34 protein-coding genes, 1 tRNA gene, 1 pseudogene and 1 riboswitch are annotated in these 56,305 nt (G+C 47.6%); of the genes and pseudogenes, 28 read left to right on the forward strand and 8 right to left on the reverse strand.

Annotated elements, in window-relative coordinates:
• The first annotated feature begins 346 nt into the window (after positions 1-346).
• The 4 genes from ACLGL1_RS07090 (at position 347) to ACLGL1_RS07105 (ending at position 8,570) form a co-directional block, all read left to right on the forward strand.
• The gene (locus tag ACLGL1_RS07090) at positions 347-2,020 is read left to right on the forward strand and encodes an AIPR family protein (protein ID WP_411008005.1); all 1,674 of its coding nucleotides are present in this window, start codon (positions 347-349) and stop codon (positions 2,018-2,020) included.
• Positions 2,021-2,307: 287 nt separating this feature from the next.
• Positions 2,308-2,880, forward strand: coding sequence for a helix-turn-helix domain-containing protein (locus ACLGL1_RS07095; RefSeq protein WP_411008006.1), 573 nt, complete (start codon positions 2,308-2,310; stop codon positions 2,878-2,880).
• A 147-nt stretch (positions 2,881-3,027) separates the two neighbouring features.
• Complete coding sequence (locus tag ACLGL1_RS07100) at positions 3,028-3,513, forward strand: GNAT family N-acetyltransferase (protein WP_411008007.1); 486 nt, start codon at positions 3,028-3,030, stop codon at positions 3,511-3,513.
• Between the two features lie 647 nt (positions 3,514-4,160).
• The gene (locus tag ACLGL1_RS07105) at positions 4,161-8,570 is read left to right on the forward strand and encodes an S-layer homology domain-containing protein (protein WP_411008008.1); all 4,410 of its coding nucleotides are present in this window, start codon (positions 4,161-4,163) and stop codon (positions 8,568-8,570) included.
• Positions 8,571-9,018: 448 nt separating this feature from the next.
• Here the strand turns inward: ACLGL1_RS07105 and ACLGL1_RS07110 are convergent, their stop codons facing one another.
• The gene (locus ACLGL1_RS07110; RefSeq protein ID WP_411008009.1) at positions 9,019-9,297 is read right to left on the reverse strand and encodes a hypothetical protein; all 279 of its coding nucleotides are present in this window, start codon (positions 9,295-9,297) and stop codon (positions 9,019-9,021) included.
• A gap of 402 nt (positions 9,298-9,699) precedes the next feature.
• Here ACLGL1_RS07110 and ACLGL1_RS07115 point away from each other — a divergent pair, with 402 nt between their 5' ends.
• The 11 genes from ACLGL1_RS07115 (at position 9,700) to ACLGL1_RS07165 (ending at position 36,130) form a co-directional block, all read left to right on the forward strand.
• On the forward strand, positions 9,700-11,211 hold the full coding sequence (locus ACLGL1_RS07115) for an aldehyde dehydrogenase family protein (RefSeq protein WP_411008010.1): 1,512 nt from the start codon (positions 9,700-9,702) through the stop codon (positions 11,209-11,211).
• A 158-nt stretch (positions 11,212-11,369) separates the two neighbouring features.
• Positions 11,370-12,272: a cation diffusion facilitator family transporter gene (locus ACLGL1_RS07120; RefSeq protein ID WP_411008011.1), complete on the forward strand. Its 903-nt coding sequence runs from the start codon at positions 11,370-11,372 to the stop codon at positions 12,270-12,272.
• 103 nt (positions 12,273-12,375) lie between these two features.
• Entirely contained in the window at positions 12,376-13,848 is a 1,473-nt protein-coding gene (locus ACLGL1_RS07125; RefSeq protein WP_411008012.1) for an MFS transporter, read from the forward strand.
• A 90-nt stretch (positions 13,849-13,938) separates the two neighbouring features.
• Entirely contained in the window at positions 13,939-15,066 is a 1,128-nt protein-coding gene (locus tag ACLGL1_RS07130; RefSeq protein ID WP_411008013.1) for an FAD:protein FMN transferase, read from the forward strand.
• Positions 15,059-15,556: a NusG domain II-containing protein gene (locus tag ACLGL1_RS07135; protein ID WP_411008014.1), complete on the forward strand. Its 498-nt coding sequence runs from the start codon at positions 15,059-15,061 to the stop codon at positions 15,554-15,556. The genes ACLGL1_RS07130 and ACLGL1_RS07135 overlap by 8 nt, the downstream gene beginning before the upstream one ends.
• An 8-nt stretch (positions 15,557-15,564) precedes the next feature.
• On the forward strand, positions 15,565-16,074 hold the full coding sequence (locus ACLGL1_RS07140; RefSeq protein WP_411008015.1) for a Gx transporter family protein: 510 nt from the start codon (positions 15,565-15,567) through the stop codon (positions 16,072-16,074).
• A gap of 216 nt (positions 16,075-16,290) precedes the next feature.
• Positions 16,291-17,124, forward strand: coding sequence for a transketolase (locus ACLGL1_RS07145; protein ID WP_411008016.1), 834 nt, complete (start codon positions 16,291-16,293; stop codon positions 17,122-17,124).
• Complete coding sequence (locus ACLGL1_RS07150) at positions 17,124-18,062, forward strand: transketolase family protein (RefSeq protein ID WP_411008017.1); 939 nt, start codon at positions 17,124-17,126, stop codon at positions 18,060-18,062. The genes ACLGL1_RS07145 and ACLGL1_RS07150 overlap by 1 nt, the downstream gene beginning before the upstream one ends.
• Before the next feature lie 642 nt (positions 18,063-18,704).
• Positions 18,705-24,224, forward strand: a complete 5,520-nt coding sequence (locus ACLGL1_RS07155) for a hypothetical protein (protein WP_411008018.1) — start codon at positions 18,705-18,707, stop codon at positions 24,222-24,224.
• Positions 24,225-24,290: 66 nt separating this feature from the next.
• The gene (locus ACLGL1_RS07160; RefSeq protein WP_411008019.1) at positions 24,291-31,529 is read left to right on the forward strand and encodes an Ig-like domain-containing protein; all 7,239 of its coding nucleotides are present in this window, start codon (positions 24,291-24,293) and stop codon (positions 31,527-31,529) included.
• Positions 31,530-31,627: 98 nt separating this feature from the next.
• Positions 31,628-36,130 carry an S-layer homology domain-containing protein gene (locus ACLGL1_RS07165; RefSeq protein WP_411008020.1) on the forward strand — a complete coding sequence of 1,501 codons (4,503 nt, stop codon included), beginning with the start codon at positions 31,628-31,630 and terminating at the stop codon, positions 36,128-36,130.
• Positions 36,131-36,369: 239 nt separating this feature from the next.
• Here ACLGL1_RS07165 and ACLGL1_RS07170 read toward each other — a convergent pair whose 3' ends face one another.
• The 3 genes from ACLGL1_RS07170 to ACLGL1_RS07180 all read right to left on the reverse strand — a co-directional run bounded on the left by ACLGL1_RS07170 (position 36,370) and on the right by ACLGL1_RS07180 (position 38,485).
• Positions 36,370-36,714, reverse strand: coding sequence for a helix-turn-helix domain-containing protein (locus ACLGL1_RS07170; protein ID WP_411008021.1), 345 nt, complete (start codon positions 36,712-36,714; stop codon positions 36,370-36,372).
• A 429-nt stretch (positions 36,715-37,143) separates the two neighbouring features.
• Positions 37,144-37,599, reverse strand: a complete 456-nt coding sequence (locus tag ACLGL1_RS07175; RefSeq protein ID WP_411008022.1) for a hypothetical protein — start codon at positions 37,597-37,599, stop codon at positions 37,144-37,146.
• Positions 37,574-38,485, reverse strand: coding sequence for a ParA family protein (locus ACLGL1_RS07180; protein ID WP_411008023.1), 912 nt, complete (start codon positions 38,483-38,485; stop codon positions 37,574-37,576). The genes ACLGL1_RS07175 and ACLGL1_RS07180 overlap by 26 nt, the downstream gene beginning before the upstream one ends.
• A gap of 396 nt (positions 38,486-38,881) precedes the next feature.
• Here ACLGL1_RS07180 and ACLGL1_RS07185 point away from each other — a divergent pair, with 396 nt between their 5' ends.
• From ACLGL1_RS07185 to abc-f, 7 genes and pseudogenes are all read left to right on the forward strand, one after another.
• Positions 38,882-39,286, forward strand: a complete 405-nt coding sequence (locus tag ACLGL1_RS07185) for a GRAM domain-containing protein (protein ID WP_411008024.1) — start codon at positions 38,882-38,884, stop codon at positions 39,284-39,286.
• A gap of 253 nt (positions 39,287-39,539) precedes the next feature.
• Positions 39,540-40,220 (forward strand): phosphoribosylaminoimidazolesuccinocarboxamide synthase, encoded by a 681-nt coding sequence (locus ACLGL1_RS07190; RefSeq protein ID WP_411008025.1) that lies wholly within the window; start codon positions 39,540-39,542, stop codon positions 40,218-40,220.
• Between the two features lie 269 nt (positions 40,221-40,489).
• Positions 40,490-41,227, forward strand: a complete 738-nt coding sequence (locus ACLGL1_RS07195) for an SDR family NAD(P)-dependent oxidoreductase (RefSeq protein ID WP_411008026.1) — start codon at positions 40,490-40,492, stop codon at positions 41,225-41,227.
• A gap of 260 nt (positions 41,228-41,487) precedes the next feature.
• Positions 41,488-41,667, forward strand: a pseudogene (locus ACLGL1_RS07200) (glutaredoxin domain-containing protein); the annotation flags it as partial.
• 196 nt (positions 41,668-41,863) lie between these two features.
• A complete protein-coding gene (locus ACLGL1_RS07205; RefSeq protein WP_411008027.1) occupies positions 41,864-42,730 on the forward strand; it encodes an Abi family protein in 867 nt (288 codons plus the stop codon).
• Between the two features lie 161 nt (positions 42,731-42,891).
• A complete protein-coding gene (locus ACLGL1_RS07210) occupies positions 42,892-43,245 on the forward strand; it encodes an arsenate reductase family protein (protein ID WP_411008028.1) in 354 nt (117 codons plus the stop codon).
• 252 nt (positions 43,246-43,497) lie between these two features.
• On the forward strand, positions 43,498-45,030 hold the full coding sequence (gene abc-f / locus ACLGL1_RS07215; protein ID WP_411008029.1) for a ribosomal protection-like ABC-F family protein: 1,533 nt from the start codon (positions 43,498-43,500) through the stop codon (positions 45,028-45,030).
• Positions 45,031-45,219: 189 nt separating this feature from the next.
• On the opposite strand, the gene ACLGL1_RS07220 is transcribed toward abc-f, so the two are convergent.
• From ACLGL1_RS07220 to ACLGL1_RS07230, 3 genes are all read right to left on the reverse strand, one after another.
• A tRNA-Lys gene (locus tag ACLGL1_RS07220) sits at positions 45,220-45,292 on the reverse strand.
• Between the two features lie 122 nt (positions 45,293-45,414).
• Positions 45,415-45,999 (reverse strand): flavin reductase family protein, encoded by a 585-nt coding sequence (locus ACLGL1_RS07225; RefSeq protein WP_411008030.1) that lies wholly within the window; start codon positions 45,997-45,999, stop codon positions 45,415-45,417.
• Between the two features lie 32 nt (positions 46,000-46,031).
• Entirely contained in the window at positions 46,032-46,481 is a 450-nt protein-coding gene (locus ACLGL1_RS07230) for a MaoC/PaaZ C-terminal domain-containing protein (RefSeq protein WP_411008031.1), read from the reverse strand.
• Between the two features lie 120 nt (positions 46,482-46,601).
• Positions 46,602-46,709: riboswitch (TPP riboswitch) on the forward strand.
• Between the two features lie 48 nt (positions 46,710-46,757).
• Here ACLGL1_RS07230 and thiM point away from each other — a divergent pair.
• From thiM to ACLGL1_RS07260, 6 genes are all read left to right on the forward strand, one after another.
• On the forward strand, positions 46,758-47,579 hold the full coding sequence (thiM, locus tag ACLGL1_RS07235) for a hydroxyethylthiazole kinase (RefSeq protein WP_411008032.1): 822 nt from the start codon (positions 46,758-46,760) through the stop codon (positions 47,577-47,579).
• Positions 47,580-47,619: 40 nt separating this feature from the next.
• Positions 47,620-48,414 (forward strand): bifunctional hydroxymethylpyrimidine kinase/phosphomethylpyrimidine kinase, encoded by a 795-nt coding sequence (gene thiD / locus ACLGL1_RS07240; protein WP_411008033.1) that lies wholly within the window; start codon positions 47,620-47,622, stop codon positions 48,412-48,414.
• Positions 48,415-48,568: 154 nt separating this feature from the next.
• A complete protein-coding gene (locus ACLGL1_RS07245) occupies positions 48,569-49,777 on the forward strand; it encodes a cobalamin-independent methionine synthase II family protein (RefSeq protein ID WP_411008034.1) in 1,209 nt (402 codons plus the stop codon).
• Between the two features lie 50 nt (positions 49,778-49,827).
• A complete protein-coding gene (locus ACLGL1_RS07250; protein ID WP_411008035.1) occupies positions 49,828-50,703 on the forward strand; it encodes a hypothetical protein in 876 nt (291 codons plus the stop codon).
• A gap of 375 nt (positions 50,704-51,078) precedes the next feature.
• Positions 51,079-53,454 (forward strand): amidohydrolase family protein, encoded by a 2,376-nt coding sequence (locus ACLGL1_RS07255; protein WP_411008036.1) that lies wholly within the window; start codon positions 51,079-51,081, stop codon positions 53,452-53,454.
• Between the two features lie 277 nt (positions 53,455-53,731).
• Positions 53,732-55,411, forward strand: a complete 1,680-nt coding sequence (locus ACLGL1_RS07260) for a SulP family inorganic anion transporter (protein WP_411008037.1) — start codon at positions 53,732-53,734, stop codon at positions 55,409-55,411.
• 249 nt (positions 55,412-55,660) lie between these two features.
• On the opposite strand, the gene ACLGL1_RS07265 is transcribed toward ACLGL1_RS07260, so the two are convergent.
• Positions 55,661-55,933 (reverse strand): LexA family protein, encoded by a 273-nt coding sequence (locus ACLGL1_RS07265; RefSeq protein WP_411008038.1) that lies wholly within the window; start codon positions 55,931-55,933, stop codon positions 55,661-55,663.
• Positions 55,934-56,305: the final 372 nt, after the last annotated feature.

The raw sequence follows: 56,305 nt of genomic DNA on the forward strand, positions 1-56,305 counted from the left end.
GAAGGGCCTAATGGGCTTTTATTTTTGGCTGTTGCACTTAATATTACAATTCAAGGGTAAAAAATAAGGAGGGCTGTATGTGGGAAATGGTAGATGCTTATTCGTGATAGTATCTTATAACCGCAGGCAGCATGTTAAGCTGATTAGTAAGATGAGAAGCTAGTCAATCGGTTGGTGGATGAGGTGAGAGTCAAGGAGGAAATTTTAGAAGTGAATTTGAAAACTGGACAGATTATTATAGTAGAAGCATAGAAGAGATATCGAACTGTGCATAAGAATAGGGATTGCACAGTTTTGTGTCTGTTTTTTGGTATAATGAGATTGAATAAATTAAAGGAGCGGTTCGATGGCAAACATTAATGATTTTAAAATAGTCGGACAGTATTCAAAAAAATATAGTGACTATTTAGATATCCAAAAAGATATTTCTGAAATTGATCGTAAAAGATTAGGATTTTATATATTTGCACTTGAATGCATTACTGGAAATGCAAATATAGATGAAATAAAAGAAGCGATTATTGATACAGAATATTGTAGCATCATTTATGATGAACAAAATAATGATTTTGGGATCGACGCAGTTTATATTGATGAAGAAGACAAAATTATTAGTCTATTTAATTTTAAGTACAAGGAATCATTTAGTGCTAATAAAGGACAAAGCGAAAAAAATATGATAGACAGTTCGAAATTTTTAATCAGGCTTCAAAACAGGTCCTTAGATGATGTTTCAAGTAGAACTCGTGATAAAATGGAGAAAATAAATGAAAAATTCAACTCCGATGAGATATGGAGGACTGAATTATATCTTGTGTCTAATGATAATATTGGATTGAAATCTGATAATACTACGAAAAATGATTTTACAGATGCATATGATATACAAATTACATCTGTTACACTGGATGATATAATCAGCTATATTTCAGGTCGTCCTGAAAATATAAGTGGAAAATTTATTGTGGAACAAAACTCTGTTTTAACATATGAAGAAAATAGTTTGTCATCTTCAAAATCATATTTGGTAAAATTACCAGTCGCCACGCTGATCAGATTAACCTCGAATAATGATGAAAGTAGAAATAGAACATCTTTTGAAGAAGTTTCTGCTTTGAATGAAGCAAAATTAGATTTAGGAGTTTTATATGATAACGTTCGAGGCTATTTAGGGGACACAAAATTTAACAAAAATATTCTAAAAACTTTACAAGAGGAACCATCAAAGTTTTTCATGTATAATAACGGGATAACTATTACAGCTGAAGATATACTGATGAAAGAAATCAATGGTAAGACAAAATATATGTGTACAATTAATGGATTTCAAATTGTAAATGGCGGACAAACTCTTCGAACTATTTATCAGTATAAGGATCAAAGTTTTAATGAAGAAAATTTGAATAAAGCTGAAGTGTTGGTTCGTATTTTTAAGACCGAAGATGATCAAGAATTAACTAATAATATTGCAGAGTTCACAAACAGCCAAAATGCTATTTCTTCAGTTGATTTGAAATCTATAAGCAATTTACAGATACAGATTGATAAATATCTCGAAACTGAAAAAATACAGTATGTAAGAAAAGCTGGAGATATAGGGCAAAGAGATAAAGGTTATATATATAGAATTACTATGGAACGATTAGGTCAAGTTATATATTCATATAAAGGATATCCCGACAGATCTACTAATCAAAAGTCGCAGTTATTTGACAGATATTATGATGATATATTTAACGAAGATAGTATGGACCTAGACTTGTTTGTGGGTTTAATAAAGTTCTATTTTGAGATTGAGGACAAGTATAAAGATTTGCATTTAGAAGGATATTCTCAGAAGTATTTTTATGTAATTTTTTTGAAAGCAAAATATCCAAATGAGATGTCAGACAAATTAATTGAAACCGTCGAAAATTCTCTTAAGGAATATAGAAAAGAAGAAAGCCTTTCAGATGCAAGAAAATTAATCCAGAAAGGATTTAGAGTATTTTTGGAGAAGTCTGCTGAGAAGAAATTTTAAGTCTTTGCTACATATTCACCCTGGCCAAACCAATCTATAGCTTAAGATAGACATACGTGGAGGCTGTGGTCTTGCTTGAAAAAGTAAAGTGAGCAACCCCTCCAGTTAAGGATTGAAGTCATCTTACCACTGTCGGCCATCTATAAAGCCCTATTTTCCCCATTTCTAGCCTGTAAAATTATTTTGACAGGGCTCAAATAGCCCGAAAAATCGGGACGTACAGGATATTTGCTAGACATACACATCTGCAATGGATTAAATTGAGCGTGAAAGGAGGTTACAGCAATATGGAACTGGGAAGTCAGATAAAAAAATATCGCACCGACCGGGCCTTATCCCAAGAGGCCCTAGCTGAGAAATTGTATGTATCCAGGCAAACCATTTCTAATTGGGAAAATGATAAGTCTTATCCGGATGCGAAGAGTCTCCTTCTTTTAAGTGACGTATTACAAACCTCAATCGATCATTTAATCAAAGGAGATGTTGAAATCATGAAAGAGCGGGTAGCGGCAGAAGACAAAAGAGACTTTGAAAGGGCAGGGAAAATATATGGGGCCTTGTTATTGATAACGGTTCTATCTATGATCCCCCTGATCCGCCTCCTAGGCGGCCTTGGCGAGGCGGTATGGTTGCTGTTGATGGCGGCCACCCTAGGTGCGGCCTTCCTTGTCGAGAAAAAGAAGAAGCAATATGACATCCAAACCTACAAGGAAGTGATTGCTTTTTCAGAAGGGACCAAGCTGGATGACCTGGAAAAAATGAAAGAGGAGGCGAAAAGGCCCTACCAGAAAGTTTTATTCGCCGTCTTATCAGGCCTGCTTATCTTCCTTGTGCTTAGAGTGGTGGATTTGTTCTTTTAATATGAGGGGCCTCCATTCATACGGGAACAAGGCTCTTTGATCGCGGGAGATTGCTAGGGGCGGATAAGACGGCTTTATCGCTAGCTAAAGCCGGGTAAGGAACAGGTGCCAGGTAAGAAGTGATGGGCTACAAAGCGAGGAATCAATATGGCTGTCAGCATCAAATTGGCCTACAAAGACAAGGATGACCTGCTGCAATTATTCAAGGAATATACCGCCGGCATCCTAGCCCAGGGGGAGGAAGTGGCTGCCTGTCTGGCCTCCCAGCATTATGATGATGAGATCAATGCATTAGAAGATAAGTACGGCTTGCCGGCGGGACGCCTGTACCTGGCCCGGGTCGACGGCCAGGCTGCCGGCTGCATTGCCTTGCGGAAAATGGATGACGACTATTGCGAGATGAAACGGCTATATGTGCGGTCTGGCCACCGGGGCCGGCAAATAGGCCGGCAACTGGTGGACCGGGTCATCTCGGATGCCAAGGGGATCGGTTATAAGCATATGCGGCTGGATACCTTCCCCTTTATGGACGCAGCCCTGGGGCTCTATAAGCAGTACGGCTTTTATGAGATTGACCGGTACTATGACAACCCCGCAGCTACGGCGATTTTTATGCAACTAGACTTACTTTAATTGGATAGCCTAAAGGCCCGCCAAACGGCGGGCCTTTTCTTTGCTAGGCTTACTTTAACCGTATGGCCTTTTGATGACCGGCAAATAGGCGTTAAAGGTTCACTTGATATCGATAAAGGATGATGCTTTAAATTAGATTTTTGCTTCTTCATTTGATAGGGTAATATTAAGCGATTAGCCTAAAATAAAAGCCCATTAGGCCTTAGAACTATTCTAATGAGCCATAGCTAGTAAGGAGAGAATGGATATAGGTCGTCGGGAAATCTTTTTTCATAAGACGTTGTCCCCGTTCGGAAAGGTCCGAGCCACATGTCCTCGAGGCTTAACCTTATAGATACCCCCTAGATAAACCAGGCCTCACCATCGACCTAGACAAGTAGCATTGCTATGTATTTGCCTACGCTTTGCTTTCCGTGCTCTGAATTGACAAGGCCAGGACAAAATGATAGCATGACCTTGGATAAAGGTTTTTTTGAAAGCACTTTTAAAAGTGCGAAAACTTTGAATATATTTGGACTACAGAGGGTAGCTTGACTCTGCTTTTTTTGAGGCCTTGACTTTTGCCTAAAGCGCAAATAAGAGCTTATGCAGAGGCAAGCCTTTATTTGTGTTTTTATAGTTTGAGTTGGTGCTGTAAAGGAGGAATTATGAAAAGGAAGATACTATCGCTGGCACTTGTTTTTGCCCTGCTGGTCACCGGTGTATCGCCAGCCCTGGCCGTGGAAATGGACAAGGAAACCACCATCAGTGACTATGGTCCGGAAGCAGATAAAGGCCCTGGTTTGGCTCAACCCCTGGATGATTCAAGTGGGGACCTGGTAAAAGACCTTGACCCTAAAGGGGAGGGCGAGGCAGCTGCATCCAATGAGGACCTTGCTATTGGTGAAGAAACCATTTCCCCGCCAGTGGGAAAGGCAAATGTGGCCAATGAGGATGTTCATATCACTTCAGCAGAGGACTTGTTAAAGCTCATCGAAGATAAGTACTATAGCGGTTTTGGCAAGTCAGATTATGTCCCCGGCGAAAATTATGCCAGCGGCGATGAATACCACCATGTCATAGAGAATAAAAATATCATCCTGGATAATGATATCACCCTTCCCTATGACAAGGTCAGCCAGGTCATTCCCCAAAACCTTCAAGATCCCCTCCACAACAATGGAATCTCCCTCTTAAATTCAAATTTTAATGGAAATGGCCATACCATCACCATTACCAAGGGGGACAACCCCGTCTATTCTCTCTTCAATGCCATAAAAAATGAGACCAAGGGACAGACCCTGGAAGTAAAGGACTTGACAATCGTTTATGAGTCCGATGTCCTTGGGTCCGGCTTTGCCCGCAAGATCGACGGCGATGTCAACCCGGATTTGCAAGAGCCGGATTGTCACTTTAGCAATATCCAAGTGGATGTTCAGGGGAGTATCCTCCCCCATGTTGGTCTGGCCAATGTAGGGGGACTTAGCCGTGATGATGCAGGCAAGGATATAACAAACCCCAGGACAGGGAATATTGACTCCTTTGCCTGGGTGGATAGTGTCAACCTGGCCACGGGTATTTCCTGGACCCTGAGTAATACCAATGTTGAGGGTTTCACCTTAAATGTGGCTGGAAATATCGGGTCTCAAGAAGCCCACAAGCATGACTTGGCCATAACAGATGTGGTCCGGTCCCATACGGCCGGCCTCTTCTTGATGCGGAGTACCCGACACTTCAATAAAAAGATATTTACCTTAAACAATATTACATTAAATATTGGCGGTGGCATGTATGCTAAGGCAAATGGGTCTGATGCCTATGGCAAGGGGGCCTATGCCGTAGGGGCCGCCTATGACCTCCAGCCCATAAGGCTGACAAACTTTAAACTCAATGTAGGAAAGGACATTCAAGCAATTGTTGCAGGCAAGTCCCAAAACACAGCTGAATCTGCTGGTTATTCCCATGTGCCTATCTTGGCCTCTGGTGTGGGCCATGATATCTTCCATGTTAAAGACGCCGAGATTAAGATTGGTGGTAGTATCCAGGCGAGAAATGATTCTGACGTCCATATAGGCGCTAAGGCCCTGGGCATAGGGGCCTGGTGCTATATAGACCCTTACGAAAATGAGACACCCCCAGAGAGTGATCCTTTTACCGTGGATCATAATAGTCTAGAAGTAGGAGGGGATATCAAGGCCGAGTCGACGAAGAAGTATAAATTTCCTGGCAACAGCTATGTAGCAACAGAAGCCTGCGCCGGCGTCATGAACTCCATGAGCTCGGGCCTAGATAACAATGAATATTTTAAAGGCAACACTCTTAATGTTAAGGGCGATATCATTGCCAAGGCGACTAATAATGAGGGGAACTCGTCCTACTCAAGAGCCTGCCTTTGGGGGAATTTTGCCGGCGATAATAACACCCTGTCAGCCAATAGCATTCAAGTTGTGAATGAGCATAGTTTTGGCTATGCCGCCCCGTTTGTCCACTACTTAAAGGGCGAAGGGAATAGTGTCAGCTTAAATGACGGGATCTCTATTGACACCACAGAAGATGAGGCTGGCGGCTTTGCTCTAGCAGTGAGTGAATTTGACGGCAGCAAAAATACCATTCATGTCAAGAAACTGCTTTCAAAGAAGCCAGCCAGTGTAGGTGGTTTCGCATCCAGGATTAAGACCCACGACAACCATAAGGATCCCAATAAAATTGATGGTGCAAAGTACTATGTGGCCCCCCATGTTAAAAATGTCAACTTAAGCCTAGACGGCCTTGACCTGGGTATAGCTAAAGAAAATGCCTATGTGGGCGGTTTTGTGGCCAGAAACCTAGGTCTTGTTGAGAACTCAAGGGTCAAGCTCCCCTCTGCCGACCTATCTGGCGACAAGGCCAAATACTTCGGCGGCTTTGTCGGCTTTAATACTGGGGATGGCCAGATTCATTCATCGACCAGCACAATTAAGACCCTTAGAGCTGCAGGAACCGGCAATAACTTTGTGGGCGGTTTTGTCGGCTGGAATTCCGGAACGATCGGAGAGGACGGCCAGGAGGGCGGTTCTGCCTATATTGGTGACATGTCCGTAGAAGCCGGAGGATCAACCAACAATGTCGGCGGTTTTGTGGGTCAAAATAGAAAAGATATCTTAAATTCTTCAGCCTGCCTGACCAGGATGGCCTTAAATGGCAATGGCAACCACTATAACCTGGGTGGGTTTGCAGGCTACGAGTATGGGAGTACTGTTAAAAATGCTGCAGCCTATATCAATGACAGCATCCATGGGCAAAAAGGTAACTATGTCAACATAGGCGGCTTTACTGGCATTGGCTTTAACACAAGCCACGAAAATAATGCAGCCCAAGTGGGGGAAGATATCCTGGCAGAGGCATCCACCGGCCCCACCAATGCAGCAGGCTATGCAGGTAAAATGCAAGAGCATAATGGATCCATTTTAGTAGACAAGGCCAGCTCCCTGGTCTTTGGCCAGGTCCAGGCAGACTCGACCTACACCCCTCCAGGAAGGGGATTGCCCAATATCAATGCCGGCTTTATTGGCCAGGCCATTGGTGGGAGTTATGAAAATTCCGCCGCCTATGTAGGCCTCTTAGCTCCCGGCATCTTAGATAAAGCTGGGGCAGGGAACTTAATGGCTACACCGAGTCTGGGCTTCCTACAGGGTGGTCAACTATCAAACTTTACGGTCCTCTCCCATGACGACAAGGGCTGGGAGAATTATGTCATGGTAGGCGGCAACTCTAGTCTGGAAAAGCTCCACTTTGTCCATATCCAAGGCAGCCAGAGGACGGCCTATCCGGTCAAGATTGACCTAAGCTCCGGAGATATCAGCCTAGGAGATCAAATAGGGGAGATTAGTATTGCCCCGAGAGCCTTCCAAGATGCCTATTGGGAGAAAGATGCCAGTAAGGACAGGGTCAGTCTTCCTTACGAAAATTTCGCCTATGTTACAAAGAACGATGGAAATGTAAGCTTAACGCCCATTTTAAAAGATGCTCATGTGCTGGCCCCGGGCCAAAAGGCGGGGACCCTCACATCCTATTGTAACCGTCATGTGGCCATCCAAGGCAATCAAAACAATAGAACTGTCACCTATGATATTTTAGGCTTGAGAGGCAAGCCGGCTGTCATTTTTGATTTAAACTACGAAAAAGATAATCAGCCAGCTGGCATTTATACGATTGTAGCAGTCAATGCCGGTCAAGCGCTGGGAGACGAGAAGTTCCCGGCAAAGCCAGTAAGAGAGGGTTATATCTTTAAGGGGTGGAATATCCAGGCAGACGGACAAGGTAGGGCCTTTGCTGCAGCAACCCTTGTGAAAGATGACCTAAGGGTCTATGCCCAGTGGGCGCGAAGTTCCAAGGCAAGTTCAGGTGGGGCTACCGTTGTGACGCCGCTTTTAAATAAAGAGGACCACTTCCAATACATGATTGGTTATGAGGATGAAAGCTTTCGGCCGGAAAATAAGATAACCCGACAAGAGGTCGCCGTCATGTTTTCTAGATTATTAAAGGATAGGCCGGAAAAAGGGAAGATCTATAGTCGAGACTACCATGATGTTCCTGATGATCTTTGGTCTGCAACGGGCATCAGTTATATGAGCAAATTAGGCATTGTAAAAGGTTACCCCGATGGCAGCTTTAAGCCTCAAGGGCCTATCACGAGGGCAGAGTTTGCAGCCATTGCTACGCGATTTGACCATTTAACAAGTGGTGAGAAAAACTTTACAGACGTCAGCCCTTCCCACTGGGCTTATAATGCCATTGGAAAAGCGGCAGAAGCCGGCTGGATAAAGGGCTATCCTGACGGCAGCTTTAAACCTGACCAAGCAATCACAAGGGCCGAGGTGGTCGCCATAACCAATCAAGTGCTCAACCGCTATGCAGATGAGGAATATATCAATAAAAACGAAGCTAGGATAATTCATTACAGAGACTTGGACCGTAAACATTGGGCCTATTACAAGGTCGTAGAGGCCAGCAATGGTCACCAATTTATTAGAAAAAATAATGAACGGGATGAAATCTGGAAAGAAATCAATGAAAAATCATTTGTCTATGACAAATAGGAATATTCTAGCCTTGCTGGATGTCTAGGCAAGGGGATTTTGTGCCAGAAATTGAGGGATTATAGACTGATTCCGAAGAGCTGGACCGGAGAGATAAGTACATTCCTTGTACTTGTCTCTCTTTTTATTTGCCCAAAGGCTAGCCCTTAGCCAGCCTGCCCTTTACGCTAGGCAATAGACTTTAGCCAAAGCCTCCTGCCCTGCATCCTGGCCTACGGCTTCATCGACGCCTTCTCCACATTTTCCGGGAAAATCCCGCCATGGAATGGGCCTACATCATCGCCACCATCCTCATCGCCCTCGTCTACTGCAGCTACCTCTTAAGGCTCCTCACCACCGGCAAGGCCGCATCCATGAATTGACCGTGTAAGATACCTTGACAGACAAGGCTCAATCATATAAATACAGGCAGCCACCCTAGCTTTTGCCGGGTGGCTGCTTCTTATTTTTATTTATGCTTTGAAAGCTCTCGGTAGCGCTGGATAAATTCGGTGTCCTCTCCCCACCATTTTAAGCGGGTGAGAAAACTCATGGGGAATGATAGGAATACTTTACGGAGGTTTTTTAAGGCCTGTTCGGTTTCATCAAGTGTCAGTTCTTTCTTATAGTACATACCAATTACAGTATGCCTTCGGAATTTATAACTTAACAAATTGTCCAACCAGTCCCACTCTTTGTATTTTTTTAGGTTCTTTACATCAAAGTTACGCTTATTCCAATCAGACATATCAGCCACTTCCTTATATATCCTATATACCCCCTGAGCCTAGCCTGAAAACCGGTCCCAATCAGCCTGGGCAGCATATCTGGTGGCGGCTTTTTCTTTAAGGCTCTGGCCAGTTCGGGTGTTTAAGTGGCCGGTGGCCATATCATCATCTCCCTAAGGTCTTATATGATGGGGTGCAATAAATGGTGCGATAAAAATGAATGGTGCTTGCCCTTTTAAAATAGCCCCTGGCCGGGTATATTTTCATCAGCCCATAATGATGGCCATATTCGGCTAATGGGTGTCATAAATAACCCTGTCAACCATTTGGGCAAGTGCTGTTTAGCACAAATGGTCGGCGGTTATAGACACAAATAGGTGCAATCATTTAATTTATCCTCACTTCAGGAAAGGAAGACCCTCATGAATGTGAACTTGAAAGATAGCTACAAACTCTATATCAATGGCGAATGGCGGGAGGCCGAAGGCGGTAAAACCGTTGCCACCAGCAACCCGGCCACCGGGGACCACCTGGCCAATATCGCCGAAGCCTCTGAAAAAGACGTTGATGATGCCGTTAAGGCTGCCCGGGAAGCCTTTGCCAGCTGGCGGCAGACCCAGCCTGCCGAACGGGCCGCCATCCTGAATAAAATTGCCGATATCATCGAAGAAAACGCCGAGCTCCTGGCCACTGTTGAAACCATGGACAACGGGAAGCCCATCCGGGAAACCTCCAGCATTGATATCCCCTTTGCTGCAGAGCACTTCCGCTACTTTGCCGGGGCCATTATTGCTGATGAAGGCAAGGCCAGTGTCCTCCAAGGCCGCTACCTGTCCCTGATCCTGCGTGAACCGATTGGGGTTGTCGGACAAATCGTCCCCTGGAACTTCCCCTTCCTCATGGGCGCCTGGAAGCTGGCCCCGGCCCTGGCCGCCGGCGATACCATCGTCTTTAAGCCCTCTTCCACCACCAGCCTATCCATGCTCGTCTTCACCGAACTCATTGCCGACCTCCTGCCCAAGGGCGTCTTAAACGTCATCACCGGTAAGGGGTCCACCGCCGGTGACTTCGTCAAGAACCACCCCGGACTGGATAAACTGGCCTTCACCGGGTCCACCGAAGTCGGCCGGGACATTGCCGAAGCCGCTGCCAAGCGCCTCATTCCCGCCACCCTGGAATTGGGCGGCAAGAGCGCCAATATCATCTTTGACGATGCCGATATGGACAAGGCCCTCGACGGCGTCCAGCTGGGCATCCTCTTTAACCAGGGCCAGGTCTGCTGTGCCGGTAGTCGGATCTTTGTCCAGGAATCCATCTACGAAGACTTTGTGAAAAAAGCCGTTGAAAAATTCCAGGGCCTAAAAGTCGGCAACCCCTTAGATAAGGACACCGCCATGGGGTCCCAAATCAACGCCGGCCAAATGAAGAAGATCCTCGAATACATCGCCATCGGTAAGGAAGAAGGGGCCAAGGTTGCCTGCGGTGGGGAACAACTCACCGGCGGCGAATACGACAAGGGCGCCTTCCTGGCCCCGACCCTCCTGGTCAACGTCAGCAACGACATGCGGGTGGCCCAGGAAGAAATCTTTGGCCCGGTTGGGGTGGTCATCCCCTTCAAGGACGCTGATGATGTCATCCGCATGGCCAACGAAAGCGTTTACGGCCTGGGCGGCGGGGTCTTTACCCAAAACATCACCCGGGCCCTGAAAGTCGCCCGGGAAATCGAAACCGGCCGGATCTGGGTCAACACCTACAACCAAATCCCCGCCGGCGCCCCCTTCGGTGGCTACAAGGAAAGCGGCATTGGCCGGGAAACCCACAAGATGATCCTGGACCAGTACAGCCAGGTCAAGAACATCATGATTGACCTGTCCGATGCCCCCAGCGGCTTCTATGATGCAGATAGCGAAGACTGCTGCATTGTGAACGAATAAGCCGCAAGCACCCATACCCCTTAAAAGTTTCCGCCTCCCGGCGGGAACTTTTTTCTGTTGGGGCCCGCCTTGTACTTGCCCCGCCCATCCGCTAAAATAGAATACAATGAAAGCAAGTGCCGGCCGGCCTTTCCGGCTGCCGCTTAAAGGAGCTGCCTATGATAGAAGAAAAACATTCCCCCGGCCTGGGGAATTATAAGGAAGGGATTGTCCTCTCCGCCTGGACCCTGGTCCTCAACCTGGTCCTGGGCGTCATCAAGCTGGCCGCCGGGGTCTTGGGTCGGTCCAGCGCCATGATTGCCGACAGTATCCATTCCTTTTCCGACTGTGCCACCACCGTAGCGGTCATTGCCGGCCTGAAAATGGCCTCCAAGTCGGCCGATGCCGACCACCCCTACGGCCATGAAAAATACGAACTCATCTTTGCCAATATCCTGAGCATTATCCTGGGCGTCACCGCCGTCAAAATCGGCTACGATGCCCTTCAGGTCATCCTGACCGGCAGCTATGGCGTCCCCGGCTGGGCCCCCCTGGCCGCTGCGGTCTTTTCCATCCTGGTCAAGGAGGGGATGTACCGGGTCACCCTCCGCAAGGCCAGGAAAATCGGGTCTGTCGCCATGGAGGCCGACGCCTGGCACCACCGGTCTGATGCCCTGTCCTCGATTGGGGCCTTTGCCGGTATCCTCGGTGCCCGCCTGGGGGCCCCCATCCTGGACCCGCTGACCGGGCTGGTCGTTTCCCTCCTAGTCTTAAAAGTCGGTATCGACCTCTACCGCAAGAGTGTCTTCGGCCTGGTAGACTCCTCCACCGATGAAGCCACCGTTGCCGAAATCAAGGCCCTCCTGGAAGATGTGGACGGCATCCTGGCCGTCAGCAGCCTAAAGACCCGGGTCTTTGGTGCCTCCGCCTATGCCGACGTCACCATCAAGGTCGACGGGCAGAAGAGCGTAGAGGAGGGCCATGACATCGCCACCATTGCCCACAACCGCATAGAAGCCAACCTGCCCCAAATTAAGCACATCATGGTTCATGTTGAGCCCATGACCCCCATCCATGACTGATAGGCCGGCCTGCCGGCCTTTTTTCTTGTCCCGGGGTTTAAGGCCACCGGGGCAGGTCCATACCAATAGATATCAATCAACAGATAGAAAGGGAGGGGAGACCTTGTCTGACGAATCCTGCATCATTACAGAGCCCCGGCGCAAAAGCGCCCTCGTCACAGCCATTATCCTATCCAATGTCATCACCATGCTCAATGCCGGCTCGGTCAATATCGCCATGCCGGTCATGATGGAAGCCTTCCAGGCCAACTTGAACCAGGTCCAGTGGATCATGCTGGCCTATATCCTGACCCTGGCCTGTGCCATGCCCCTGGTCACCGCCTTGAGTGACCGGTTCAGCTACCGCCGGCTCATCCTGGCCAGCCTGGTTATGACCGCCATCTTATCCCTGGCCTGCGCCCTGGCGGTCAACCTCTGGGTCCTTATCATCCTCCGGGCCTTAAACGGCTTCTTTGCCGGTATCATCATGAGCTCCGTTATGGCCCTTATCTACCGCTATATGCCCAAGAATGAACGGGCCGGCCGCTATGCCACTGTCCTTATCGTCCAGAGCATCGCCTTTGCCATTGGCCCGTCCTTTGCGGGCCTCATCATGCAATGGACCAGCTGGCGGGTCATCTTTGTCCTGCCGGCCCTCATGGTCCTACCGACCTACTTTGAAGCCCGCCACGCCCTCCCGGTTGAAAGAGTCACCGGCAAGGCCCCGCTGCAAATCGGCGGGGTGGCCCTGGTGTCCCTGGCCACCGGTATGCTCCTTTTGGCCTTTACCTTCTTAGAATCCTGGGGCTTCGCCAACTGGCGCTTTTGGGCCATGATTGCCGGGGCCATCGGCCTGGTGGCCTACTTTATTGTCCATAACCGGAAAAACCCCCACCCGGCCCTGGACTTCAGCCTCTTCAAGCTGTCCAGCTTTGCCCTGGCGGTCTTCCTATCCATGATTCTGTCCACCGTCATCGGCATCACTGCCTCGGTCTTAGCTGTCTACGTCCAGAGCGTCCGCGGCTATGCCCCCTTCTTCTCCGGAGCCGTCCAGTTTGCCCCCTCCATCATCATGGCCGGGGCCAATACCCTGGCCAAGCGCCTCTACGGCAATGCCTCCACCACCGCCATGGTGGTGAGCGGCTTCTGTGTCGCCGCCCTGGGCAATGCCCTCATGAACACCGTCGGTATGGACCGGTCCCTCATTATCCTGTCCGCCATCCTGACCATCCGCTACGTAGGCATCGCCTTTGTCCGCCTGCCCATTTCAGACGTGGGCATGAGCGCCGTGCCCCAGGATAAGGTCAGCCATGCCTCGGCCTTTATCAACTGGGTCAACCAGCTCTCCCAGGCCATTTCCACCAATATCCTGACCGTTATCTTCACCTTCCGGGCCAATACCCTCTTCCACCAGTACGGTGGCAGTGGCCAGGCCCTGCCCGGCAAGGAAGGCTACGCCGAAGCGGCCCTGTCCGCCTTCCATACCGTCTTTACCATCATGGCCGGGCTCATGCTCCTAGGGGCCTTTTTCTCCCTCTTCATGGTCCGGGCCGCCAACCGGGACAAGGCCCGCCGCCGGGCGGCTGACCAAAGCTAGCCCTGTCTGTATTGACAAAGCCGGCCTGCCTGTGCTATTTTACTAAATAAATTACCCAGAGCTAATTAACCGCCATCCTAGGGAGGATATATGAAAAAACAAGCCATCGCCTTACTCTGTGCCGGCTGCCTGGCCCTTAGCGCCTGTGCCGGCCCGGCCGTCTCGCCGGAAACCAGCAACCCGGCCCCGACCGAGGCCGAAGCCCCCCAGGCCATGCCCATTGAATACAGCGATTCCGGCTACGCCAATGCCCCTGTCCAGGCCGATGCCGATATGTATGCCATGGACACCGTCATGCACTTCCGCGTCTACACCGAAAACAAGGCCGACGCCGAAAAAGCCATCACCGCCGCCATGGATGAAATCACCCGCCTGGATACCCTCCTGTCTACCAACCATAAAGATGCCGAGCTGGCCATCTTAAACAGCAAGGGGGAAGTGGCCCTGTCTGACGATACCGCCTACCTCTATGACCGGTCCCGGGAAATCAGTGACCTGACCGGTGGCCACTTCAACGTGGCCATCTACCCCCTGGTCAAAGCTTGGGGCTTCACCACCCAAAAGTTCCAAGTCCCTGACCAGGCCACCATTGACAAGCTCCTGCCCCTGACAGACATGTCCCTGGTCCACTTTGACAAAGATAAAAAGACCATCCGCTTTGATAAAAAAGGCATGGGCATCGACTTTGGCGGCATCGCCAAGGGCTACGCCAGCCAGCGGATCATGCAAATCTTTGCCGATAACAGGGTCGTCGGCGGCCTGGTCAACCTGGGCGGCAACACCCAGCTCTTCGGTACCAAGCCCGATGGCGCCGACTTCAACGTCGCCATCCAGGACCCTAAAAATGAAGAAGACTTCGTCGGCATCGTCCAGCGGAGCAACTGCGCCATCATCACCAGCGGCATCTACCAGCGCTATTTTGAAGAAAAGGGCCGGCGCTACCACCACATCATCGACCCAGCCACCGGCAAACCGGCCGATAACAGCCTGGCCTCGGCCTCCGTCATCACCGCCGACGGCACCACCGCCGACGCCCTGGCCACCGCCCTCATGATCATGGGCAAGGACAAGGCCATCGCTTTCTGGCAGGCCCATAGCGACCTCTTCGACATGGTCCTGGTGGATAAAGACAACCGGGTCTTCATCAGCCCCGGCCTGGAAGCAGACTTCTCCGCTCCCGACCGCCCGGCCCCGGAGGTTATCCCCGCCCATGCCTAAGTCCAATAAAAAATGGCTCACCGCCATCCTAGCCCTCCTGGTCATCTCCGGCCTGGCCGCCTACGGCATCTCCCACTGGCAGACCGGCGGCCACATCGCCAAGGTCTACCTCAATGACAAAGTCATCCGCAGCATTGACCTGGACAAGGTCAAAAAGGCCTACACCTTCCGGGTGGACGGCCCCGACGGCCACTATAATATTATAGAAGTCAGCCCCGGTGCCATCCGCATCAAGGAAGCCAACTGCCCCGACCAAATATGCGTTAACCAGGGCGCCATCAGCAACGGTGTCGAACCCATCGTCTGCCTGCCCCACCGCCTTATGATCAAAATTGACGACCGGCTAGTTGATGAAGACCGGCACGACCATACCGCCCATGACCACGCCCACCATAAGGACCGGGACCACGGTGACTCCGCCGGCCATGACCACCATGACGACAGCCAAGCCGCCCAAAAAGTACCCGCCATTGACAGCGTGACCAAATAGGAGGACCCATGACCGTCAAAAGATTGGTCACCATCGCCATGCTCACCGCCGTGGCCCTGATGATCTTTGTGATAGAAGCCCAAATCCCGCCCATCCTGCCGGCTGTGCCCGGCATCAAAATGGGCCTGGCCAATATTGTTTCCCTCTTTACCCTCTTTTGGCTGGGCCGGAAGGAGGCCTTTATGGTCCTCATCGTCCGAATCCTCCTGGGGGCCATCTTTGCCGGCACAGGTGTCACCCTGCTTTACAGCCTGGCCGGCGGCCTTCTGTCCCTGGGTATCATTGCCCTCTTTTACCGGGCCTTCTCCCTAGAAGCCCTCTGGATCCCCTCAGCCATCGGTGGCGTCCTGCATAACATCGGCCAGCTGGCCTGCGCCTGCTGGATCATGCACACCTGGGCCGTCCTGGCCTACCTGCCGGCCCTCGTCTTCGCCGGCACCCTAAGCGGCCTCTTCACCGGCCTCATCGCCGGCCGGCTCATCCGCCACCCCGCCTTTCACAAAAATTTCCAGGATTAACCCCCCGGGTCGGCCCACCGACCCGGTTTTTTCATGCCCGCGGGGCCATAAAATCCCCCGAAAAAGTCAAAAGGCGTGTAAAAGGCCCCCTACTTTTGCTATACTATAGAAAGACCGGGCAGGTCAGCCTGCCCCTGCAGCCTAGTCTGCCAACCATCAATCAATTATGCCGACCCGCTCGGCTTAACACCTGTCAAGGAGAAACGGAGGAAAGAAATGAGTAAGCTTCAGATGGAGGAGCTGGAGGCCCATGCCGGCGAGATTCGTTCAGATATCCTACGCATGATCGCCCAAGCCGGAAGCGGCCACCCCGGTGGCTCCCTTTCTGCCATCGAATGTCTCACCTACCTGTACTTTCACGCCATGAACATCGACCCCCAGAACCCGGATATGCCTGACCGGGACCGGTTCGTCCTGTCCAAGGGTCACGCCGCCCCCGTCCTCTACGCCACCCTGGCCCACCGGGGCTTCTTCCCGGTGGCAGACCTCATGAGCCTGCGCCAACTGGGCAGCAAGCTCCAGGGCCATCCGGATATGCGCAAGGTCCCCGGCGTGGAAATGTCCACCGGCAGCCTGGGCACCGGCTTTTCAACCGCCATCGGCATGGCCCTGGCCGCCCGCCTGGATGGGTCCGACCGCCGCACCTTTGTCCTTTTAGGTGACGGTGAACTGGACGAAGGCCAGGTCTGGGAAGCCGCCATGGCCGCCAGCCACTACCGGCTGGGCCGGCTCATCGCCTTCGCCGATGTCAACGGCCTCCAAATCGACGGCTTCACCAAAGACGTCATGAACCCCGAACCGGTTGACGCTAAGTTCGCCGCCTTCGGCTGGGATGTCCAAGTGGTCGATGGCCACAATTTCCAGGCCATCCATGACGCCGTCGAAGGCGCCAGCGCCCAGCCCGGTGACCGGCCCCATATGATTGTCCTCCGCACCATCAAGGGCCATGGCATATCCTTCATGGAAAACGAATGCAAGTGGCACGGTACCGCCCCCTCTGAAGAAGAACTGGCCCGGGCCCTGGAAGAATGCCTGAAAGGGGATAAGTAATGGATAAACAAGCTACCCGCGACGCCTACGGCAAAGCCCTGGCAGACCTGGGCCATATTCGTGAAGACATCGTCGTCCTGGACGCCGACCTGTCCGGGTCTACCAAGACAGCCCTCTTCGCCAAAGACTTCCCCGACCGCTTTTTCAATATGGGCATCGCCGAACAAAACATGATTGGCACCGCCGCCGGCCTGGCCGCCTCCGGCTACACCCCCTTTGCATCCACCTTCGCCGTCTTTGCCTGTGGCCGGGCCTATGACCAAATCCGCAACTCCGTTTGCTACCCCAACCTACCCGTTAAAATCTGCGCCAGCCACGCTGGCCTTACCGTCGGTGAAGACGGCGGCTCTCACCAGATGATCGAAGACCTGGCCCTCATGCGGGTCCTGCCCAACATGACCGTCCTCGTCCCGGCAGACGGTCCCGAAACCGCCCAGGCCGTTATCGCCGCCGCTGACCACCCCGGCCCCGTTTACATGCGGCTCGGCCGGCCCAAGGTCCCCGTCATCACCGACACCGCCGACCCCTTTGTCATCGGCAAGGCCGGCGTCCTCCGGGAAGGCATCGACGTCACCCTCGTCGCCTGCGGCATCATGGTCGCCCAGGCCCTGGAAGCCGCCGACCTCCTGGCCGACCGGGGCATCTCCGCCACCGTCCTCAACATGGCCACCATCAAGCCCCTGGATAAGGAAGCCCTCGTCCACTGGGCTGAAACCACCGGCGCCATCGTCACCGCCGAAGAACACAACGTCCTGGGCGGCCTGGGCGGCGCCGTTGCTGAAACCCTCGGCCAAGCCTGTCCCGTTCCCCTTGAAATGGTCGGCATCCAAGACCAATTCGGCCAAAGCGGCAGTCCTGCTGCCCTCTTGGAAGCCTACGGCCTCACCCCCCAAGCCATCGCCGATGCCGCCGCCCGCGCCATCGACCGTAAAAACTAACCTGCCCAGGGCAAAAAATACCATAACCATCCCCCGGCGGCGCCGCCTGCGTCTGCCGGGGTTTTCCTATCCCGGCCAAGATCTATCGGTTCGGCTTGGCCTTCTTAAAAGGAAAATGAGACAAAGATAGTTATCTGTATAGATAAAAATAATTGATAAGGCCAGTAAAAAACCAAATAAAAAGGGCTAAACACCTAAGGAATATAAAAAACCTACCAATAAATGGCCACAAAAAGGCCAAAAATAAAAGATGAAATTGATAGAAAAACTTGACGAGTTTCAAGAAGTCTTTATAATAGGATGTAGGAGAGCATAAATAGCATACATAAACGAGTAACTTACTAGGGATTGCCCGGCTGGCGCATAAGCTGGCCCCGGCCGACCTGCCCTTGTCAAATTCCCCGACATAAACCGTCCCGGCCCTTCAGTAGGGGCTTAATGTCGACGGATTGAAGCAGGTATATTTCCTGGATAGATTCACCAGAACAAAGCCTAGATAGACAGCCCAAGAAAAGAAGGGAGTTGATTCCATTGCTCCGCTATAGCCACCACACCTACCTATCCGCCTGTAAGCAAAAGTACCTTTGACACCTTCATAAGTTGAACCACCCATATATTATTTTTAAGAAAAGAGGAGATTACATGCAAAGAAAAAAAGGAATGAAGCGCTTTATTGCTTCATTGCTCACTGCAGCCATGCTGGCCGGCCTTGCCCCCCTGGATGCCCAGGCAGCTATCCTTAATGAGGACTCTGGTGACATGCAGCTTAAAGCCATTCCTGCAGACCCTGTCCAACCAGGTATCGCTACCCGGGCTTTAGAACCGGCTGATTGGTCTATTACTGACAAAAACCAAGAAGGTAAAAACTATTGGCCTTTGACCAATAATAATACATTGGTACCTACATCATCTGTAGGGGAGCCACTAAAAGCACCAACCATTAACTACAATGGTTACTTTACCCGGCCGGATGGCAGAACCGTCTTAAGATTGACTTATAGAAAATATGACGCATCTACCACAGGAAAATGGTGGACCATGTTTTTAAAAGTTCAAGATGAGCTTGCTAGTCTTATCGATTTTAAAAACCAAGGTTGCGGGATTTATGAAGGTGTTTCTGGAACTTCGGGAACGGGGTGGAAACATGATTCTACTGACTATAAGAATGTTACCCAGTTTGGCGAAGAAAATGTAGCAACATCTGGTTCTAACAACGTATATTCAGTCAACTTACAAAAGAATAATAACCGCGGTACGACTCGTGCATCTAATGAAGTGCCTATTAATCTAGTCTTAAAAGAAGGCAAGACGATGAAGGATGTAAATGACCTAGGTCAAAGCCTGATTCAAATGCGGCTGCTTAATGAGGCTAGAACAGAAGTTTATACAGACAGAACAATAGCCACTAAAGACGATGCATCTTCTTATAATGCCTACACCTTCTCTACAACAGTAGGTATTCAAGGTGGATTCGATAAGGGGCTTATAAGGTATCTCGAGCCAAATAGCCCTCATTACCATTCTGGCAACTCGACAATTTCCTATAATCTTGAACAAGGTTATGTAGAAGTCCGCCATCACTTTATAAGAGAAGCTAGAGCAGGCAAGACAAATGGTTATAATATTGGCTATCGTCAGGTTGTCGATAAGTCTTTTTACGATCTCATAGCTCCTCAAGGGTCTGATAATACCATCGGTTATATGTACCAAATGCTTTCCAACGGTGCTAAGAGCGATGCCTTTAACGAAGATGGCACTGTAAAAAATGCTCACTTGGTTGTCCCTATTAAAGATGGTGACGTAAATAAAGATGGCGACCGCATGTTTATCCAAGTCGTAGAGTCAGACTTTAATACGGAAAAGGAATATAAAAATAAAATTGTTTCTATTAAGACATCAAACCAAATGTCTGATATTTTTTCTGAAACCAACCCATCTACCTTAAATTATGGTCACGGCATCATCATCAGATATTATGTTGATAAAGATAAGTTGGCCAGCACCTTTGCTAAAAACAACTTATCCCACTCCGCTTTTTACTCAACCTTTATCTATGATAATTCCAAGACGGGTACAGACAAGTATGAGTTTACGTTAAAAAATGACATTACCCTAGATCCTGGTAAAAAAATAAATATCGACTTTGATGGCAAGTCTTCCTTCGCTCAAAGACAAATGATGATGTATGTGAAGGGCGAGGGCATCGATACAGAACTCCGGTCTAACTTTAAAAATGAATCTAGGAATAGAAAATTTTCCTATACCGTTCAAAATGGTATGCCTTTGCAATTGAAAGCAGGGACAAAGATTACCCTTGTGACTAAGGACAATAGCGGGGATATTTCTCAAGCAACCCTAAGTTTCGAGGGTAATCCCAAGGAAGTTCAAACGGTACAAAAACAAATTGACTATTCTCCCCTTATTCCAGACTGGCAGGATACCCTATCAGCTGGCACTTTGGCGGCGACAGACTTTATGCCAGAAATAGATGAAATCTTTACCGACTCTCAAAAAATTACAGGGTCAACTTACTATATCGGTGCAAGAATTAAAATGGTAGATAAGAAGAACACCCAATTCTTTGATGCTAGCCGTGACATGCAAAAGGTTACTGTTGGCGGAAAAGAATATGATGGTTTCCGCTTTGAAAATCCCTTGCCAACCCTTGAAAACGGCTTTGTATTCCCAAAATTAGAAAAAGACATGCCAATTCTTTTTACTAATAGAGATATCGAGCACATGGCCCTTGAATCAAAGCCGGAAGTCGTAGAGCAAGTTCAAGCCAAAGTATTCTTCCATCATAATGATGCCACTAGGGATAAAGATGAAACGTTAACAACAAAGGTTGTTCCTTTAAACGAAGCGTATAGTTATAATTTCGTTTTAAATAAAAATGCAGCAGAAAATGAAAGCCCGTGGGTCTACACAGCCAACCCTCATTATAAACCTAACGGTTTCCTTGGTTACAAAGAAGGCGATCAAACTTTTGACAACAGAAGAAAAGTCAAAGTTGACTACATGGATGGCCTCATCAAGAAAGAAAAAACTGTCCTTGCCAACCATAACGGTGGTGCTTTAGAGAAAAAAGAACTTAAAAAGCGGGAAATGCCCATTACCGATGGTGAAAACCCAGAAGTAAAGAAAGCAGATAAGAAATTCCTCGGCTGGTCCACCAAGAAAGGGACGTCACCGGAAGAATTTAGAAAGGCAAAAGAGCTAACAAAGATTTCCGAATGGGAAAATGCTGACAAGACTGCCTTTAAATTCACAGGCTACTCTCCAGTGGATAAGCACAGAGATGTTTATGCAGTTTGGGGCGAAGGGGTTAACTTAAACCTCCACGGGAATAAGGCAAAAGGTGATACGGAAGTTTATACAACCAACATTTCCGAAGCTGATTTGGTTTACGATGCAGGTGATAAGCCCTTCGTAATCGATGGTAAAAAATATGCTAAGCTGCCTATTCCGAAGGTTTTCTACACTAGAGACAAACAAGGTGCCATCACTGGTCCAGAAAAAACCTACTTTATGAAGGGCTACTCTGAAGATGAGAAGGCTGGCAATTTTGTAACAGCCACTGACGACGGTAAGCTCACCAAAGATGGCCAAGCCTTAAGTGATGAAGAAGTAACCAAGCTTCTAAATTCCTACAAAGACAGATACACCTTTGTTGGCTGGACCTCTGGTAATGATCAAGCTGCCATTGATAGAAATATGACCCTTTACAATAACAAAGTCATAGATGGCGTCTTAGACCAAAAGCCCATCGAGAATAAGATTAACAGAGATAAAGACGCCATTGAATATGGACGCGCCCTTCTTCCTAACGGCGGGAACCTCTTAATCCCTGTAGATGAGGCTACTGGAAAAGCAAGCCTAGATGCAGATATTGACCTCTATGCCCAATATAGACCCTACTACCGGGTACAAATTCAAAAGAAAACTTTTGACAAGAATGGCCAAGAAGTTTCACTAAATCAAGCAACTTCTTCTGGCAGCAGACCTGATGCCATTTCATCACCTACAGTTCAAATTGGTCTGCTCCACAGAACGGCAGTAACAGAGCTGGCCAACCCAACAGTAGACGAAGCGGCAGACTACTACCCAATTTCTAAAAATGACTACGGGACGAGTGCCCTCGGGCTCTACATGCAGTACTATAAGACCTTTAACCCCAACCCTACAGATACCTTTAATTGGTTTGTGCCGGGCTACGATGAATACGGTCAACGTTTATCCTATGTCGGCGTAGAATTACCAGTATCGGCAACAAAGGATAATTTCCTGGCTAAGACGAAGGCAAACCTAGCTAAGTATTATGCTTTCTACAGAGATTGGAACTCCTTAGGTGCCACCCTTCTTCCCAGAACAAGTGAAGATTCTGCAGATAAGTATCCAGGCCAAAGGGGTCAAGCAAAGATTCAGACCCTCTTAGTCGATAGAACCCACTATGGTGACCGCAAAGTTGACACCTTTACCGGAGCAACCCAAAGGCTGCCAGTCGCCAAAGAAAGTGTAGATAAGAACCTCAACACGTATACAGAGTCTGAATTGAATTCGGCATGGCAAAATTATATCGCTAAAGGCAAGTATGAAGTCTACGGCTATAACATTGTCATGACCAACCGAGAAGTGGATAAGTACCAGCCCAATATCGAACCGGTCCAAGAAGGGGCCAAGTCCTTTACTATGACTAACTTCTTTAAAGACGATGAGCATGACATTGATATTGAAAAAATCAAAGGCGCCCAGATCGAGATCAAGCCTAAGGCTAATAGCGACGAAGGTAAACGCGTTTATCACCTAGACTACAATCCTAATTCTGGAAACCTAACCTTTGTAGCGGACGATGTATGGCGAAAGACCAGTGCCGACAAGGATAATAGTGGCCTTCCGACAGATGACATCAACAAAGCACCGGCTACAGGCAACTTACCCACTATCGAATATCAAAGGGGTAGTAGAGCTGTTACCATTACCATGCCAGAAGACTTTGAAGGCTTTGAAGCTAATACGGCAGCCTTTAATGCAGACCCCAATGTCTATATCAAGGTAGCCTATCGCTTTAACGACACCAAAGCGGACTTTTACACACCCTTCACCAGAAGAGTTGACGGCATTAATCCGACGGCAAAAGTTAGCGTGGACAAGGACAGCCTGGTACAACAAGCCTCCATTTATGATAATGAGCTTGACCCGGCAAGAACCGAAGTTGACTTAGCTAAAGACATAATAGAAGCAAATAACCCGACCCACTTTGTCGTAGATGCTAAAGTGCCAGACCCGCTCTTAGAAAAACCGGCAGAAGGCAAGACCAGCTACTACCTTTATAGGGCAAAAGATCTTGAAAATGTTGCAGATAAAGACCTTAAACAAATCACAGATAGCACCCAAACAGACACCTATAAAGAACCGTTAGCAAGCTACAAAATGGAAGATAGAACGAAGCCCATCCGCTTTGTTGGCCCAATTGCAGATATTTCAAGAATGGTAGAAAATCCTGCCAATCCTGAAGAGCAGCTACTTGAAACAGATGAACTAGTGATAGTGTCCGTAGAAGAGGGCAAACCAGCTGCCAAGTCAGATGCCTTTAACCTAGACCTGGAAGGGCCAAAGTTTGATGCAAGCGCTAGCGACGGGACCCTAAGACTCTTCGTCGACCTACTTGCTGAAAACCTGGACAACCGTGATCCGAACACTAAAGACTATACCGTTTATATGGCTGCCAATGGACAAGTTGAACAGTTTACCGATAAGGAAAACTTTATGCGTGCCTATAATGCGCTAGAACGTGCGGGCTTTGATCCAAACGGAGTTCAATTTGTAGCTTATGATCAATTTAACAATAAAACCGTTAGAGTGCCGAGTTACGAAGCGACGACCATTCTTGATTTGGAAGTGAGCCAACCTAGGGCCGGGCGTAAAGTAGTATCTGCTAAGGCCCAGGCAGGTGCAACCATTCAAGTGGAAGTCTTGAATGGTCATCAAGAGGTGGTCGCAACTGGTTCAGCAACCGTTTCAAACCCGAATCGCTTTACTAGAGTGAGACTATCGGATGAAGAAGGTCAAGTCTATGCCCTACAAGCCGGAGACAGCATTAACGTAAAAGCTGTGATTGACGCAACGACCTACTCAAACCCAGTTTTCTATCAAGTATTTTGATTATCAGGCCATTTAAAGAATGAAGGGGGAGGGCCTCCCTCTCCCTAAATTCTTGAAAGGAGAACCATGAAAAACAAAATTCTGTCTTTCTTGTTGGCTCTTCTTCTTTTGTTTAATGGTATTGTGCCGGCATTTGCGCAGGACAATGCTGGTGGGAATCCACCTACAAAAGAGGTTACTACACAAGAGAGCGATAAATATATCGACATTGATATTACCAACCTTGTAAAAAAACAAGTGAATAAGCAAGGAATTCAAGCACGGTCATCTCTACGGTCATTTGGCATGCTTAGCGCACCGAGGGCTCTGTCAAACCCAAGAGATGTTCAAATTACTGTAAACTTAGAGACCATAGGTCTCCACGGATACGATTTTGACTCAAGAATTCTAGAAGAAATTTTCTCTTCTATGAAGCTAACCCCAATAGTCACTTATAGGGGGAAAGCACCAGTTGAATTACAAACAATTGACAGCCCCTTTTCTTACACGAAAAGACAAGTTCAAGTCACGATTCCTGCTGACAAACTAACCAGTAGCTACCAAAATATTACTGCAAGATTGACTTTGTCAGCTACGGCATCAGATATCCTTAGCAGTAATGCAGAAATCCGTGCTTTTGAGTCCACAACCCCGATTGATCCAAGAAAATCTCAAGCAAAGCTAGATATTAAGATTTATCAAATCGCTAGCCCGAAAGTAAACATTGAATATCAAGATGTATATGGGGAAAAAATAGCAGATCCGTCTAGACTGCCAGCCCCTCCTAAAAACACCAATCTTAAATTTATCTTTGCGGATGGCGTTGATTTTGAAGCCGAACTACCTAAAGAAAATGGTGAGAAGAACTATAAGCTTGCCATTGATGATGAATTTGGCGGTTTAGAAGACCTCAACACCCCGGATATGGATAATGCCGCTCTTTTGGTAAACGGAGAGAAGGCCGGAACCTTTACACTAGGGACGGCAGCAGAAAAAAATGAAGTCGATGTTGATTTTAAAACTGCTTATGACCTTTTAAATGGCGGGTCTATTGTCCTTACAGTTAAAGATAAGGTTTATCCTAAGGACCCTGGCAAACAAACGCCAGATGGCTATGTAGACATCATCTTTAAATCAGGCCAAGGTTACTTTACAGATGCAAGCAAGCAAAATGAGCTCAAGGCCTTTATTGTCAAAAAAGGAACCACTTGGGAAGACTTTAAAAAGTCAAGCAGGCTAGATGACTTCCCAGCTGTAAAACACGCCAACGGCAACAAACTTGTAAACTGGACAGGTGCTAACGGCCAGGAAGCCAACATCAAAGACAAGACCACAGACCAAATAGCAGTAGGAGAAACCTTCACTGCTAATTTTGTAAAATATGATGATACGAACACCAATATTTCCATCACTGGCCAGGGACAAAACAAGGCACCAAGAGATGGAGATAAGGTTGTAGTAGGAAAAATTGAAAACAAACCAGGGCAAAACCTAGACTTTGCGGCCTTAAACGGTAAGACAGTAAACATCTACAAAAATGTAGACGGTAATCCGGTTAAAATTGGCTCAGGCCTTGTAAGAACCGCTGAAGGGAATGCAAGTGCAGACTTCACTGCAGCCATCCACAAGGATGCCCTTAAGGCAGGCGAAGAAATCTGGGCAGAAGTTGAAACAGGCAAAGATACAAAAATTGGCTCTGAAGCCAATAAAGTCACCGTTCAACTCAACCCGGATGACCTCAACACCATCCTGCCCACCGCCGATAAAGTTCTTGAAAACTTCAAAGACAAGGCTGGAGTGGATAAAGCCAAGTACGACGCTTTAGTAGAAGCGGTTACGGCAGGCAAAGCCCTAATTGATGCGGACACCAAAAAACCTGTAGCTTCCGTAACCGTTGACAAAAATGGTCAAACTTCTTTGGATACAGCCTATGCTGCCATCAAAAAAGCCATCGAAGCCCTCACTGCCAACAGCCTGCCCTCCATCGAAGGCCCGGCCTATAAGGAAATTTTTAAGGGTGAAACCATAAACCTTGACGATAAAGTTGTCGTAGATGTTGATGCGACTACGGAACAAACCGCCGATAAAGGCTATATCATTCTTAAAGATAGCGACAATGTTAAGGGGAAACTTGACTTACAAGCAACCAATGGTAAGTACTATACCCTTAGCGTCGAAAAAGAAGGGGAAGCGGGCTGGACGCCTGTAGCAGACACCAGTTCCATTAATGCAACGCCAGGAAACTACAAAGTCACGTATACGATTAAGGACTCAAGTAACGCCACAGCGACCCATACCATGACCTTAGTCGTAAAAGACAGCCAAGATTTTGTCCCCCAAGGCCCTGGTGAAAAGAAACCGGACGTCCCTGATAACTTTGTGAAAGTAGAATTTAAAGCAGGCGACCACGGGACAATCTCCCCAACAGAAACAAAAATCTATTGGGTAGATCCGGCGAAGAGCGTAACGCTGACTGCACCCTATGTTCAAGCAGCAGAAGGCTACAAGCACACTGGCTGGGATAAAGCACTAGATGGTCAATTCGCTTTAGCAGGTAGTGAAAAACAGGTTGACATTACCGCCCAATACAAGAAAAAAGTGGTTGAAGGCACAGACCAGCCTAAAAAACCTGGAACTCAAGAAAATGACGATGATTATGTCAATGTAACATTCGCTCCAGGTGAAGGTGGAAACTTTGAAGCCCAAGGTCAAAAAGCACAAACCACCTCCTTCTGGGTCCTAAAAGACGAACCTGTAAGCTTTAACCCACCTACACCCACCAAGACTGATTACGACTTTGCAGCTTGGGATCCTGTAGTTCAAGAAAGTTATTCAGCAAATCAACAGCACACAGCCACCTATACTGAAAAAGAAACCGGCTTTAAAGTTGAAAAAGCGACCTCCATCAAATTTGTAGAAGAGCCAAACCTCACTTATTTAGTTGAAGGCAAGGATGCAAATGTTCAATTTGTTGGCAAAGATGGCCACAAAAAAGCCATCTACCTTGAACTTTCTTATGAATTTGCAGGAAAACCGGTATCTAAAATCTTCACCTTAGAAGAATTAATGAAGGATACGGACAACATTGAAGTAACACCGGCAAAAGATACCGCCACAAACTTTAACGGTGAATATGAAGCCGATGGGCAGGTTAAACAAGAGGCTAAACTTGCAGGCAAAAACTTAGTTGTAAGCTTGAAAAAAGTTAGCCCTGCAACAGCTACTTCTGTTGCCAGCTCCGGCACCCAATTTGCTATCAAGATTGACGCTGACAATAATGGCAAGGCAGATGTGGACGAAGTCACTGACACACCAATCGCCACCGCATCTAACATTGGTGATAATACCACCACAACCGTTAAGGGTACTGCACCTAAAAACGCCACAGTAACGATTAAGTACACTGAAAAAGGAAAGCAAGAGCCTACCGTAAAAACCGTTACAGCAGGCGCTGACGGAAGTTTCACCTATGAGATCGATCCAAAGCTAGATCCTAAAACAGAAGTAACCATCACTGCCAAAGACGGCGAAAAACAAGAATCGGCCCCCTACAAGACCCTGGTCTTCAATGACAAAAATGGTAATGGCAAAGATGACGAGTCCGAAGGCTTCGACATCACCAAGGCCGACAAGATTGAAATGGTCTATGACCCAGCCAAGATGGACTATCTCGTTACCGAAGAAAACGGCACAGTAGCCCTTGAAACCAAGGGGATGCTCGTTAGAGTTACCGATAAACTGGGCAAAGAAAAGACCTTTACCGCTGAAGAAATAAAGGCAGACACCACTAACTTTAAGGTGGAACCTGTAGACGGGTCCAACTTAACAACAGCAAATGATGGTAAAAAAGTCAAGGTAACCCTTGTAAAAGCGCCTGATACAATGCAAACTAAGTTTGTAGAAACAAGCAAAGCCTTATCAGTAAAACTTGATAAGAACAACAACGGTATTGCTGACGAGAAAGAAGCCTTTGATATTGACAAGACAACTGAAGTTGTCATCATCCAAAACCCGTCCAAGATGGACTACCTGGTCGAAACCAAAGAGGGGACAACCCCCTTTGATACCGCAGGTCTTGTCATTAAGCTCAAAGACGCCTCCGGTAAAACCGTCACCTACAATGCAGAAGAGTTAAAAGGGCTGACCGATAAGATTACCCTATCTCCAGCCAACGAAGAAGCCCTCAGTTTAGATAACGGTAAGACTAAGACCATGTCCTTCACCGTCACTGTCCCAGGTGCAAAAGATCAACCTTCTGCTACTGGTGGCAACGTCACCGTCAAGCTTGACGCTGATAAGAATGGCAAGGCCGATGTGGATGAAAAAACAACCCTTCCACAAAATGTCAAAGCCATGAACCAAAACAAGGTCGACCCGCAAACGCAGCAGGTTACTGATGAAGAGAAAGATACCACTACCGTCACCGGTAAGGTAACTCCTGGTGCAAAAGTCACCATTCAGAACGAAGCAGGAGACGACATCACACCTGCAGAGGGTGTAACAGTTAACCAAGATGGCACCTTTACTGCTGAAGTTACTAAGCAACCCGTCGGTAAGAACGTCAAAGTCATCGCCCAAGTTGGCGAAAAACAACCCTCTGACCCGGCGACAGCTACCGTCTTTAGAGATAAAGACAATAACGGCGAAGACGACAACCAAGCAGGTGTCACTGAACGCCCGGCAGCCATCGCCTCCAACAAGGGTAAAACGCCTACCTTCACTACCGTCACCGGTAAAACCGAAAAAGACGCTAGCATTACCGTTAAGGTAAAAGTAGGAGAAGAGTATAAGGACGTAACCGTAGAAAAGTTTGCTATTGACGGAGAAGGCAACTACTCCCTCGAAGCAAAATATGAAGGTAAGCCCTTAGCCCACGGCGCAGATATCCAAGTCTTTGCCCAAAAAGCACCTAAGAAAATTTCTGCCCCGCAAACCACCACCGTCTTTACCGATAAGAACAATGACGGTAAACCAGACGATGGCAAGGTCGACCTGGCAGATGTCAAAGACATCCAAGTCATCGCCCCGAATAAGATGGCCTATACCAATGGTGATGCTCTTGACGCCACCGGTTTAAAGGCAGTCATTCGGGACAACAAGGGCGGCATTGAAATCTTTGACTATGATACAAGCACCGGTAAGTTCAAAAACGCTGCCGGAGATGTGGTAGATGGTATTACCGCCAATGTAAATGGTGATACCGCTGCCTTAAAAGACCTGGTCTTAGCAACCAACACCCATGATGGTAAGGCCATTGAAGTTAAAGTTGGAAACCAAACCGGTGCAACCACCCAAAAACTCCAAGTCAAAGAACTTCAAACGCCAACGCCGACTATCGTTTTTGCAGCCAACCAAAATACCGTCGGTTCTGATGGTCAATCACCCACGGCAACGGCCAAAAATCAAACCACCGTTAAATTCACGGTCAAAAATAAACCGACCAAGGTGTACATCAAGTACACAGTGAACGGTGAAGCAAAAGAAGAAACCGTTGATATCCAGGCAAATGATGACGCAACGAAAACAGTAGACCTCGCAGTCAAACTGCCCGTTGGCACAGAAGTCCAAGTCTTGGCCAAGGATGCAGACAAGACCATCTCTGAACCGGCTACAGCAAAAGTTGTCCGTGATGCCAATAACGATGGCAGCGCTGATGAAAAGACAGTGCTTAAAGCGCCGGCTATTGACGACATCAAGGCAGGCTCTGAAACCATCAAGATCACTAAGCCTGCAGATGGCGTAGATAAAATGGTCATCACTGAAACCGATAAGAACGGTCAACCAATAGGAAACCAAGATCCAATTGAAATTACAAAAGACAAAGTAAGCGGCAAATGGAAAATTGGCGACACCGGACTCCAGGAAGACAACGACGGCAAGCTCATTATTCCGGTGAAAGATAAGGAAAATCCTGACAACGATAAACTTAAACTTGACGAATACAACACCGTTAAAGTAGAAGTCACCGGCGATAAAGACACCACCGAACCGGGCGTTGCAACAAAAGTTGTAGGCGAGGCGGCAGATACCACTCCTCCGGCTAAACCGGTTGTAGATACACCAATTGATGGCGACAAGACCGTTAAAGTCAAAGTACCGGCAGAAGCTGACGCTAAAACCATTACCGTAACAGTGACAACCCCGGCTGAACCAGGTGGACAACCCACTACAGTAACAAAAGTGGTTGAAAAAGATCCTCAAGATGGTAAATGGAAGGTTGACGGCCAAGAAATCACCGAAAAAGATGGCAAGCTTGACATCCCCGTTGACAAAACCATCAAAACGGGAGATACTGTAAAGGTAGAAACCAAAGATAACACAGGTAATAAGAGCGACCCCTACGAAAATACGGCAGTCGCTAGAGAAAAATTACCTGAACCGACGATTGACGCCATTAAAACCGGCGATAAAACCGTTAAAGGTATCGCTAAAGATGCGGCAACCGTTGATGTCTACCAAAAAGAGGGTGATGGATGGAAACTGCTTAAAAAAGATGTGGGCGTCAGCCCGGATGGTTCCTATACCTACAATGCCGATACGGCCTTCAACGACGGCGACCAAATCCGTGTTGTCGCTAAAAAGCCCGGCATGGAAGAAAACTTTGCAGTTACCACCGCTGGCGTAGACACCACAGCCCTCGACAAAGCCATCCAAGACGGTAAGGATAGCCTTGATCCAGAAAACGGCGGCCGCAATGACGGTACCCCTGCCGATAAGGCCTTAGAAGAGGCGATTAAGGAAGGCGAACAGGTTAAAACCCAAGACCCTGCCGCCAGCCAAGAAGAAGTCGACAAGGCTAAGGAAAAGATTGAAAAGGCTATTGAAGAGAAAAAGGCTTATGATGACAATATCGATAAGCTGAAAGAGGCTGTTGATGAGGCGAATAAGTTAATTAAGGACGAAGCGCATGAGTCAAAACCTGATGACATTAAGGAAAGAATAGTCACAGATAAGACCGCGGGTGAAAAAGTGCTAGAAGATATCACCAAGAATCCATCTACTGATCCTGATAAAGATGCAGGCACTGCACTTAAAGAAACCGTGGATAAGCTAGTAGAGACCTTGAAAGAATATAAAAAACCGCAGCTAGATATCAATGTCGTCCAGCCGAGAAGTGGTGCAAAAGTTTTAGACGTTACCTCTACAACACCAGGCGCGGAAGTGGTTGTTTATAGTTATGGCGAAGAAATCGGCCGTGGTAATATACAGCCAGCCAGTGTTGGTAACATCAATTTAAATAGAGAACTCGTTCGCGGGGAACGCCTAATGGTTACCATTTCTTATGAAGGCTACCTGTCAAGAACAGCGACAATAGGTGTTCGGTAAAAATAAGTTTTATTGAGCGTACTACCGCAGACGATAGGTCTGCGGTGCGCTCATTTGAGTGTTAAAGTTGCAATGATGGAAATGGATAGGAGGCAGGCATGTATAAGAAAATACTTTCTTTTATTTTGGCCTTGTCCTTGTTGCTAGGGGTTTTGCCGATGGAAGCATTGGCAGCTCAAGCCCCCCAAGCCAAGGAAACAACCGGCTATGAGACAGTAGTTGTCAATGGACAGGCATATAAGTCTTACCGGCTGGTGGACTTGCTAACGCCGGAAGCAAAGGGCAACTTAAAAGAGGCCGTTAAAGAGGCAAGCAAGCCAAAGGTCACTGGCAAAGCCGGTACAACTGGCCTTAGAAAATCTGGCTATGAAATAGACCAAGGGGGGTATCATCCTCAAGATCCGAGTTCAACCAAGCGGTGGAACTTAACTATCGACTGGTCTGGTATGAAAGATTTAGAATTCCCAAAAAATAAGTTTGAAATGAAAGTCGCTGAATTTAAGGGAGATCCTCAAAGACCTGGTCACAAGATTCATGTAAAGGACGTAGGCCGTTTTGTATTTGATGGATCCACTTTCAATGAGACCACAAAAAAAGCCACTGTTGAAATGGAAGTACTAGATGGCGTCGATTTAAATGACTACTCTGGCATGGCAGTTTATAAGTGTGAGCTTGTAGTACCCTTAGACTTCCGCTATGATTTCAGATTGCTCCAAGGGAAATTTGAAGAAACAAAACCCCAAGGTTATAACTTTCATATAATCGGTGCGCAAAATGTAATGCCGGCTTATACTGTAGAATGGCATGACCAAGATGCCAGTACCCGTCAAGCTTTTGATGCTATATGGCGAGGAAGATCAAACACTGTCCAAAACATAAAACCTGGCGTAATGAATGATGTTTACTATTCAGTAGACAAAGAAACCAGTGATGACGGCGGCGGGGTAGGATTTGTAGGGGATATCATTTCCTTTAATAAAGACAAGTGGAAAGAAATCACGGTAGATAGTGACAATACAGGCATTACCCCGAGTATAACTCTTGGTATAAGCAAAGAGACTCCAATAGCCGCAGCGGGTTCCTATATTATCCAAGAAGGGAAGGTAAATAATAATTTGCCACCCGATCCCGATACTGACTATAAACAATCACCTACCGAAATGCAGCACGGTGACATTACCTTTGGCAACACCAAATATCTTTTCCATATCTTTGGTAACTACAAGTACCTTCACAAGTTTGTCATGCGGGAAGCTCTGCCCTTAACCTTTGATGCCAATGGTGGGAAGTTTAAGGAAAGCACTGATGGCCCTACCTTGAATGGAGAAAAAACACAGACTACAGCCCAAGAAATTGGTCATGGTCTGAAGTTAAATGACACCTTCCCAAGAGCTATTGACTTAAAATCTGAAAACCCGGACCCGACAACTAATCAGGATACACCTTATTTAGAAAACCCAGAAAAAGCTGCTCTGGAAACGAAAAAAGGTGTTTTCCCTGCAGCCAAGGTGCCGTCTGCGGATAATATCGATAAAGATGCTATCCCCAAAAAAGACGGCAAGAACCAAGAATTTAAAGGCTGGGTTCTTGAAGCAGATAAGGATTTAGATTTTAGTGTTCCGGAAAATGCTGCTAAGATCATTAGCCCGCAAGACATTTTGACCAAGGAAATGACCGCACCGGTCACCTACTATGCAGCCTATGCACCTAAGGCACAAGCTAAAGCCGATGTCAGATATGTCTTTAGAACAGAAGCTGGTGGTCAAAAACAAGTCATTGACGAAAAATATCGTGCAGATGCAGATGCCTCTAAGTACCCGGCAGAAATCGAAGGTGACAAGGACACCAAGATTGATATGAGTAAATACTCGGTTGGCATCCAGGGGCAAGAGGACTTTAAAGCACCTAAATTTATTGGTTTTACCTATAAAGGGCCGGAAATTGATGGGGCAAACCAAAGCTTTGCGGATCCAAAATCTGCAACCTTAGATCTTGTCTATACTAAACAAGACGAAATCATTAAGAAAGAACAAGGAACCACCGTTCCTAATGGCTATGTAGACGTCACCTTTAAGGTAGCCGATAACTCAAAAATTGCTGACCAAACAGATGATATCGTTTATGCTGTCAACCCCAAGGCTGGCGTTAAGATTAATGAAGGTGGTAAGTATGAACTAGTAGGTAAAGACAGTAAAGGTAATGAACTTAAAAAAGATGTACCAACTGTAAGTGCTGACACTGGTTATAAACCTAACTATCATAAAAAAGATGAAAATAACACCACCACTTGGGCGTACGATAATTATGCAGAAGTAGGCCAAGTAATTACTGAACCTAAGACTTTTACTTCCCAAGTCGTTGAAAAAGGTAACGGGACTGCTAAACTGGTTTATGTTGGTGAACAAGGTCAGACATTAGAACCTGCAACGGATACAACCCTTCAAATCCAGGGTCAAACCTATGCACCTGATCTTAGCGGCAAAGACGGCGCTGATATTACCTTTACCAGAGACCAAGCCCCGAAACTCTTGGGCTATGAACTGGTTGAAGGTAATGACGCTGTAACCATTGCTCCTGCTAAGTACCAAGAAGGTCAGGAAGCCACCATCACCCTGAAATACAAAAAACTGGATGATGTTATCCCGGCAGAGCCCGGTAAAGATCAACCGGAAGGCTATGTAGCCGTTAACTTCAAAGATGCTAAGGGCGCTAAAGTAGCTGATAAAGACAAAGATGTCACCTTCTACGTCAACCCGCAAGCTGAAGTTAAAGTCGTTGAAGGCGATACCGCTACTTTAGTTGGCAAAGACGGCAAGGCTCAAAATGTGCCGGCTGTCACTGCTGACGAAGGCTACAAAGTGGTTACCGCCGGTGATAAAAAATGGCCTTACGATAACCATGACAAAGTAGGCCAACCGATTACCACACCGACTGACTTTACAGCCAATGTAGCTGTCCGTGGCAATGGTAGCGCCACTCTGGCCTACCAAGACGTTGCGGGCAACCCGCTTGATCCGACAACAGATGCGTTGAAACTTGATAAGCAAGTTTACAACCCGACCTTAACCGGCAAGCACAATACGGCATTGCCAACTTATACGGAAGCCAATGCACCGAAGATTCGCGGCTATAAGTTTGTCAGCCAAGAACCGACCGATGGCAAGTATAACGAAGATACCCCGGCCACCATCACCCTGAAATATGAAAAACGGGATGATGTTATCCCGGCCAAGCCCGGTGAAGAAAAACCGGATGGTTATGTCACCGTGACTTTCCAAGACGTTGCTGGTGCTAAACTGGACGATAAAGACGCTAACATTTCCTACTATGTGAACCCCAAAGCAGAGAAAAAGGCCCTTATTGAATTAAATGGCGACAAGTACCAAATTAAGGGTACAAAAGCTGATAAGAGCGAATTCACTGCTGACGTACCGGCAGTCACTGCTGACGACAAGTACGAAGTTAAGTATACAGATGCTGATAAGAAATGGCCTTACAACAATGCTGACAAGCTGAATAAGGCGATTGAAGGCGACGTAACCTTTGTAGCACAAGTCGTTAAAATCGGCGAACCGACGGTCACCTATCCGGATGTGGAAATCGAAAAGGGCAAAACCCAAGAAATCACCCCGGATGCCAAGGATAAACACGGTAAGACCGTTCCTACTGAAAAAATCGGCAAGGTAGAAGTCACTGAAAAACCGGATGGTGTCACTGTTACCCCGGCTGACAAGGGCGGTAAGATTACCGTTGATGTTCCGAAAGACTATAAGGGTCCTTCTGAATTCACCATTAAGGTAAAAGTTGACCTGGATGGTACCCCGGTCACCTCTGAAATTAAGGTTAAAGTCAAACAACCGAGAACCCCCGGTGGCGGTGGCGGGACCATCGTTATCCCCTCCAAGCCGGATCCCAAGCCGGAAACTGACCCCTCTGACCTGAACAAAGATGACCACTACCAATACCTGATCGGTTATCCCGATGGGACCTTTGCGCCCAACCGCGGCATGACCCGGGCAGAAGTGGCCACCATGTTCACCCGTCTCCTCAAGGACCGCCCGGTTAAAGGCCAAAGCTACACCAGCAACTTCACCGACGTCAACGCCGGTGACTGGTATGCCAATACCGTTGGCTACGCTGTCCAAAAGGGCATCGTCTCCGGTTATCCGGATGGGTCCTTCAAACCGAACCAGGCCATCACCCGGGCAGAATTCTCTGCCATTGCAGCCCGCTTTGCCGGCCTAACCGATGAAAAAGACCTCACCTTCACCGACTTAGACGCCAGCCACTGGGGCTACAAGGCCATCCGCCTGGCCGCCAGCCATGGGTGGATCTCCGGTTATCCGGACAACACCTTCCGGCCGGAACAAGACATCACCCGTGCTGAAGTGACCTCCATCACCAACCGCATGCTCAACCGCTACGCTGACCTTGACTGGATTGACGCCAACATGGATAAAGTTATCCAGTTCAGCGACGTAGCCCGCGGCGATTGGTTCTTTGAACCCATCATGGAAGCCACCATGGGTCATGACTTCACCCGTGATGCAGATGGGAAACATGAACACTGGACCGGTTTAAACAACGAATCCTTCATTTAAGCCCAGCTTAAGGATTTCCCTTAACCGCAACCAAGTGTCAAATAAAAGGCTCCCCGCCTGCAAGATTGCAGGCGGGGAGCCTTGTTTGTGCGCTCGACGGTGCACGTTTCTAATGGGTGAAAGTCCCTAATCCGCCCGACAGTGGGAAGGATACAGCTAAACAGCAAGGGTGTTCACCGTGAGGTGAAATCTGAAGGAAGCTGAAGGCAAAACTCTGGTCTGACGAACAGAAATTAAATCTATAGCGTTTTGGTGCAAACAACTTGGTCTCTGGTGAACTTTCCTGTTTTCAAAGCTCGCTCAAAACAAGCGTCCAGTGACCAGCCGTCTCCAAAGAATTTTTCTTCTACAAAGGTGATGAAATCAGCCTTTTCAAGGAAGTCATGAAGAATGCGTCCTTTATACAAGGCAACCGCACCTCGCTTTATTTCATTGCGAACAGTGTTCGGGGCACAGCCAATTTCCTTGGCAATCTTATTTGGACTCCATCCATCTTTAAGGCGGGTTTGGATGAGGACACGATGTTCAAATGTAAGATGAGCTCCCTTTTTGTGTTCAGTTGTAGTAGAATATAGGTAGTCCATAGGTCTTCCTCCTTGTGAATGGGTTTTGTCACCTACATTCTACCAAAGAGAAGCCTTATGGGCTTTTTTTATTTGATATGTTCAACTTGATTTTACAATCAACCTTACATATGTATTATCAGCTAATAGTGAGAACGAAGATAAGGAAACTGCGAAGCCTTAATCTACCCGAATGGCTGGTGTTTGAGCTAGCCAACACTCGCAAACTCGCAAAGGTATATGGCGGTCACACTTGCACTAAATCGAGCCCTAATAAATAAAGAAATAGCCAGTCTTGGATATATGTCCCTAACTGGCTATTATCTGCAAGTATGTGAAAACTAAAGAACCGCCGTGTACCGAACGGTATGCACGGTGGTGTGAGAGATCGGGGGATTACTCAAATCCTCCTCCTACTCAATACTTTTCCATAAAATAGCCCTACAATCGTTAAAAATTGCTTTGCAGATTTTTTAACCCCTGGCTTCTTCTTATTTCTAACATGAGTTCATTAACAGCATTTAACACAATTTTTTTGCTACTGGATTTAATTGCATTATTATTTTTGTCTTTTGTATATAAGTAATATATTACTTTAAGCTGGAGTAGAGTATATTTTTCTAAGGTGTCGAAATTTTTCCCAGTGTCAAAAATATTCTTTATTTCATCGTATCTGATTTTTGGATACTTTTCATTCAGACTGCTTATATCCTGCTGGTCAATCAGGGAGAGGATATCGACGATTTCATTATTTTTTGAATCTGTTTTTTTTGTCGATTTATCTAACTCTTCCATTATAATTGAAACAGCATCTTTTAGAGAATGATTTTCTGTTTTTTCTAATTCAAGGGAAAAACGATGAAGATTATCTCTCAGAGCGTTAATTTGAGATAGATTCACTATCATCACCAATATCCTTTATTATGTCCTCGGCAATCTGTTTTGAAAGTCTTTCATAAGCGCCGGTTTCTTCAGAAATGCGGCCACGACTCAAATTTTCTTGTATGCCTATTAAATTTTTAACGACCACATCATACTTTTTAGCATCAATGACACCAATATTTCCTCTTGCATTTTCATTCCTAACTCTCATACATTCAAAAAGACCCAATAACTTTGCTTTTGCTCCAAATATGTGTTTATAAAAATTAGAATCGATATGTCTTTCACAGTATTTATCATATATATTATTAACTGTAAAAATATAATGCTCAACGCCCTTTATACTAATACCATCGCTTATATATGGGATAATATAATAATCAGATAGTAGAAAGGCTGATTTTGTTAAAATATTGTTACTTGGTGGGCAATCAAAAAATATAAAATCATAATCGTTTTCAAGCATACGCACAATTTCATATAATAAAAAAATGTTTTTATCTGGATTAAGTTGTAAGTCATCAATTAAGCCATCTAACCCAATAAAAGTATTATCTTTGCCTGAATAAGTGAGCGTTGTTGGGATAAAATCTACATTAGGACTCATATCTGTACAAATTTTAATGGTATTTTTTAAATTAAATTTCACAGGCGCACTATATTTATTACTTTTTGATAGTATATCTAACATATAGTTTAGCGTTTGTTCTTGAGGTAGATCATCCAAGGTTTTGTTACCGAAAGAGCGCATACAAATTTCACTCATAGAACACTGAGGATCCAAATCTAGTATAAGCACTTTCTTTTCACTTCCAAAAGAATTTTTTGAGAAATAGTGCGCTATATAAAAAGCACTTGTCGTTTTTCCTACGCCACCCTTATAATTCCCAAAGAATATTTTTATAGCCATAAAAAGTACTCCTTTCTTTAAGTAGTATGACCTGCTGATCAGTACTTGTTTTTATAAGTATAGCATATATTCATAGTATTGTAGTATTTTCTTCGTCTTTAGTCATTCTTAAAAATAAATTCCGCTTATCAAATTAAGCTGGAATTTCTAGTCAAGTCCAGAAACTGGTGTAAAATAATGCAGTACACGTTTGGTCCTTTCTAATAAAGCCTAATATAAGCGCTAGAGAAGGGCTTTTTAGCCCTCATCTACAGCCAACCAGTCCTCTTTCCGACCATACAAAAATTTGACCGGACCTTTGCCAATCCTTGAGCTAACATCCATGCCGGCCTGGTAGAATAATTGTAAGATAAGATTATTTGACCGGATAGCTGGAAGATGTGAGGAGGATGGGCTATGAATCATGAGGCTGGTGAGGGTCGGGAGGCGGGGCCGGCGGTAGGAAAAAGGACCCTGCGCAAGGGTTTTGCCAACCGCTATACCCGGGTCTACAATAATAAGGATTCTTTCCTGGTGGGGGTGGCGGATGTCCTCTTATCGGATGCACAAAAGCGGGAGACGGCTAGCGGGGGTTTCCTGGAGCTGACGGACCAAAAGCTCTATTTCAGGCCCCACAGTGTGAACTTTGATATCTCTAGCTATACGATTCCCCTGGACACGATTACCAATGTCTACCAGGCCCGCAACCTCTTGATCAGCCAGCACATTATCGTGGATACCCTGGATGAGAGCCACCGCTTTGTTGTCTACCGGGGGAAGGCCTGGGTTCGGGCCATTAAAGCGGCTGCTGGCCTGGCCTAGGGGCCCGCGGCCGGGCAGGGGCGTTACAGCCCTGCCTGAATAGGGCAGAGGACCTTGGTGCCTTCCGCTTGGGGCCTGCTTTTGCAATCTGGTCACGCGCAAAGATTATGGATTAAGGCCAATCGGGTAAGCTAAATACTTACCGATGAGGTCCCGCTTTTTTGGGGTCCTCTAAAAGCGGCTAGGTCTTTTCAATGCTGGTTTTTAGGCGTATAATTTACCTGATGTTATTCACCTTAATGAGGAGGCAATCATGGAAAAAATTAAATCAGGTAAGACAAAGGATGTCTTTCGCTTAGAATCCGGCCATATTCTTTTAAAATTTAAGGATGATGTTACCGGTAAGGATGGGGTTTTTGACCCGGGCGCCAATGAAGTTGGCTTAAGCATTGAGGGCAGTGGGGAGGCCGCCCTGCGGATGACCCGGTACTTCTTTGAACTCTTCAAAGAAAAAGGAATCCCGACCCACTATGTGGCCAGCAATATTGAAGAAAAAACCATGGAAGTGCTTCCGGCGGAAGTTTTTGGCCAGGGTTTAGAGTGCATTTGCCGCTATCGGGCTGTAGGGAGCTTTTTCCGTCGCTACCATTCCTGCGTTGAAGAAGGCAAGGACCTGGACGGCCTGGTTGAATTCACCCTCAAGGATGATGCTGCCGGTGATCCCCTGATCAACCAAGATGCAATGATTATGCTGGGGATTGCCAGTGCTGAAGAATATGACCTTTTGCATAAGTGGACCCGGGAAATTTCCGATGTGATCAAGGCTGTCCTGGCGGAAAAGGGCTTGACGCTCTATGACATTAAGCTGGAATTCGGTAAGGATGCCGATGGCCGGGTCATGCTCATTGATGAAGTATCCGGCGGGAATATGCGGGTCTACAAGGGTGACCAATACATCCAGCCCTTGGATCTGCCGGGCCTGATCCTCGAATAAATCGAAGGCGGAGGATTTTCATCAAGCGCACCTGGTCGGCACCTCGCAAGAGTGGGCGACTGGGTGCTTTTCCTTTGTCTGCCTTTCTCATAGCCGGCAGGTTTCGGCAGTCGGTTCCTAACCAAAAGAGAAGGCATAGGAGATATAAACATCAATTATATAGAAAATAAGACAGAATAGTGGTCATATTAAGAAAATAATGGTAAGATAGCTAACAAATATAAGAAAGTGCGCACTTACCGCATAAGAATATGAAGGAGGGGACACATATGCTTCAAGATAAAGTTTGTGTGGTTACCGGTGGGACCAGGGGGATTGGTCACGCCATTGTTCGTGAATTTTTGGCCCAGGGGGCCAAGGTGATCCTTTTCGGGTCTCGGGAAGAAACGGTCAACAAGGCCCTGCAAGACCTTGAAGGGGAATATGACCAGGTCGAAGGGGCTTGGCCGGACCTCATGGATGAAGCCGCCCTGAAGGCGGAAATGGACCGGATCATCGACCGGTATGGCCGGATTGACGTCCTGGTCAATAATGCCGGCGTGTCAGATGATGTATCTGTCTATGACTATGATGCCGAGAAGTTTGACCAGGTCATGGATATCAATATTAAGGGTGTCTTTAATGCTGTCCTGGCGGTTATCCCACAGATGAAAAAACAGGGCGGCGGCGCCATTATTTCGACCAGCTCCATGGTCAGTAAATATGGCCAAACCCGTGGGGTGGCCTATCCGACCAGTAAGTTCGCTGTGAATGGGCTAACCATCTCCCTGGCCCGGGAGCTGGGGCCGGACCATATCCGGGTCAATGCCGTTGCCCCGGGGATTACCAACACAGATATGGTCAAAAACCTGCCGGAAGAAATGATCCAGCCCCTGATTAACAACATTCCCCTCCGCCGGGTTGGTGAGCCGGAAGATATCGCCAAGGCCTGTGCCTTTTTAGCCAGCGATAATGCCTCTTATATTTCCGGGGAAATCCTCCATGTTGACGGGGCTATGTTGGTTTAAGCGTCAGCTCTATCAGCTCCTGCCCAGGCAGGGGCTTTTTTATTGGCCACAAACGGGGCGGGATATTTGGCACCCCGCCGGGCTGCTAAGAAACAGCTCACCCAGCTGGCATATACCGGCCTCGCTTGTGAAAAGAAAGGCGATTAGGGTGTATAGACTTAGTGGTTTGAATAAACGGCAGAAAAAATATTGAAGCATGAAGGCCGGTTTCTGCTCAGCCCCTTAGCATACAAACAGTTCTCTATCCTAATGAGGCAGGTATGTTATTCATCGCTTATCCCAAGTGTTCCACTTGCAAAAAGGCAGGAAAATGGTTGGATGACCACGGCATTGCCTACACCGCCCGGCACATTGTCGAAGATAATCCAACCTATGACGAATTAAAGGCCTGGCAGGCCAAGAGCGGTCTCCCCTTGAAGCGGTTCTTTAATACCAGCGGCGAAGTTAAGTTAAAAGAGAATAGGGTAGTTGAAATATTAGATGAATATTAAATTAAGAAGTAAGGTAGATAATAGGAAAGATTAAAAGAAAATACTTGACAAAAAATATTTTATTATATAGGATAATGTTAACAGCACCCGACACGCCTCTTAACAATGCGGACCAAGTCGGGTCGTTTGATTTTTAGGAGATAAAATGAAAAAAATCCATCAGAAACCGATTAGTATAGAAAATCAAGTAAAAAATTTAATAGACTTAGGACTTATAGTAGATGATAAAACTTATGCTAGGAAAATTCTCGGAAGAATATCCTATTACCGACTAATTAAAGCCTACAGTATCACATTAAAAAAAGATGGCAGATATATATCAGGAATAAAATTTGAAGATATTGTAAGTTTATATAAATTTGATCGAGAACTTAGACAACTCATATTTGGAATAATAGAAGATACAGAAGTTTCTTTAAGAGCAGTTATCGCTAACTATTTTTCTTTAAAATATGGTAATTTTGGCTATAAAGATTTGTCAAATGTGGGAAAATATAAAAACAGATATAAAGAAGCATTAAATGATTTAGAAAGAGAAGTTAAAAGAAATAGACGCTCCCCCTTTATAAAAAACTTTAAAGACAATTATGAAGGTGGAGAAATTCCACTTTATGCAGTGATAGAAGTAGCTAGTTTTGGAACCTTATCTAAAATGTATAAGAATATGAAAAATGAAGATAAAAGTAAAATTGCCAAAACCTTTCATACAGACTACCATTACTTTGAATCCTGGATAGAAAATTTTGCCTATATAAGAAATATATGTGCCCATTATGGTAGGCTATATGGCGCAAAACTTACAAAATCACCCAAGTTATATAAAGAATATTTAAAAAAGAATATCTCAAACAACACAATATTTGCCACCTTGGTAAATCTTAAAATAGTTTCTGAAGAAGAAAGCTATAAAAAATTTTATCATGATCTCACAGAACTAATAGCAAAATATGAAAATATTGAATTAAGACATGCTGGTTTTATAGAAAACTGGAAAGAATTACTACAACCATAAAATTAAATAGAGAATTTTACACCGAAAGAAAAAATTCGGTGTTTTTTATGTCCAAAGGAGGAAAAATGAAATATGGAAATTAGTAGGAGAAATAAAGAACAACTGCAATAGATACAAAGGCAAAGACCTGGTTAGATTGGCATATAAAAAAGGAGGTAGCTATGTTATTCATCGCTTATCCCAAGTGCTCCACTTGTAAAAAGGCAAAAAAATGGTTGGATGACCACGGCATTGCCTACACCGCCCGGCACATTGTCGAAGATAATCCAACCTATGACGAATTAAAGGCCTGGCAGGCCAAGAGCGGCCTCCCTTTAAAACGTTTCTTTAACACCAGCGGCATGGTTTACAGAGACCTCCAGCTCAAGGACAAGCTGCCTGACATGTCCGAAGATGACCAATTAAAGCTTTTAGCGACTAATGGCATGTTGGTCAAGCGGCCCCTGGTTGTCACTGAAGATACTGTCTTGCTCGGCTTTAAAGAAGCGGAATGGGTGGAAAAGCTCCTGGGCTAGAGGGTGAAGGTGACGGGGCTCAGATGTTCTTATCGGGGCTGGTCAATTAATAAAGGACGGATTATAATATAAGTCATCTTGAGAAAGTTGAGGATTAAGGACATGGTTACTTTTAACGATTAGGGCTAAGATGACTTCCCACTAGGGAGTGGTATGCTCTGCGCCATGGTTAAAAGGACCATGTCTTTTTGTGTACCCATTTTTAGCCCATACTGATGGCCGTGATGGAAGTCAAGGGAAAAGGAGCTAAGAATGGAAGTTCTCAAGTGTTCAAATATCATTAAGGCCTTTGATGGCCAAGTCCTCTTTCAGGCGCCGGAGTTGATTGTCAACCAAGGTGATCGGATTGGTTTGGTGGGTAGCAATGGGTCAGGCAAGTCCACACTCTTGAAAATGATTGTAGGTGAGGATAGGGATTACAGGGGTCGCATCACTCTTAAAAAATCCTTTGCCTATGTGCCCCAGTTGAAGGAGCCCTCTAAAGCCTCCGGTGGGGAAGAAGCCTTTGGAGCGATTCGTGAAGCGCTTAGCCGGCCAGTGGACCTGCTTATTTTAGATGAGCCCACTTCCAACTTGGACGCCAGACACCTAGCCCGTTTGTTGGAAGCCTTATCCCAATTCCCCGGGGCGGTTATCCTGGTTTCCCATGACCGGGCTTTTTTAGATCAAACAGTCCAGCAAATATGGGCCATTGACCAAGGACAGATATCCCTTTACCCGGGCAATTACAGTCACTATAAGGCCGAAAAACAAAAAGAAGTCGAACGACAGGCTGCGGCCTATGCTGGTTACAAAAATAAGCTTGACCGGCTAGAGAAGGAGGCCCAAGGGCGGATGGAGCGGGCCAAGCATTTTAAAAAGAAAAAGAGGGGGGTCAGTGATGCTGATTTTAAGGTGAAGGGCTACACCGGCAGGTATGATGGCCAACAAAAGGCCTTGGCCAGGTCGGCCAAGGCCCTGGAAAAGCGGATAGACCGGCTGGAAAAGCCTCCAGTACCCCAAGAGGACCGCTCCTTTCAGTTTAAAGAGCTGGGGCCAGTGGCCAAAGAGGGAGCCAGAACCCTGGTCAACTTGCAGGCCGGGTCGGTCCAAGCTGGGGGTAGGCCCTTGTTTGCCTTTTCAGGCTTCCGCATTCAAGCCGGTGATAAGGTGTCTGTAACCGGTCCGAATAAGGCAGGGAAAACCACCTTTTTACGGCAAATCATTAACCATGACCTGGCCGGCTATTATGCCGATGATTTAAGGATTGGCTATTTTGCCCAAGATTTTACGGTGTTGGATGGGAAGAAAAGTATTCGGGATAATATTGGCTTGGTAGAGCAGCCGGAGACGGTGGTCCGGACTCTTTTAGCTTCTTTGGGCTTTAATGGCTATAAGATGAAGACACCGGTCGCCCAGCTGTCAGGAGGGGAGCGGGTTCGCTTGTCTATTGCCAAGGTTCTCTTGGGCAGCTATCACCTGCTTATTTTAGATGAGCCCACCAACTACCTGGATATTCCAACGCGAGAAGCCCTTGAGCATTTTATTCAGGGCTATCCGGGTGCAGTTATTTTGGTATCCCACGACCAAGCCTTTGTTCAAGCAACGACAGACCGGCACTATTTTATTGACCGGGAAAGGTTGGTCTCCTCTGCCTACCTGGAGAAAAAGAAAAGGGCCCGGGAGGACCAGGTGCTGCTTTTGCAATTTCAACTGGACCGGCTGATGATGGATGAAAGGGCCAGCCTGGAGGCTATCCGGCAGGTTCAGCGGGAGCTTGATGACTTGAAAAAGATGGATGGATAGGTGTAGAAAAATGGATTGGCAAAGGAAGGATACACTACACATATAATAGAAGTAACGGCCCCTTTTTGCTTAGACGCAGATTGACTGGTTTCGTTGGCTAAATAATGCCTGGGATTCCGGCAGACAAGGTGCATGGGTTGCTTATAGAGGAAGCCATAAAAAAACGCCCTCGCAAGAGGACGCTTGTGCTGCGCTATAAAGGACTCGAACCTTTGACACCCTGATTAAAAGTCAGATGCTCTACCACCTGAGCTAATAGCGCAAATATAGGTTTTTTGTACAACGGAAATTATTATACCCAGCTTGGGAAGAAATGTCAATGGCAAAAGGATAAAAAAGACCTGCCCGGCGGGCAAGTCTTTGGCATCAGGGATATGGAGGCGGTTAATCGGTGCCTTTTTTACCTTCGCTGAAGGCTTTAGCCAGGGGGGCGCCGATGGTATGGTAGGTCGCATCTGCCTGGTTGTAGATGAAGGGGGCTACCTTGGCAAAATCAATGGCAGGCTGGCCCTTGCTGTCTGTTTTCAGGTAGTCATCGTCAACGGACAGGTTCAGGATTTCACCTACAAGGACCATCCCCGGCCCCATTTGCAGCCGGCTGTGTACCCGGCATTCCATGACAATGGGAAATTCATTGATGATAGGGGCGTGGACCCGGCTGGAGGGGCTGATGGTGTGGCCGGTGTGGCTGAACTTGTCTTCCGCTTTTCCACTCGATATACCGTAATAGTCTGTGGCAGTGACCTGGTCACTGCCGGGGACGTGGACGGTAAATTCGTTGCATTGGCGGATATTGGCGGCAGTCTGGTGGTTTTCATTGATGCAGACCATGACAGCTGGAGGGACAGAGGCGCAAATACCTGTCCAGGCGGCGGTCATGGCGTTAGGTCGGTTGTTTTCATCATAGCTGCCGACGACAACAATGGGTGTCGGGAGGCCGGTGGTTTTAGGGCCAAAATCGGTTCTCATGATAGTCACCTCGTCAAATGTGCAGACCAGTATTATTGTAGAGGGGCTTGTGGTCGGCAAGCCACCAAGACCAAGACTTCCATGGTCAGCACCGGCTGGCCGTCCTGGTTTTGGGTGGTATAGTTGGCGTAGACGGTCCCTGACTGCCCCTTGGTGGAGGGCTTTTTATCGGTAATGGTCAAGCGAGAGTTCAGTGTATCACCCGGATAGACCGGGGCCAGCCAGCGCAGGCGATCAATCCCGATGCCGCAAATGGTCCCGTCCTTGTTTTCCGGGGACTTGACCCAGGCGCCCCAGGCGGCGGTGAGGGTATGTAAACCGGAGGCAATGAGGCCGCCAAAGCGGGTGTCCCGGCCGGCCTCATGGGACAGGTGGAAGGGGCGGGGGTCAAAGGTTTCTGCAAAGCTGATGATGCCCTCTTCTGAAAGGCTAATAGGGGGTACATCAAAGACTTGACCGACTTGATAATCTTCAAAATACAAAAAACCATCTCCTTAACCTGGGGCAGTGGCTACCGCCTAGCTACTTAACCAGTGTATCATATAGGGTCCTTTTCCGTCCAACCCCTGCTTGACGGCGGGCGGACAAAGTGGTACATTTGAAAGACAATAGAGGGGAGCTTGCCTGGGCAGGCTGAGAGTGGGGCTGGCCCCAGACCCGGAAACCTGATGTGGATAATGCCAACGTAGGGATTGATTCTGACTGCAGCTGTCTTGCGTTGGTGCAAGGCAGTTTTTTTATGCCGGAAAGGAAGACCAATGTTTGGAAAATATTTAATGCAAGTGCGTGACCGGCACCCAATGGTGCACAGTATCACTAATTTTGTAACGGTGAATGATGTGGCCAATGCCCAGCTGGCCTGTGGCGCCGGGCCCTGTATGGCCGACCATCCCCTGGAAGCGGCCGACATGACGGCCATTGCCCAGGCCCTGAACCTGAATATGGGCAACCCTTCAGGTCAGGTCCTGGAGGCCATGGTGGCTGCCGGACAGAAGGCCAATGACCTGGGCCACCCGGTGGTCTTTGACCCGGTGGCTGTTGGCACAACCCCCTACCGCAATTTTGTGGCCGAAAGTATCCTCCGCCAGGTCCAAGTGACCACCATTAAGGGCAATGCTTCTGAAATGCGGGCCCTGATGGGGCTGGGTGGGCACACCGGTGGGGTAGATGCTCTAGATGAAGATAAGCCCAACGAGGATAACCTCGCTGCCTTTACCGACCAGCTAAAGGCCTTTGCCCGGGCCTACCAGTGTATCGCTGCCGTGAGTGGCCCCATTGATATTGTCACAGACGGTCACCGGGCCTTTGCCATCCGCAACGGTCACCCGAAAATGGAAGAGGTGACCGGCACTGGCTGCATGCTGTCCGGCCTGGTAGCCGCCTTTTTAGGGGCCAGCCCTGACGCTCCCCTGGAAGCGACTGCTGCAGCGGTGGCGACTTTAGGGGTGGCCGGCCAGGTTGCCTGGGCCAACTTGCAGCCCAATGAAGGCAATGCCAGTTACCGCAACCGCCTGATCGATGCCTTGAACCTGCTCCAAGCGGACGAGCTGGATGCCCGCCTGCAATGTGAAAGCTACTAGGTAGTATCGGAGCAGCCTGTCTGATATAAGGAGAGTAAGCATGAAAAAAGTATTAACCATTGCCGGCAGTGACTCAAGTGGCGGCGCCGGCTTACAAGCAGACCTCAAAACCTTTGCCGCCTATGGCCTTTACGGGATGAGTGTCATCACCGCCCTTACGGCCCAGAACACCACCGGTGTCCAGGCCGTCCTGGATACCCCGCCGGACTTTGTGGCCGCCCAAATGGCCTCTGTTTTTGAAGATATCCGGCCGGATGCCGTAAAAATCGGCATGCTGTCTTCACCGGTCATCGTTGAAGTGATCGCTGAAAACCTGAAAAAATACGGAGCCGAAAACATCGTCCTGGACCCGGTCATGGGGGCTACCAGCGGGTCCAGCCTCATTAAAAGCGAGGCTGTAGAAGCCATGGAAGAGGCCCTCTTCCCCTTGGCCACCGTCATCACCCCCAATTTAAAGGAAGCCGAAGTCCTGGCCAAGCGGCCCCTGCCCGATAAAGACGCCATGGTCGAAGCCGCCCGGGAAATCGGGCAAGCCTTCCCCTGTGCCGTCCTCATCAAGCGGGCAGAAGGGGCAGCAGATGCAGATGACTACCTCTTCCATGACGGTCAGGGCCAATGGATCTGCGGCGACCGGATCCCCAACCCCAATACCCACGGCACCGGCTGCACCCTATCCAGCGCCATTGCCGCCGGCCTGGCCCTGGGCTACTCCCTGGACAAGGCCGTCCATGAAGCCAAGGCCTACATCGATGGGGCCATCCGGGCCGGGCTAGACCTGGGCCAAGGACGGGGGCCCCTCCACCACGGCTACCGGCAGTTTCCCTTAAAGGGCTAGAGCTTTTCAGTGCCTTCCTCTATGGGAGGCATTTTTTCTTGCCGGTCAAAAGAGCCTTGGCCCAGCCGGCCAGGGATATAGGCTATAGCTGTAATTTATACTAGCTAAGGGCTCCTCTTATGGTATAATGGCTCTAATTCAAGGAGGGATTTTAATGGCAAATAAAATTTTAACCACCCACGTCGGCTCACTCCCGAGGACGCCTGAATTATTAGAGGCCAATACCGCTCGGGCCAATAACGCCATCTCTGAAGAAAAATTCAACGAAATCATCGCCCAATCCGTCGATAAAGTCGTTAAAAAACAGCACGACATCGGCATTGACCAAGTTAACGACGGTGAATACGGCCACATCACCTCAGGGGCCATTGACTACGGCGCCTGGTGGAACTACTCCTTCTACCGGCTCGGTGGCCTGGAAATGACTGATGAAGACCGCTGGGGTCGGACAGAAAAGATTCGGTCTACTCCCGGTAATATTAAGCTGACCAGCTTCCAAGACCGCCGGGACCGGGCCAAATTCCAAGCCGCCTATGAAGACCCGGACAGCGGCGTCCTAGGCAAGCGGAATAAGGTGGCCAACCCGGTTTTTGCCGGCCCCGTCACCTACGTAGGCCAAGACCAGGTCAACCGTGACGTCAGCCTGCTCACCGAAGCCATGAAAAAATACGGCGTCCAACAAGGCTTTATGGCCGCCATCTCCCCGGGTTCTGCCGCCCGCCTGGAAGACCGCCACTACCATGACGACCAGGCCCTCTTAGACGCCGTGGCAGATGCCATGCACGAAGAATACAAGGCCATTGCCGACGCCGGCCTCATCGTTCAGCTCGACGCCCCGGACCTGGCCGAAGCCTGGGACCAAATCAACCCCGAACCGACCGTTGAAGACTTCCAAGCCTGGCTCCAACTCCGGGTAGATGCCGCCAACCGGGCCCTGGAAGGGATTGACCCCTCCCTGGTCCGCCTGCACATCTGCTGGGGGTCTTGGCATGGTCCCCACACCACCGACATTCCTTTTGAATATATCGTCGACCAATGCCTGCAAATCAAGGCCGGCAGCTTCTCCTTCGAAGCCTCCAGCCCCCGCCATGCCCATGAGTGGAAGGTCTGGCAAAACAAAGACCGCCTCGGCGCCGGCCGCCAAATCGTCCCCGGCCTGGTATCCCACTCTACCAACGCCGTCGAACACCCCGAACTCATCGCCGACCGGATCGTCCGCTTCGCCGAGCTCGTCGGCCCTGAAAATGTCATCGCCTCCACCGACTGCGGCCTAGGCGGCCGGATCCACGAGCAAATCGCCTGGGCAAAACTCGAATCTCTCGTAGAAGGCGCCGCCCTCGCCAGCAAACGCCTCTTCGGCTAGGCCTTTTCTGTGATAGTGGATTTGGCTTACTTTTAGCATAGGAGCTTGTCATGAAAGAAGATAACTTAATTGATATCACTGCACTTTTGAATAAGCCAGAGGAACCCCCGGATGATGACGACCTCTTCTATCAACAACTTCTAGAAGGCTTGAGTCATCATTCCCAGTTAGACGACTTTTATGACTTTATGGAGAGGGCAGACCAAGCTGATAGTGAGCAAGAAGCCTTGAAGTGGGTTAAAAAAGCCTTGAAAATTGCACCAGACAACCTGGACGCCTTGGTTTATAAAGACCGCCTCATGGCCAAATCACCCTTTGATTTGCTCAAAAAACTGGAAAAAACCATCGCCAAGGGAGAAGCCCAGCTGGTTGAAGAAGGCATATATTGTGATGAAAACATTGGTGACTTTTGGCTGGTCCTGGAAACCAGGCCCTATATGCGGGCCCTGGCTGTCTACATGGGTTTATTGGTAGACCTAGGGATGATGAAAAAAGCTGTAGACCAAGCGGAAAAAATGCTGAACCTATGTGTAGGCGATAACCTAGGCGTCCGATATATGGCCATGGCCCTATACGCCTATTTTGAAGATATTGAAAAAGCGGAGGGGCTTTACCGGGAGTATAAAGACTACGATGATACCCAGCTACTATTCCCCCTGTCCGTCTTATACTATAAGCTGGGGAACTTCACCAAGGCCAACCAAATATTAACGAAATTACTCCGCGCCAATAAGGATACAAAGACCTTTATAGCGAATATGCTGGAAGGGGACTTGGAATTTCTTCACACAGATATTGACGCCTTTAAACCCGGAAGCCTTGAGGAATACTACCTGGCCTTACAAGAGGCCCCCTTTTTATACAACCAAATGGCTGCCTACTTTGTTTGGGCAGCTGAGAAGCTGAGTAACAAGAAAAAGAAGTAGCAAGTCATGACTTGCTGAACCTTGCATGCCTAGTAAGGCCTGCTCAAACAAATGATCTTCCTTGGGGCGAAAGTCCACCCTTTAGGAAGTGTTCAACCGGCAATTGGTATGGAAGAGCCTTCTATGCCAATTGCCGGTTTTTGCATGCAGGTCATTGCTATACACGCAGGCATGTTAACTAGGGAGGATCTTGCAGCGTATTTATAAAGGGGGTTCGGTAGGCTTTTTATCTTTGCCCACTATTAGGGAGCCACTGTATTAAAGTTTAATGTCAATAATTATCGGAAAAGTCAAAAAATGCTTGACAGATAAGCGGACGGGAGTATATTATTTTTTTATAGATTACATAATTTTTCGCTTGTCAAGGAGGGTATCATGATTAAAAAACGACGATGGAAGAAGGCGATGGCCTTTCTTCTCAGCCTGATCCTCGTGCTCGGCGTTAGCTTCCCCGGCACTGCTAAGGCTGTTTCCAGTAGTGACCTAACTCTCTACAAAGGTGGTGACATTATTACTGTCAACAGCCAGCAGCCAACAGCGGAAGCTGTTCTCTGCCAAGGCGACAAGATTATTGCTGTGGGTGAGCTGGCTGATTTGGAAGCCCAAGCTGGTTCCCAAGCACAGGTTATTGATTTAAAGGGTAAGACGCTGATTCCTGGATTTTATGATGCTCATAGCCATTTTTATAAAACCGGTGCAGAACGGCATACTCAGGTAGGACTTAATGCACCACCTGTCGGTAATATTAATAATATGGATAAACTGATTTCAGCTTTAAAAAATAAAGCTGAAGCATCGGAGCCCGATGAATGGATTATAGGAAGTCGGTATGATGACGGTGAGATGGTTGAAAAACGTCATCCAACAGCTGATGAGTTAGATAAAGCTTCAACAAATAATCCCATTTATATCACACATTTTTCTGGCCACAATGCGGTGGTTAATCATAAGGCCTTGGAAATGGCAGGCATCACTAAGGATACGCCGGATCCGGAAGGTGGTCAAATCGGTCGTGATAAAGACGGTAACCCCAATGGGCAACTTTGGGAAAGTGCTATGAACCTTGTATTTAAACTTATTCCAGCGCCTACTTATCAGGATCAACTTGAGGCATTGGCTGTTGCCAGCGATATTTATGCCAAAGCTGGCATTACCACTGTTAACGAGGGTAATGGGACCAAATGGTATGACCTCTATCTTGATGCTGTTAAAAAAGGTTACGTGAAGCAGCATATTAATTACTGGTTTAATTTTAATGAGGCCGATGATCTCTCATCTCTAATGAAAAAAACTAAAAATGGTAACGAGATGACAAAATACAGTGGACAAAATAACATGATTGCTATTGGCGGTTTGAAAGCTTTTGATGATGGTTCACCGCAATTAAGAACGGCTTATTTAACCGATCCATACTATACTTTAGGTGAATATGACGAAGGTTGGAAAGCTTATCCAAGAATGCCTAGAGAAAAGCTCATTGACTTTGTTGTTGATGCTCACCAGAAGGGCATTAATCGAATTTATATCCATGCGAATGGAGATGCAGCTATTGATGACCTTCTTGATGCTTATGAAAGGGTTGATCAAGGAGTTAAGGATGGCATATTACGCAAACCTCTGGCTCCGATGCGCCATGTAGTCATTCATAGCCAGTTTTCTAGAGAAGAACAATATGAGAGAATGGCCCGTATAGGCGCTATCCCGTCCTTCTTAATCATGCACCCGTATTTTCTCGGTGATCGACACTGGGATATTTATTTTGGACCAGACCGGTCTGCACGTATGAGCCCAACCCGAGATGCAGCCAACCAAAATTTACGTTTTAGTCTTCACTGCGATGCACCGGTATTTCCTGTCGATCCTCTTTTGATGTTGCAAACTGCCGTGATGCGCCAATCCTACAGTGGTCGGGATATTTTTACCACGACATATGATAAAGACAAGAAATATCGCTCTGTTGACCAACGCATTACAGCTACTGAGGCGCTCAAGGCCCTGACCTTGGATGCGGCCTATGCCAATGGAGAAGAAGACGTTGCTGGTTCCATTGAGGTAGGAAAACGAGCCGATCTGACTATATTAGGAGCCAATCCTTTAAAAATTGATCCTTCCAAAATTAAAGATATTCCTGTTAAAGCCACTATTGTAAACGGAAGCCCAATCTATGATTCTGACAAGCTCTTCATCAATAGCGAAAAACCAGAAGCAAGCTTTAAAGATATAAAAGGACATTGGGCGGTTAAAGATATTAACCGTGCCAGCCAAGAAAAACGGGTTTCAGGTATCAGTTCGGATTGCTTCGCTCCAGATGAGACAATGACTCGGGCCATGGCTGTAAGTATTTTATACCGTATGGCTAATCAACCTGAAGTCAGTCAAGGAAAGTCCTTTAAGGATGTAGTGCCTGGGGACTGGTATGCCGTACCGGTTGCTTGGGCTAAGGTGACAGGCGTTGCTAATGGCACAGGTCAAGACTGTTTTTCCCCGCAGATAAATTTGACGCGGGAAGAAGCTGCCGCTCTTTTGAAGAACTACCACCAGGCCCAGAAGGCAAATTTTGCTGTCGTAGGAATTCAGGTGCCTACCTTTGTTGATACCCCCTCCCCTTGGGCAAAAGATTCGGTTGAATGGGCTCTTGAAGCTGAACTTTTGCGGGGTATGGATACCAGTCATCTTGATCCGCAGGGGCCTGTCACTCGTGCCCAGTGGGTCGTTATGACTAATCGTTATTTAGATAGGTTAGAAAAATAGTTCGTATTTGAGTAGAAAAATATTATAAAATAACCTTTTGAACAGGCAGAGCCTATCTTGAAAAAGATGGGCTTTGTCATTATTGTTATAAGTTACAGATATTCGGCAGTGGATAGAGTCCATATACTTATGTAAAAGTAAAGAGGTCATATGAATCTGTTTGCTTTTTCACCATGATATGGCTATCATTTGCTTTTTTCCCTTAAATAGGGGATACTAGAAATAGTCTGCCTTGTTTGTATTCTACACGTTTCAATAATTAAGAGGAGTGGAGTGATTGCGAAAACCTTATGCTTTTACCCTTGGCCGGGAATACATCGAAGACCTTAAGCGGGAGTTTAGGGGCTATAATGGAGCGGCCTTTTCTCAGGATGTTATGGCCGGTATTACCGTGGCAGCGGTGGCCCTGCCCTTGGCCCTGGCCTTCGGGGTCGGCGCCGGGGCTTCGGCTGCCGCCGGCCTGGTGACGGCAGTCATTGGCGGCTTGGTCATCAGCAGCCTGTCCGGGGCCAGCTATCAAATATCCGGACCGACTGGGGCCATGATGGCTATTTTACTATCCCTGGTGGCCAAAGAGGGGCTCACCGGGGTCCTGGTGGCCGGCTTTTTAGCAGGGATCCTTCTTGTCTTAGCCGGGCTTTTCCGCCTGGGCCGGATTATTGCCTTTGTGCCTTCTTCGGTCATTACCGGCTTTACCTCAGGTATAGCGGCGGTCATTGCCCTAGGCCAGCTTGATAATTTTTTTGGTCTCCAATCAGAAGGGGACCTGGCCCTCTTAAAAGTGGCCTCCTATGTCCAAACCGGGGCCCTACCAGATCTGCAAACCACTGCCATCGGCCTGGGAGTTATCCTCCTTATGGTTGCCTGGCCTAAAAAGTGGAATGCTGTCGTGCCCTCCAGCCTTATCGCTCTGGTGGCAGTGCTGGTTTTTCAGGGGATTTTTCATTGGGATGTGCCGGTCGTCGGGGAAATTCCTCGGACCTTATTTTTAAATGACCGGCTGACCTTGGACAATTTGAACCCCCTGGCCTGGCCTAAGTATATGATGCCAGCCTTATCCATTGCCCTCCTTAGCATGGTAGAAAGCCTTCTCTGTGGGGCTTCAGCTGAAAAGATGACTGATGAACGGCTCAAAAGCAACCGGGAGTTGGTCGCTCAAGGTGTTGGGAACCTGGTCATCCCCTTCTTTGGGGGGATTCCGGCGACAGCAGCCATCGCCCGGACCTCAGTGGCCATTAAGTCCGGCTGCCGGACCAGGCTCACCGGGATTATCCATAGCCTTATTTTACTCTTATCTATGTTTATTCTGACGCCGGTCATGTCTGCCATCCCCCTATCTGCTCTGGCCGGTGTCCTTATGGTCACCGCCTGGCGGATGAATGACTGGGCCAATATCCGTTTTATCTTTTCCCACCGCTTTAAAAGCGGCATTGCCAAGTTCACTATTACCTTAGCAGCGACGGTGCTGCTAGACTTGACCCAGGCCATTATCATCGGGGTGGTCTTTTCCCTGGTCCTCATTGTGGCCCGGATGAGCCGGCTGGAAATCAATATTGCCGACGTGGACAATGCCCGGCTCAAGGAAATCGGTATGGGCCTGGACCGGGTGCCCGATATCAATGAAGTCCGGGTGGTTTATATCACCGGTACCCTTTTCTTTGGGGTCGTCGACCGGCTCAAGGATAAATTGCGGACCATGCCCCATAGCGATGTCATCATCCTCTCCATGCGGGGGGTGCCGGTCATTGACCTGTCAGGGGTCCAGGCCCTTATGGAGCTGGCTGAGGAGCTAAAAGGAGAAGGGACCCAGCTGTCTGTCTCCAGCGTCCAGCCGGCCGTCATGCGTTACCTGGAACGGAGCGGCTTTTTAGACATCATCGGCCGCGACCATCTCTACCCCAGCGCCGAGCAGGCCATTCTACGGTCTGTCGATGACAAGGCACCGGTGGTCGATTAAGGTCGTGAGGGGAAGGGCTTATCACTAGCTAAGAAAATAAAAAATACGCCCTGCCTCATTAGCAATGAAGCAGGGCGTATTTTCATGGATAAGTAGATGGAGGTGCGCTTATAGACTTCCATTTGTCAAATTGATAAAGTCCATATAATTGTGTAAAAGTAAAAAGGTCATATCAGTCCTTTTGCGGTACAATGTTTTTAACCCAGTAAAAGATTAACAAATATCTATAGTATGTAGGACTATAAATAGTTAAATAACAGTACCGAGAACGGTTAGTTCGTCGAGCGGCACGGTGATGGTGTCGTAGGCTTTGTTTAGGCTGATGAGCTGGGCGGTGGTGCCGGTGATTTTTACTTTTTTAAGGTAGGCTTGTGGCTGGAAGTCATCAGGTCCCTGGATTTGGACAACAGCGATCTGTCCGTTTTCTACGGTTGGTTGTTTTCTTGCATAAATAATTTGGTCAAGGCATACCTTAAGCAGTATCGAGTAGCTACAGCCGAGATGGAGTCTTGCTATGAACAAATTTTGGCATTACGAGCTGAAGCAACTCGGATGGATGTTGAACTCTCTGACATGCCAAGGGGTGATGGTAATCGAGATATAGCCGATATTGTGTCGGATATGGTCGACTTAAAGTCAATGCTTCTGGAACGCATTGAGCACGCAAATGCATTGCGCAAGGAAGTTTGTGATATGATCTATAGCCTAGAGGACAATAGGCTGATATGGTTGCTACACTTGCGTTACGTTGATGGCTATAAGTGGGAGACAGTCGCCAGGCGGATGGGGTACGACTTAAGGTATTTACACAAATTGCATGGCAAGGCACTAAACGACATTAAAAGACACTATGAACATGTGCTATAGTGTAAGTGTGTTAGCATAGTTGTCTTA

The sequence above is a fragment of the Peptococcus simiae genome (genome assembly GCF_046569735.1).
Classification (GTDB): Bacteria; Bacillota; Peptococcia; order Peptococcales; family Peptococcaceae; genus Peptococcus; species Peptococcus simiae_A.

Coding starts and splice junctions, on each gene's coding strand:
- ACLGL1_RS07180 (WP_411008023.1), bottom strand. CDS start 38,485: ATGGCTATAAAAATATTCTTTGGGAATTATAAGGGTGGCGTAGGAAAA.
- ACLGL1_RS07250 (WP_411008035.1), top strand. CDS start 49,828: ATGAAAGAAGATAACTTAATTGATATCACTGCACTTTTGAATAAGCCA.
- ACLGL1_RS07100 (WP_411008007.1), top strand. CDS start 3,028: ATGGCTGTCAGCATCAAATTGGCCTACAAAGACAAGGATGACCTGCTG.
- ACLGL1_RS07145 (WP_411008016.1), top strand. CDS start 16,291: ATGAGTAAGCTTCAGATGGAGGAGCTGGAGGCCCATGCCGGCGAGATT.
- ACLGL1_RS07205 (WP_411008027.1), top strand. CDS start 41,864: ATGAAAAAAATCCATCAGAAACCGATTAGTATAGAAAATCAAGTAAAA.
- ACLGL1_RS07115 (WP_411008010.1), top strand. CDS start 9,700: ATGAATGTGAACTTGAAAGATAGCTACAAACTCTATATCAATGGCGAA.
- ACLGL1_RS07095 (WP_411008006.1), top strand. CDS start 2,308: ATGGAACTGGGAAGTCAGATAAAAAAATATCGCACCGACCGGGCCTTA.
- abc-f (WP_411008029.1), top strand. CDS start 43,498: ATGGAAGTTCTCAAGTGTTCAAATATCATTAAGGCCTTTGATGGCCAA.
- ACLGL1_RS07225 (WP_411008030.1), bottom strand. CDS start 45,999: ATGAGAACCGATTTTGGCCCTAAAACCACCGGCCTCCCGACACCCATT.
- ACLGL1_RS07110 (WP_411008009.1), bottom strand. CDS start 9,297: ATGTCTGATTGGAATAAGCGTAACTTTGATGTAAAGAACCTAAAAAAA.
- ACLGL1_RS07130 (WP_411008013.1), top strand. CDS start 13,939: ATGAAAAAACAAGCCATCGCCTTACTCTGTGCCGGCTGCCTGGCCCTT.
- thiM (WP_411008032.1), top strand. CDS start 46,758: ATGTTTGGAAAATATTTAATGCAAGTGCGTGACCGGCACCCAATGGTG.
- thiD (WP_411008033.1), top strand. CDS start 47,620: ATGAAAAAAGTATTAACCATTGCCGGCAGTGACTCAAGTGGCGGCGCC.
- ACLGL1_RS07120 (WP_411008011.1), top strand. CDS start 11,370: ATGATAGAAGAAAAACATTCCCCCGGCCTGGGGAATTATAAGGAAGGG.
- ACLGL1_RS07170 (WP_411008021.1), bottom strand. CDS start 36,714: ATGGACTACCTATATTCTACTACAACTGAACACAAAAAGGGAGCTCAT.
- ACLGL1_RS07190 (WP_411008025.1), top strand. CDS start 39,540: ATGGAAAAAATTAAATCAGGTAAGACAAAGGATGTCTTTCGCTTAGAA.
- ACLGL1_RS07185 (WP_411008024.1), top strand. CDS start 38,882: ATGAATCATGAGGCTGGTGAGGGTCGGGAGGCGGGGCCGGCGGTAGGA.
- ACLGL1_RS07195 (WP_411008026.1), top strand. CDS start 40,490: ATGCTTCAAGATAAAGTTTGTGTGGTTACCGGTGGGACCAGGGGGATT.
- ACLGL1_RS07175 (WP_411008022.1), bottom strand. CDS start 37,599: ATGATAGTGAATCTATCTCAAATTAACGCTCTGAGAGATAATCTTCAT.
- ACLGL1_RS07150 (WP_411008017.1), top strand. CDS start 17,124: ATGGATAAACAAGCTACCCGCGACGCCTACGGCAAAGCCCTGGCAGAC.
- ACLGL1_RS07245 (WP_411008034.1), top strand. CDS start 48,569: ATGGCAAATAAAATTTTAACCACCCACGTCGGCTCACTCCCGAGGACG.
- ACLGL1_RS07090 (WP_411008005.1), top strand. CDS start 347: ATGGCAAACATTAATGATTTTAAAATAGTCGGACAGTATTCAAAAAAA.
- ACLGL1_RS07105 (WP_411008008.1), top strand. CDS start 4,161: ATGAAAAGGAAGATACTATCGCTGGCACTTGTTTTTGCCCTGCTGGTC.
- ACLGL1_RS07140 (WP_411008015.1), top strand. CDS start 15,565: ATGACCGTCAAAAGATTGGTCACCATCGCCATGCTCACCGCCGTGGCC.
- ACLGL1_RS07155 (WP_411008018.1), top strand. CDS start 18,705: ATGCAAAGAAAAAAAGGAATGAAGCGCTTTATTGCTTCATTGCTCACT.
- ACLGL1_RS07255 (WP_411008036.1), top strand. CDS start 51,079: ATGATTAAAAAACGACGATGGAAGAAGGCGATGGCCTTTCTTCTCAGC.
- ACLGL1_RS07160 (WP_411008019.1), top strand. CDS start 24,291: ATGAAAAACAAAATTCTGTCTTTCTTGTTGGCTCTTCTTCTTTTGTTT.
- ACLGL1_RS07165 (WP_411008020.1), top strand. CDS start 31,628: ATGTATAAGAAAATACTTTCTTTTATTTTGGCCTTGTCCTTGTTGCTA.
- ACLGL1_RS07135 (WP_411008014.1), top strand. CDS start 15,059: ATGCCTAAGTCCAATAAAAAATGGCTCACCGCCATCCTAGCCCTCCTG.
- ACLGL1_RS07210 (WP_411008028.1), top strand. CDS start 42,892: ATGTTATTCATCGCTTATCCCAAGTGCTCCACTTGTAAAAAGGCAAAA.